The organism is Pontibacillus yanchengensis (assembly GCF_009856295.1).
Classification (GTDB): Bacteria; Bacillota; Bacilli; order Bacillales; family BH030062; genus Pontibacillus; species Pontibacillus yanchengensis_A.
This window is the reverse complement of record NZ_WMEU01000012.1, coordinates 1-57,671: the sequence shown is the minus strand read 5'-3', so window position 1 is coordinate 57,671 and position 57,671 is coordinate 1. Positions and strand designations below refer to the sequence as shown.

Annotated in this window: 59 protein-coding genes (1 of these 59 running past the window's edge); 51 read left to right on the top strand and 8 right to left on the bottom strand. The window is 36.5% G+C overall.

The features are described from left to right. Positions 1-1,072 carry the 3' portion of an ABC transporter permease subunit gene (locus tag GLW08_RS22310; protein WP_160850457.1) on the top strand. The gene continues 932 nt to the left of window position 1, outside the view, so the window shows 1,072 of its 2,004 coding nt (coding positions 933-2,004); the start codon falls outside the window, past its left edge; its stop codon occupies positions 1,070-1,072. Between the two features lie 113 nt (positions 1,073-1,185). On the opposite strand, the gene GLW08_RS20395 is transcribed toward GLW08_RS22310, so the two are convergent. Both GLW08_RS20395 and GLW08_RS20390 read right to left on the bottom strand, forming a co-directional pair. After that, positions 1,186-1,389 carry a hypothetical protein gene (locus GLW08_RS20395; protein WP_160850456.1) on the bottom strand — a complete coding sequence of 68 codons (204 nt, stop codon included), beginning with the start codon at positions 1,387-1,389 and terminating at the stop codon, positions 1,186-1,188. A gap of 13 nt (positions 1,390-1,402) precedes the next feature. Then, positions 1,403-1,924, bottom strand: coding sequence for a hypothetical protein (locus GLW08_RS20390; RefSeq protein ID WP_160850455.1), 522 nt, complete (start codon positions 1,922-1,924; stop codon positions 1,403-1,405). Between the two features lie 243 nt (positions 1,925-2,167). On the opposite strand from GLW08_RS20390, the gene GLW08_RS20385 reads away from it, so the two are divergent. The 7 genes from GLW08_RS20385 (at position 2,168) to GLW08_RS20355 (ending at position 10,137) form a co-directional block, all read left to right on the top strand. Beyond that, positions 2,168-2,590 carry a hypothetical protein gene (locus GLW08_RS20385; protein ID WP_160850454.1) on the top strand — a complete coding sequence of 141 codons (423 nt, stop codon included), beginning with the start codon at positions 2,168-2,170 and terminating at the stop codon, positions 2,588-2,590. A gap of 82 nt (positions 2,591-2,672) precedes the next feature. Beyond that, positions 2,673-2,978: a PrgI family mobile element protein gene (locus GLW08_RS20380; protein WP_160850453.1), complete on the top strand. Its 306-nt coding sequence runs from the start codon at positions 2,673-2,675 to the stop codon at positions 2,976-2,978. A 1-nt stretch (position 2,979) separates the two neighbouring features. Next, a complete protein-coding gene (locus GLW08_RS20375; RefSeq protein WP_160850452.1) occupies positions 2,980-3,855 on the top strand; it encodes a hypothetical protein in 876 nt (291 codons plus the stop codon). Then, entirely contained in the window at positions 3,836-6,031 is a 2,196-nt protein-coding gene (locus GLW08_RS20370) for a VirB4 family type IV secretion system protein (protein WP_160850451.1), read from the top strand. Before GLW08_RS20375 ends, GLW08_RS20370 begins: the two co-directional genes overlap by 20 nt. Continuing rightward, positions 6,028-8,046 (top strand): hypothetical protein, encoded by a 2,019-nt coding sequence (locus GLW08_RS20365; protein ID WP_160850450.1) that lies wholly within the window; start codon positions 6,028-6,030, stop codon positions 8,044-8,046. Before GLW08_RS20370 ends, GLW08_RS20365 begins: the two co-directional genes overlap by 4 nt. A 15-nt stretch (positions 8,047-8,061) precedes the next feature. Further along, on the top strand, positions 8,062-9,471 hold the full coding sequence (locus GLW08_RS20360) for a M23 family metallopeptidase (RefSeq protein ID WP_237458520.1): 1,410 nt from the start codon (positions 8,062-8,064) through the stop codon (positions 9,469-9,471). A gap of 60 nt (positions 9,472-9,531) precedes the next feature. Continuing rightward, positions 9,532-10,137, top strand: coding sequence for a hypothetical protein (locus GLW08_RS20355; RefSeq protein ID WP_160850449.1), 606 nt, complete (start codon positions 9,532-9,534; stop codon positions 10,135-10,137). A 132-nt stretch (positions 10,138-10,269) separates the two neighbouring features. Here GLW08_RS20355 and GLW08_RS20350 read toward each other — a convergent pair whose 3' ends face one another. The 3 genes from GLW08_RS20350 to GLW08_RS20340 form a co-directional block, all read right to left on the bottom strand. Next, positions 10,270-11,232 carry a hypothetical protein gene (locus tag GLW08_RS20350; protein ID WP_160850448.1) on the bottom strand — a complete coding sequence of 321 codons (963 nt, stop codon included), beginning with the start codon at positions 11,230-11,232 and terminating at the stop codon, positions 10,270-10,272. Between the two features lie 364 nt (positions 11,233-11,596). Beyond that, the gene (locus tag GLW08_RS20345; RefSeq protein WP_160850447.1) at positions 11,597-11,986 is read right to left on the bottom strand and encodes a hypothetical protein; all 390 of its coding nucleotides are present in this window, start codon (positions 11,984-11,986) and stop codon (positions 11,597-11,599) included. After that, positions 11,973-13,118: a ParM/StbA family protein gene (locus GLW08_RS20340; RefSeq protein ID WP_160850446.1), complete on the bottom strand. Its 1,146-nt coding sequence runs from the start codon at positions 13,116-13,118 to the stop codon at positions 11,973-11,975. The genes GLW08_RS20345 and GLW08_RS20340 overlap by 14 nt, the downstream gene beginning before the upstream one ends. 1,205 nt (positions 13,119-14,323) lie before the next feature. Between GLW08_RS20340 and GLW08_RS20335 the strand changes: the two genes are divergently transcribed. From GLW08_RS20335 to GLW08_RS20255, 17 genes are all read left to right on the top strand, one after another. Further along, complete coding sequence (locus GLW08_RS20335; RefSeq protein WP_237458522.1) at positions 14,324-15,727, top strand: replication-relaxation family protein; 1,404 nt, start codon at positions 14,324-14,326, stop codon at positions 15,725-15,727. Continuing rightward, positions 15,724-18,726 (top strand): type IV secretory system conjugative DNA transfer family protein, encoded by a 3,003-nt coding sequence (locus GLW08_RS20330; protein ID WP_160850444.1) that lies wholly within the window; start codon positions 15,724-15,726, stop codon positions 18,724-18,726. Before GLW08_RS20335 ends, GLW08_RS20330 begins: the two co-directional genes overlap by 4 nt. A gap of 295 nt (positions 18,727-19,021) precedes the next feature. Beyond that, positions 19,022-19,903, top strand: coding sequence for a S1 RNA-binding domain-containing protein (locus tag GLW08_RS20325; RefSeq protein ID WP_160850443.1), 882 nt, complete (start codon positions 19,022-19,024; stop codon positions 19,901-19,903). Positions 19,904-19,913: 10 nt separating this feature from the next. Beyond that, positions 19,914-20,819 (top strand): hypothetical protein, encoded by a 906-nt coding sequence (locus GLW08_RS20320; protein WP_160850442.1) that lies wholly within the window; start codon positions 19,914-19,916, stop codon positions 20,817-20,819. A 16-nt stretch (positions 20,820-20,835) separates the two neighbouring features. Next, positions 20,836-21,570: an SAF domain-containing protein gene (locus tag GLW08_RS20315; protein ID WP_160850441.1), complete on the top strand. Its 735-nt coding sequence runs from the start codon at positions 20,836-20,838 to the stop codon at positions 21,568-21,570. Between the two features lie 16 nt (positions 21,571-21,586). After that, on the top strand, positions 21,587-22,723 hold the full coding sequence (locus tag GLW08_RS20310; RefSeq protein ID WP_160850440.1) for an AAA family ATPase: 1,137 nt from the start codon (positions 21,587-21,589) through the stop codon (positions 22,721-22,723). Then, positions 22,720-24,279, top strand: a complete 1,560-nt coding sequence (locus tag GLW08_RS20305) for an ATPase, T2SS/T4P/T4SS family (protein ID WP_160850439.1) — start codon at positions 22,720-22,722, stop codon at positions 24,277-24,279. Before GLW08_RS20310 ends, GLW08_RS20305 begins: the two co-directional genes overlap by 4 nt. Then, positions 24,280-25,227 (top strand): hypothetical protein, encoded by a 948-nt coding sequence (locus GLW08_RS20300; RefSeq protein ID WP_160850438.1) that lies wholly within the window; start codon positions 24,280-24,282, stop codon positions 25,225-25,227. It abuts the gene before it with no gap. 14 nt (positions 25,228-25,241) lie between these two features. After that, positions 25,242-26,141, top strand: coding sequence for a hypothetical protein (locus GLW08_RS20295; protein ID WP_160850437.1), 900 nt, complete (start codon positions 25,242-25,244; stop codon positions 26,139-26,141). A 52-nt stretch (positions 26,142-26,193) separates the two neighbouring features. Continuing rightward, a complete protein-coding gene (locus GLW08_RS20290) occupies positions 26,194-26,367 on the top strand; it encodes a hypothetical protein (protein WP_160850436.1) in 174 nt (57 codons plus the stop codon). 63 nt (positions 26,368-26,430) lie between these two features. After that, positions 26,431-26,817, top strand: a complete 387-nt coding sequence (locus tag GLW08_RS20285) for a hypothetical protein (RefSeq protein ID WP_160850435.1) — start codon at positions 26,431-26,433, stop codon at positions 26,815-26,817. Between the two features lie 14 nt (positions 26,818-26,831). Then, positions 26,832-27,350, top strand: coding sequence for a hypothetical protein (locus tag GLW08_RS20280; RefSeq protein ID WP_160850434.1), 519 nt, complete (start codon positions 26,832-26,834; stop codon positions 27,348-27,350). 249 nt (positions 27,351-27,599) lie between these two features. After that, positions 27,600-28,835, top strand: coding sequence for an Ig-like domain-containing protein (locus tag GLW08_RS20275; RefSeq protein WP_160850433.1), 1,236 nt, complete (start codon positions 27,600-27,602; stop codon positions 28,833-28,835). A gap of 172 nt (positions 28,836-29,007) precedes the next feature. After that, positions 29,008-34,413 carry a PKD domain-containing protein gene (locus GLW08_RS20270; protein ID WP_160850432.1) on the top strand — a complete coding sequence of 1,802 codons (5,406 nt, stop codon included), beginning with the start codon at positions 29,008-29,010 and terminating at the stop codon, positions 34,411-34,413. A gap of 134 nt (positions 34,414-34,547) precedes the next feature. Then, the gene (locus GLW08_RS20265; protein ID WP_160850431.1) at positions 34,548-34,847 is read left to right on the top strand and encodes a helix-turn-helix domain-containing protein; all 300 of its coding nucleotides are present in this window, start codon (positions 34,548-34,550) and stop codon (positions 34,845-34,847) included. Then, complete coding sequence (locus GLW08_RS20260) at positions 34,844-36,208, top strand: hypothetical protein (RefSeq protein ID WP_160850430.1); 1,365 nt, start codon at positions 34,844-34,846, stop codon at positions 36,206-36,208. The genes GLW08_RS20265 and GLW08_RS20260 overlap by 4 nt, the downstream gene beginning before the upstream one ends. 21 nt (positions 36,209-36,229) lie before the next feature. Next, entirely contained in the window at positions 36,230-36,508 is a 279-nt protein-coding gene (locus GLW08_RS20255; protein WP_160850429.1) for a hypothetical protein, read from the top strand. Positions 36,509-36,661: 153 nt separating this feature from the next. Here GLW08_RS20255 and GLW08_RS20250 read toward each other — a convergent pair whose 3' ends face one another. Continuing rightward, entirely contained in the window at positions 36,662-37,330 is a 669-nt protein-coding gene (locus GLW08_RS20250; RefSeq protein WP_160850428.1) for a hypothetical protein, read from the bottom strand. A 182-nt stretch (positions 37,331-37,512) separates the two neighbouring features. On the opposite strand from GLW08_RS20250, the gene GLW08_RS20245 reads away from it, so the two are divergent. Continuing rightward, positions 37,513-37,722: a hypothetical protein gene (locus GLW08_RS20245; RefSeq protein WP_160850427.1), complete on the top strand. Its 210-nt coding sequence runs from the start codon at positions 37,513-37,515 to the stop codon at positions 37,720-37,722. A 179-nt stretch (positions 37,723-37,901) separates the two neighbouring features. Here GLW08_RS20245 and GLW08_RS20240 read toward each other — a convergent pair whose 3' ends face one another. Next, on the bottom strand, positions 37,902-38,204 hold the full coding sequence (locus tag GLW08_RS20240; protein ID WP_160850426.1) for a hypothetical protein: 303 nt from the start codon (positions 38,202-38,204) through the stop codon (positions 37,902-37,904). A gap of 423 nt (positions 38,205-38,627) precedes the next feature. Here GLW08_RS20240 and dnaN point away from each other — a divergent pair, with 423 nt between their 5' ends. The 5 genes from dnaN to GLW08_RS20215 all read left to right on the top strand — a co-directional run bounded on the left by dnaN (position 38,628) and on the right by GLW08_RS20215 (position 41,381). Beyond that, a complete protein-coding gene (dnaN, locus tag GLW08_RS20235; protein ID WP_160850425.1) occupies positions 38,628-39,767 on the top strand; it encodes a DNA polymerase III subunit beta in 1,140 nt (379 codons plus the stop codon). A 62-nt stretch (positions 39,768-39,829) separates the two neighbouring features. Beyond that, positions 39,830-40,066, top strand: coding sequence for a hypothetical protein (locus GLW08_RS20230; RefSeq protein WP_160850424.1), 237 nt, complete (start codon positions 39,830-39,832; stop codon positions 40,064-40,066). Between the two features lie 86 nt (positions 40,067-40,152). After that, positions 40,153-40,641: a hypothetical protein gene (locus GLW08_RS20225; protein WP_160850423.1), complete on the top strand. Its 489-nt coding sequence runs from the start codon at positions 40,153-40,155 to the stop codon at positions 40,639-40,641. Positions 40,642-40,654: 13 nt separating this feature from the next. Further along, entirely contained in the window at positions 40,655-41,215 is a 561-nt protein-coding gene (locus GLW08_RS20220; protein ID WP_160850422.1) for a GAF domain-containing protein, read from the top strand. After that, positions 41,199-41,381: a hypothetical protein gene (locus GLW08_RS20215; RefSeq protein WP_160850421.1), complete on the top strand. Its 183-nt coding sequence runs from the start codon at positions 41,199-41,201 to the stop codon at positions 41,379-41,381. The genes GLW08_RS20220 and GLW08_RS20215 overlap by 17 nt, the downstream gene beginning before the upstream one ends. 50 nt (positions 41,382-41,431) lie before the next feature. Here the strand turns inward: GLW08_RS20215 and GLW08_RS20210 are convergent, their stop codons facing one another. Further along, a complete protein-coding gene (locus tag GLW08_RS20210; protein ID WP_160850420.1) occupies positions 41,432-41,905 on the bottom strand; it encodes a hypothetical protein in 474 nt (157 codons plus the stop codon). 274 nt (positions 41,906-42,179) lie between these two features. On the opposite strand from GLW08_RS20210, the gene GLW08_RS20205 reads away from it, so the two are divergent. From GLW08_RS20205 to GLW08_RS20115, 20 genes are all read left to right on the top strand, one after another. Next, positions 42,180-42,668, top strand: a complete 489-nt coding sequence (locus GLW08_RS20205) for a hypothetical protein (protein ID WP_160850419.1) — start codon at positions 42,180-42,182, stop codon at positions 42,666-42,668. A 14-nt stretch (positions 42,669-42,682) separates the two neighbouring features. Then, positions 42,683-43,249, top strand: coding sequence for a hypothetical protein (locus GLW08_RS20200; protein WP_160850418.1), 567 nt, complete (start codon positions 42,683-42,685; stop codon positions 43,247-43,249). Between the two features lie 263 nt (positions 43,250-43,512). Then, the gene (locus GLW08_RS20195) at positions 43,513-44,910 is read left to right on the top strand and encodes a DUF3854 domain-containing protein (RefSeq protein ID WP_160850417.1); all 1,398 of its coding nucleotides are present in this window, start codon (positions 43,513-43,515) and stop codon (positions 44,908-44,910) included. A gap of 88 nt (positions 44,911-44,998) precedes the next feature. Next, positions 44,999-45,529, top strand: a complete 531-nt coding sequence (locus tag GLW08_RS20190; protein ID WP_272917126.1) for a JAB domain-containing protein — start codon at positions 44,999-45,001, stop codon at positions 45,527-45,529. 28 nt (positions 45,530-45,557) lie between these two features. Then, complete coding sequence (locus tag GLW08_RS22195) at positions 45,558-45,653, top strand: JAB domain-containing protein (RefSeq protein ID WP_272917125.1); 96 nt, start codon at positions 45,558-45,560, stop codon at positions 45,651-45,653. Positions 45,654-45,775: 122 nt separating this feature from the next. After that, a complete protein-coding gene (locus GLW08_RS20185) occupies positions 45,776-46,192 on the top strand; it encodes a JAB domain-containing protein (RefSeq protein ID WP_160850416.1) in 417 nt (138 codons plus the stop codon). Then, positions 46,192-46,581, top strand: coding sequence for a hypothetical protein (locus GLW08_RS20180; RefSeq protein WP_160850415.1), 390 nt, complete (start codon positions 46,192-46,194; stop codon positions 46,579-46,581). Before GLW08_RS20185 ends, GLW08_RS20180 begins: the two co-directional genes overlap by 1 nt. A gap of 290 nt (positions 46,582-46,871) precedes the next feature. Then, positions 46,872-47,906 (top strand): DUF6094 domain-containing protein, encoded by a 1,035-nt coding sequence (locus tag GLW08_RS20175; RefSeq protein ID WP_160850414.1) that lies wholly within the window; start codon positions 46,872-46,874, stop codon positions 47,904-47,906. A gap of 28 nt (positions 47,907-47,934) precedes the next feature. Then, complete coding sequence (locus GLW08_RS20170; protein WP_160850413.1) at positions 47,935-48,417, top strand: hypothetical protein; 483 nt, start codon at positions 47,935-47,937, stop codon at positions 48,415-48,417. A 62-nt stretch (positions 48,418-48,479) separates the two neighbouring features. Continuing rightward, a complete protein-coding gene (locus tag GLW08_RS20165) occupies positions 48,480-48,662 on the top strand; it encodes a hypothetical protein (protein ID WP_160850412.1) in 183 nt (60 codons plus the stop codon). 139 nt (positions 48,663-48,801) lie between these two features. Next, positions 48,802-51,942, top strand: a complete 3,141-nt coding sequence (locus tag GLW08_RS20160) for a helicase-related protein (RefSeq protein ID WP_160850411.1) — start codon at positions 48,802-48,804, stop codon at positions 51,940-51,942. A 131-nt stretch (positions 51,943-52,073) separates the two neighbouring features. Further along, positions 52,074-52,898 (top strand): TIR domain-containing protein, encoded by an 825-nt coding sequence (locus GLW08_RS20155; RefSeq protein ID WP_160850410.1) that lies wholly within the window; start codon positions 52,074-52,076, stop codon positions 52,896-52,898. Between the two features lie 271 nt (positions 52,899-53,169). Next, positions 53,170-53,373, top strand: a complete 204-nt coding sequence (locus GLW08_RS20150) for a hypothetical protein (RefSeq protein WP_160850409.1) — start codon at positions 53,170-53,172, stop codon at positions 53,371-53,373. Between the two features lie 22 nt (positions 53,374-53,395). Next, positions 53,396-53,719, top strand: coding sequence for a hypothetical protein (locus GLW08_RS20145; RefSeq protein WP_160850408.1), 324 nt, complete (start codon positions 53,396-53,398; stop codon positions 53,717-53,719). Continuing rightward, positions 53,719-54,243 carry a hypothetical protein gene (locus GLW08_RS20140; protein WP_160850407.1) on the top strand — a complete coding sequence of 175 codons (525 nt, stop codon included), beginning with the start codon at positions 53,719-53,721 and terminating at the stop codon, positions 54,241-54,243. The genes GLW08_RS20145 and GLW08_RS20140 overlap by 1 nt, the downstream gene beginning before the upstream one ends. A gap of 4 nt (positions 54,244-54,247) precedes the next feature. Next, positions 54,248-55,399: a hypothetical protein gene (locus GLW08_RS20135; RefSeq protein WP_160850406.1), complete on the top strand. Its 1,152-nt coding sequence runs from the start codon at positions 54,248-54,250 to the stop codon at positions 55,397-55,399. 39 nt (positions 55,400-55,438) lie between these two features. Beyond that, positions 55,439-55,801, top strand: a complete 363-nt coding sequence (locus GLW08_RS20130; protein WP_160850405.1) for a hypothetical protein — start codon at positions 55,439-55,441, stop codon at positions 55,799-55,801. Beyond that, on the top strand, positions 55,798-56,475 hold the full coding sequence (locus GLW08_RS20125; protein WP_160850404.1) for a hypothetical protein: 678 nt from the start codon (positions 55,798-55,800) through the stop codon (positions 56,473-56,475). Before GLW08_RS20130 ends, GLW08_RS20125 begins: the two co-directional genes overlap by 4 nt. Positions 56,476-56,541: 66 nt before the next feature. Beyond that, on the top strand, positions 56,542-57,468 hold the full coding sequence (locus GLW08_RS20120) for a ThiF family adenylyltransferase (protein ID WP_160850403.1): 927 nt from the start codon (positions 56,542-56,544) through the stop codon (positions 57,466-57,468). Continuing rightward, the coding region (locus GLW08_RS20115) for a hypothetical protein (protein ID WP_160850402.1) at positions 57,455-57,671 on the top strand (217 nt) is incomplete at its 3' end. The genes GLW08_RS20120 and GLW08_RS20115, both read left to right, overlap by 14 nt.

The following is a 57,671-nucleotide window of genomic DNA, read 5'->3' as shown; positions in this document are numbered from 1 at the left end:
AAATCCAATGAAATCGTTAATTTTTCTTAAAAATATTTTTAAGCTTTTTAAGAATTTAAAATTTATGTTAGGTTTCACTTTTCTGTTTGGCATTGTAGTATATAGTATCATTTTTACAATAATGTCCAATAAACCTATAAAACAAGTACGGTTTAGAACAAACGAAAACGGAGGGATAGAAGGTGGTCCTCCTCATCCACCAGGTAATCCGTTTTTATTAGGTTCAGACCATTATGGATTTAGTATTCTAGATCAATTAATAGTAGGGGCAAAATACACTATTTTAGGGGCACTTATAATTGTTACATTAAGAATTGTTATTGGTTTTTTGTTTGGTGTAATTTATGCTTTTATTTTGAATCAAAAAACACAAAAGATATTTGAAAAAATAACCGATTCAATCCATTTTATCCCATTAACAGTCATTGCATTCATATTATTAAGACCTGTTTTAATCAATACTAATTCTGAAATATGGATGTATGATTTAACAGGGAGAATAATTATAGAAATTACAATATTAACTGTACTTGTAATTCCATTAACTTCTGTTCTAATAGGTAATGAAATTAAAGATGCAATGAATTTTGAATATGTAGAAAGTTCAAAAATATTGGGGGGTGGGAGATTATGGATTTTAAAAAAACACATACTCCCAAACATTGGCCAAAGATTAGCGCTTTTATTCGGTAGACAATTCAACCAAGTATTAACCATTTTTATACATTTAGGAGTTTTCGAGTTATTTTTTGGAGGTACAATACAAGAAAAATATAATATGCCTCAAAGAAGTTTCACCCATGAGTGGGCAGGAATCATAGGTGCTAATAAGGATGCGATACTTACAGGAAAGCATTGGTTAATAATATGGGCTCTACTTGCCTATATTATTTGCTCTGTTACTATGCAATTATTTATTAGAGGCATTCAAGAACTTCAAGAGAAAAAAATTGAAAAAAAGAAAAGCTCGGCGATACACAATAAAGAAGATAATGAATACGTAACGTCACAAATAAGTCAAGAGCAATCTCTGGTGAAAAAAGATGATTTTAAGATAATAAGTAAATATTAACTTTTAAATAGGCTACCCTGAAAATAATTACTATTTAAAAGACGCACTAAATAAAGGGGATTTTTTTGCTTTTTAAAAAAACCCCTGAATCCCTTGGATATTTATTTCATTACTCATCTAAGCCGACTGTGGCGATAAGTGACTACAAAACCTGCACGTTGAAGACTCTTAATGGCTTTCTTGACTTTATCTCCAAGTGTATCTGCTTGCTTTGCTACTTCACCCGCTTTGTTCGTAAGTTTTTCTGCATCTTCTAATGATGAACATCCCCCTAATAGGGCAATTCCTATAAATAATAATGCTAATGATTTTCTCATACCTAACCATCCTTTATACATTTAATGAAAATAACTCATGTTTGACTGCTGGCAATCCTAGTTCTTTTCTGTAAGTCTCATATGCTATTTTTAATTCTTCGTCTGTCCGTTGAGGTTCAGGTTCAGTAGGAGAAACAATGCCATTTTCTAATTCATAACTTCTGATAAGGTGGTACGGATAGTGTGAAATATAAAAATTCTCATTTTGATGATACTTTTCATCCAAAAATGTGAAATATAGCAACTCTGTACCATATTGCTTATAGGACTGATCAGCTGCTTTATTTACGGCTCTATGATACTTAGAATCTAGGAACTTGGAATAAATCAGCATAATTGATACACAGATAAGACCGATAATGATCAATTCAATGTATAGAGCAAGTAAAGCTCCAAATTGATACATGATGTTGTTACGAAACGCTGGTTCATCTGGTACTAGGTTCCAATCAATCATAAGGTGAATGAACTCAGGGATTTTAGAAGCTAAAAAGAGGAATCCAAAAATCATAAAAATACTTCCAAGTAAACGCATATTATAAGACCTCCTTACTAGGTGCAATTCATAATATAATACATATATATGTATTATATTACTACATATTTAGGAAATATCAACCTTTTCGCCCACAATTATACTTGTTTTTCCCATGAATTTTTAGTAGAATACGAATAGAATTAAATAAAACGCAGGCGGAAAACGCAAATTCAATCTCTGTATCTAGCAGAGGTTTGGATTTGTGTTTTTTTTCGTCAAATTTAGGAGGGAAAGAGAAGGATGAAAAAAGGAATCATGATGATGAAAAAGACCTTTACTTATGGATCTGCTGTTTTACTAATGGCCTTATTAAATTTCGTAAGTAATGTGGAACGTGTGTCAGCAGACACAGATATCACTATCCCAGGAGGTAGTGGGGGCGATAGTGTAGAGAATGTACAACAAATTCTTTATGACTGGATAGACAATATTCGAATGATTGGTGCAATTCTCGTCGTTATTTCGATTGTAGTAGCATTTATCATCATTGGAATGTCTCTAGGAAATGCTCAAAAGAGAGCACTTGGAGTAGGTGCAGCAATTAGTGGGGTTATTGGTATCATCGGAGTTATGAAGGCTCCAGATATTGCAAATTACATCATTGACCAGTCACAGTCTGCTGGATTTATTGCACCGTTATTACTTAACTCGCCTTTCATGTAATTAATATACTGATTGTTTGATAAACCTACCCCCTACGCTTTATGTAGGGGGTTTTATTACAAAGAGAAAGAGAGGAGAAACCATGAGAACAAAGATGCCTTTTGATACGGAAAAAGAGCGGAAAGTTATCAAAGGAATGTCATGGAGGCAGGGTATTTATGCTCTAGTTGCAGGTGTAATATACATAACCATCACCTCAGAAATAGTATTCAGTGGAAAATTTCCATTTATGATGGGGTTTATATTATGTTTATTGGTTTTACCTATTATCGCACCGCTAATCGTTTTTGCTTTTTTGAAGAATAAAGATTCAGGTTATTTCTTAGACAGGCACATTCTATATGTTTTAAAGCACAGAAAAGCCCAATCGGGAGTATGGAGGAAATAAGATGGATAATATTATTATGCTTTTGTTTGTAGGGGGAATCCTATTCCTATTTTACTTCCCTATTGTAGGAAAGCCTTATCCCTTCAAATGGAAGAAGAAAAAGAAGAAACAAGTTAACCATGATGTTCCTAATGCGTCTCCAATAGAAGGGGACTTTAAGGACTTAATTGGGGTGAAACAATTACTAGGTTCAGTTGTAGAGTTGAAATCCAATAATAAGGATCGCGTCTTTTTAGGAGCCATAAAGACAGAACCGATTAACTATTTACTTCGCAGTCATAATGAACAAGAGCAAACTGATAAAGCATATGAAACCCTATTGGCTCAGTTGAATCTTGGTCCTGGTAGAGAGGTTGAAATTATTCAGCACTTGCAATCAAGACCTATCGACTTATCAGAGCAACTTCAACCATATGATGAATCGTTTCATGAATTAAACCCCATAGCCCAAAAGTATGCTCAATCCATGTTTTTCCCATACATGGAGTCATGGCAAGAAACCGTAGATGATTTTGCTTACCAGAATTACTTTTTAATACCTATAACCTATAAAGAGAATATTATTGAGGATTTGGATGAGGATGCTCTTATTTTAAAGGTTCAAAACGAATTTGAACGTATTGGTGGAACCATAAAACGAAATTATGAAAGCATGGGTGGTCGTTCAAGAGTTTGCGGAGAATATGACCTATATGAAGCTTTATATTTTGCAGTAAATAAAAAGAATGGATCTCTTGAACACTTTAAGTCTCTTATGAGAAAAGATGGTATCCTATCTCCTTTTGTAAATAGTGAATATAAAAGGGATGCCATTTATATAGAAGAGGAAGAAACCACTGATAAGGAGGTTGAAGATAATGAAACTGTGGCCATTTAAGCGAAAGAAAAAAGAACAACATAGTGAACATGACCAGGTGGAAAAACAATCTAGTAAAAGAAATAAAGAGCAACTTGAGATGAGTTATGACCGTTCTGATTTTATGAACAAAATAGGATTAACGGGTTTTGATGTACCTGTTCGACCAAAAGATAGAGGGTACCAGTGTGATGTTAAGGCAGGAGGAGAATATCCTTTCCGTAGTTATATTTTGGACTTTGGTAATACAAGTCTAGCAACAGGTGAACTAGATACTCTTTATAGAGCAGGTTCTATAAATGTTAATTTTCATATTTCCAAACTTACTAGAAACCAGGCAGTTTCAAAATATAAGCGAGCTGTTACAGATGAAGGGGCACGTGCTTTAAATGCTGCTAAAGCTGGAAATGATTTAGAAGTAAAAGAAGCACAAAAGGCAGAAGCTGAAGCTCAACGCTTATTTGATGAAATATCAGAAGGCTATAATAATGGTTTCTTAGGGACAATGGCAGTCACGATGTTCGCTGAAAATGAGCGGTCCTTAGAAAATATGGGAATGCTGATTCAGGATTCGTTACAACACAATGAACATACATTGCGTCCTCTTTATAATCGTCAGCGAGATGGTTGGTTATCAACTCTCCCGCTATCTAATAACCATTTAACAGATGGTACGGACCGACGTTTTTTTGATCGTACTGCAATTGTGGCAGCATCCCCGTTTTATTCTTCTAAGATTCCATTTACAGGTGGAGTACCAGTTGGACCAAATATACACACAAATAATATGGAGTTCCTTAACGTATTTGCTCCTTATCTAGATAACTACTCAACTCTCATCGCAGGTACTTCTGGTAGTGGTAAATCGTTTGGTAACAAACATATATCAAGTGGTCAGGTTTTACTAGGATACCGAATCTTTTCTATTGATCCTGATGGAGAAAACGGACCTATTTGTACTCTATTAGGTGGTAAAGAAGTTGAAATAAGAGAAGGTGGAAATTGTACCATTAATATTTGCGCTTTAACGGAAGAGGAAATCGAAAAGACTTTACCTGACGGGAGAAAAACAAGCGAGATAATCGTGCCTATTGGAAAGAAACAAGGACATATCCTAACCTTTTATAACAAGTTACTAGGTGGGCTTACTCCAGAGGAAAAAGCTGTTATTAAAGAAGCGATTAAAGATGTAATTGCGGATTGGGGAATAACAGAAGACCCTACTTCCCTTTATGAAGCTGAAAAAAGACCTGTAAGACTACCGAATGGGGATGTAGAGCACAAGAAGCCTCGGAAACGAGAATTTACTCTACTGGATATCTATAAACGTTTCCTATTGAATTGTACAGATGGGTATGACTTAGAGAACCTTACATATAAAGAGATTACTGACCCAGATGCTAAACGTCTCCTAAAAGTATGTAGAGGTTACTTGAGAGACCAACCCGATGGAAAAATCTTTGATGGCCAAACGCAATTTAATGGAGAAAAAATTGATAATCTACTTGATGATATATGTTGGGTGAACTTTAATATTCAAGCGATTGAAGGTTCAGATATTTACGACCTTGTTATGCATGTACTAACACAATTAGGGTGGGAGTATTTTATCAAAAGACCTTCTCTTCGTAAGTATAGAAAACGCCTCAAAATAGAAGAAGCATGGCGAATGAAACATGTTGATGGTGCCATGCAATTTGTAGAAGAACTGGCACGTCGTTCACGTAAGTATAATGCCGGAGTAGATATTGTTACACAGGATATTAAGCCGTTTCTTGATGATCCAGATGGAGAAGCTGTCGTGAAAAACGCTACAAGCTCCATATTCCTAAGATTAGGTGCGTTAAAAGATGAAGAAAAAGCAGAGCTACAATCTGTTTTTGGGTTGTCTGAGGGTGAATTAGAAATCATAGCTCGTAAACCTCCTGAGAATGAAGATAAGACGTCTAAGGGTGAATGTGTACTAAGAGTCGGTGGTTCATCCGCTTTTGTGAAAATTGATGTTTCGGATGATATGCGTGCCTTTATTGATACAGATCCTGAATATCTCATGCAAAATGGTTTAATGCCTTCGATGGATCAAGGTCTATTTTTTGAAGAAGAGGATGTGATTGAAGAAAGTGAAAAGGCACCTCTCTCTACAGAAGAAGAGCCAACCAATAATGAGGATGAAGAGCAAGAGGTGATTCCTACATGATGGGAACGGAACAAATTAACCAAAAACTAAGAAGTTGGTACGTTTTAATATTAACCTTTGGAATTCTGTTCTTCCCTCTAAATAATACAGTTCATGCTGAAGGTAAATGGTATGAAGCGCCGATGGAATGGGTTATGAAGAAATTATTTGAATGGATACTAGAACCCTTTATAGGACTTCATGAACCTGCATGGCATGTCTTTTATTCTAGTGAAGGAAAAGTATTAGGAATGTACACCGAAGAGCAATTTCAAAATGCGATTGTTCAAGGCTATAATATGGTCTTTTTCGTAGTAGGGGTAATCCTAATGGGGGCAATAGTCAAATCCTTTGTACAAGCTGCTTATTCCAATTTCTCGCCTTCTATGAAAAATGATCTAGCAGACTTAGGTTTGAAATCCGTTTTTGGAATCATACTACTCTTTAATTTCTTTGGGGTAGTAGAGGTTTTTATTCAACTTAACCATTATACGGTCCAAATGTTTGAAAGTCAGTTGCAAGATCCAACCAGTATGAGGGATATGGGGGCTAAAGCTTTAGCTTCTAACGATGGAGAAGAAGAAGGGGAAGCTTTAAAGTTCACGGACTTAGCGGATGATGCTGGGTTTATAGAACAAGGAATTATAAGTTTCTTCTCCGTAGGAGTGGCAATATGGTTTAAAGCCTTTTATATTCAGCGAATGTTGATGGTATCGGGACTTATCATATTAGCTCCATTATGGATTTCCATGATGTTTTTCCCGAAATTAGTAGGCTTAACGATGTTTGGAATGCGAGAGTTATATTCTCAAATTCTATCACAGTCCATTCATGCTGCCTTATTTTGGATTTACTTTTGGATGTTTGGTGAAGATATAAACTGGCTTACCTTCTTAATCGCAATGTCTATGTTTATTCCTATAAGTGAGAGTTTACGGTTTGCATTTGGAGCGACTAGTGAGAATGCTAGTAAATTGACTATGGCTGGTACTGCTGCAGGAATGGGAACACTAATGCATGGAGCGAGAGCTATTGGAGACGCAAAAAACGGTGTGAAAAATGCTTATAAAGAACGCTCAGGCCAAAATGACCAACAACAATCAAGTAAGCAGTATGGAGGTTCTGCACAATCTGCTTCAGGCGGAGGCGGAACAGCTGGTGCTTCTCGTACTCCAAATAAATATGCTCGAAACATGAAAACTGCAGGTCATCTAGCAGGTGGAGTTGGTTCTGCTATGGGGAGAATGGGAGGTAACTTTGCAGGAATGGGATTATCTCCTGTTGCTCAACACTTCATGGCTGAAGGAGGCTCTCAAGCTGGTGAAGGTGCTGGCTTCGGTGCGGGTGCTGTCGGATATGGAGGTAGCTCTGCTCTAATGAATAAATCATCCAATGCTGTTAATGCAACAGCTGAGGCATTCAAAGGTAATGGTTTTGAAGGTGTACCCAGCATGCCTAATAGTGGATTAAATATAAAAGGTAAAGCGAAACAACTAGGTGCCAACACTAAAACGTTAGCTCAGAATCTTGGGAAAGGGACAAAGGAATTTGCTGTTTCATCTAAATATCGAAATGATGCCTCGGTAAGAAAAGATACCAATGAGAAGGTTTTAGGAACTTTAGGAACTGCATCATTCGGTCCAGATGTTGGGTACCAAATGGGAGCAGACAAGGCTAGTTTGTTTTCGCAGGGTTTTAAAGAGCCATCTCTTAGTGATTTAAGTGATAATAAAATATATGCAACCGTTACTACATCTAATGGAAGCTATCTTGCTGAAAAAGATTCAGAAGGTAATTTAACTAGAAAATCAAATTACGGAGAAGGAAACGCAGACCTAGAGAAAGGTCAAAAGGTGGTACAAGAGTTTCGCACTCGTACTCAAGAAGATGGCATAAGAACAGTTTCTCCTTCTTCTAGAAAATATGTGACTGATTCGAGTGGTACTAAGAATGAGTATCAGGGCAAAAGCGCAGATGCGAATGATTTTATTAAGCATCGACCTGTAGATCGAATCAATAATAGAAGAAGAACATGATAGGGGGAGTATTCTATGGAACAGAACCATAATGACTCCCTTCAGGGGCTTGCTTTTAAAGGTAGAATGAAGGCTAAGCAAACAGCTAAAAATGTTGCTAAAGCATTGGTGAAAAAAATAGCTAAAAAGGTAGCCAAAGCAGTTGTTAAGTTTATTTTTAAAATGGTAAAAGCTTTTCTTACTAAGTTAATAGCATTCTTAGTCAGTTTTTTAGGTGTACCAGGATTAGTAATTGGAGTTTGTTTATTTATAGTGGGGGGAGCTGTCATTGTAGTAATCTCCACTTTTGACTTTGGGTGGATTGGTTCCGATTCCCCTAAAACTCAAGCGGAAATAAAGGAAGAATATAATATATTAATTGAGGATTCTAGTGAACTTGAGCAATATAAAGTTCCCAAAGAGTTAGTTACTGCAATAGATGGCGTTCGTATCATAAAAGAGGATTTAAAACCTTGGGAAATAAAACCTGAGCCAATAGTAGATGGATTATCTCCTGATATAACTTATAAGACGTACGAAAACACTTATAAGGTGAAAAAGGTTAAAGAAAAAGAATGCTCAGTGGAAAATAGTAATAGCAGGACTACTAGCGGTTGTGACGGTGATACTACAACTTCTTATTCTGAAACAACTAAGCAAGTAGAGAAAACTAAAGAAGTTCATACCTGGAATAAGGATATTAGTTATAGCTACAAGGAAAGTGATGTAAATGATGACTATGAATTGGTAGATACCTATCGCAGGAATGGAGAAAAAGTAGAAGTATATGAGAAACAGCTAACAAAATGGGTATCTAAGGGGAAAGATTCAACACCAAATTATTCTAAATTTGATACAGTATTGGCTGACTTGGATTTCAAAGATGATGATGTAAGCATGCTAATTGCTGGTCTTCAACAAAACTCTATTTCCTTTAACGGTTATACTGGCGAGTTTTCGGATGCAGTATCAAACGCTGGTGGTCCATCTAACGTAAACTTAGATGATGTAGAGATTCCTGAAATATCAAAGGGATCATTCACAAGACCTGCAGCTGGGCCAATTACATCACATTATGGTCAAAGGTGGGGTACAACCCACCATGGTATAGATATAGGTAAAAGTGGAGGTGCAACGCCGATAGTCGCAGCTGCTGACGGAAACGTTTATAGATCCTACTTTTCTTCCTCTTATGGTGAGTCAATCTATATCAGGCATCACGTAAACGGTCAATTGTACGATACTATTTACGCTCATATGGTGAAGGGTTCTAGAACTGTTAGAGCAGGTGAAAATGTTAAAAAAGGTGAAGTTATCGGGTTCATGGGTAGTACAGGCCAATCTACGGGACCTCACTTGCATTTTGAAATTCATAAAGGAAAGTGGAATTACCCTCATAAGACGAATTCAATTAACCCATATACAAGCGGTCTTATTAAATGGTAATAAGAACGAATGCCTGATTGAAGCATTTATTCTTATTACTAAAAGCTAGGAGGGAAGTATATGAAAAAATATATTATCCTATTCATCGTTTACGTTTCTATTCTTAGTGCTGGCGTGTCTACTTATGTTCTACTCTTCTCAAAGGATTATGTAGATGAACAAAAAGGTGAACACCTATTGGAAAAGGTTAAAGCTTCACCTTCACATGACCACACTTCGAAAAATGAATCTGAACATAACTTCGAACCAAATGAAGATTTAGTCCAGGCTTTTCAGAACGAAAAGAATATAGTGGCATTTTTACTAGTTACATTAAAACAGAAAGATGAACAGTTATTTAAAGAAACATTCATGCCAGAGCAATATATGAATGACCTGTTTAAAGTAAGTGATACTCCACATGAAGATAATGTAACGAAGCAGTTCATGAGGGATATAAGTAGAAATGGAACGTTAGAGAAGATTGAAGTAATAAAACATAAATCAAAGAGATTTAAGGAAAGCGGAACAATTAAAACAAGGTTCATATTTGAAGATAAACAACGGGTTAATGTTTTACTACGAATGAAACTTTTGGGTACACAACATGAAATAGATGATGAAATATACTATATAACTACATCTGTTTTAGATATTGTTCATCAGATAGATAGCCAGATTAAATAAAAACATAAGAAAAGGCGACGGTTAGGAGACCGTCGCCTTTTCTACACAAAATTACACTTTAGGAGGAATTTAATCCCCCAAACTTTAGGAACTTCATTATAACATGATTTATCGAGTGGAAACAATAAACTATTATATTTCATCATCTTCGAGATCTTGTATTAGATCTTCATATATCTCTTTAGACCTTTGTTCAATAAAATCTTTTTCTGCTTGTTCACTAGCAAAGTTTCGCTTTAACCAACCTTTACTATTCCATTCCTGAATAGCAAGGTTTCTTGCTTCCATACGTTTTGTTCCCCTATCTACCCTTTTTTCCCTCTCAAGCACCTTTTGTTTAATGGACTCTTCATTTTCCTCAATTCTTCTCTTGATTTCAGAAAACGTTTTTTGATCAGTCTTATCTGATGTTTCTATCTGCTTCTTAATTCCTTCTAGCTCCTTTTGAAGCTCCATTTTTTGTTCTTGTTCTTGTTCTAATTGTTCTTGCAGATTATTTATACTCTCTTGAACGTCTCCGCTTGTAAGCAATAGATTAGAATTCATAAGCTTCTGCATATCTTCTTTTAACTGATACTGTCCATTATCGTCTTGGTAAAAAAATGTCTGTAAAATGAATTGGTTCATTTGATGTATCTCTGTAAGTGTATCGTTAGATGGTGGTGACGAATACTCTTCAGTATATTTGTTCTCGACAAAGCCAAGTATGCCTACTTCGCTTTGTAATCCACTTAGGCGGAACTCCTTTTTCAATAACCAAATCATTTTTAGCTTAATTAGAGATAAGTAGTTTAACCTTATATACTTAGTATTTGGGGCTTCAGCAGGCATTATGTATTCAAACATGTTGTCTATATAGTGTTTCAAAGAACTAGCAGGTATCGGACGATTATCAGGGCCTGCTAAAATTTGTCCAGCTTGTGTAGTACTATACCATGCATTTACATCAATTTTATTGAGGAATTCTTCACGAAAAAGTTCTTCCAATTGATCAGGTCTGTCCTGGAGTATTTTATACAAAGGATCATGCTCAAGTTCATCAGGGATTCTAGCTCTTAACTCGCCCTCGTTATAAATGGTTTTTCTATCCGTCATATCAGCCTTCTCTCCTTGTTACGAATATTTTCGTATCGTATGGTTTCGATTAAAGTATTATAACTATGTGTTACGAAATTTAAATTCGTTACGAATTTATACTAATAATTTTACTTAGTTTAACTTCGTGAGAAATTTAGTTTAATATCGTATCATTTCGTGAGATTTCGAAATAGGTTGAACAGTTTCGTTTACTCTATTTTAAGGTTAAATTCACATTTGTGCAAACTTGTTTTCTTACGAAATGATACGAAAAAAATCGTAGGAAAATAATGAATTAGTAACAAAAGACTCCCGCGAACAATTAAATGAAATGTCGGGGGAGTCTAAATACTGCTATTTAATAAATTTTACAATGAGGGGGTTAAGCATAATCGTCATCATCAAGGTCTTTGAGCTTATGCCAATTATCCTCATTTTTATCATTTGATTTACTAGTATTTTGTTGAGAAGAAGGGCTATTACCTTCCACTGATTCTTTCTTGTTCGTGATGTTAACAAGTGGTTTCTGCATTTCTTGTGACTCATTATTATCGAGCTCTGTTTCACCTAATGTGAAATGAAAGTTTCGAGGAAGCTTCTGAGAAATGTCCCCAGAACCGTAATTATTATAAAGCTCCATTGCTGCATATAAGAAAAAAGCCTGGATGTCACTTTGTTGATTAATATATTGAATCAGATCGTCTTCAACTTGTTGATTTAAGTAGACACTGATTCTGCTTCCGCGTTCATAATCTTTTCTATTCCTCGGCATTATTCTTTACTCCTAACTCCTTTTCCTTGAGTTCTTCAAAACGAGGAGAGCAAGTATATACAAGGAGCCCTTTAGCATTAACAAACAGAGGATCTTGAAGAAACACCACTTGTTCCATCCGTTCTTTTTTCTCTAAGATATTGCGAAGTGTCTCTTTAACTGCTATAGAGCCACCACCATAAATAACGATAAGGGGATCATCCTCAACGCTATCTATCACGTTAATAATTTCTGTACTCAAGCTATTAGCTAGTTGGTTGAAATCGTCCTGAGAGAAGGATACTAATTTATTATGTCTTGGATGTTCAGGGTCCATATAGATTCTGTTGAAGTCGGATACACTATTAATGCGTTTATTAGGTTTAGCTTGTTGGTTCCATTTTTCTCTAACTTTGTTAATGGTCTGTTTAGAGCCATAATATAACGCTCTAGAAAGAGAGCTATTATACTTAACACCTTTTGTCACAACCAACTCTGTAGTACCAGCACCAATATCAGCATGTATTATGTCCATATCTGCAAGTTCAACAGATTTTTCTTCATCTTCAATTGAAATTGTTCGTTTTAATGGTTTTCCATTTTCGTCAAATACAAGCCCCCAAGCTCCACTTGCAGCTTCCGGGAGGCAACGAGAATATTCTACCTTTATAACTACCGTTACATCTTCCCCATTAGGATGGTGGAAGATAACTTCATGCGTTCCCATAAATTTTTCAGCATATTGTTTCGCCGTTTCTTTGCTTATAGTACTTACTGGAAGGTTTAGTCCGATGTCGTAATTCACTTCTACTCGATCTTTATCTGGATTATCTTCAAGAGCATCCACAACCAAACCTGCAAGCGTTAGAATGACAGGCATATCATCTTGTGATTTATCCGAGTTTTCTTCCATTTCCGAGCCTAAACGACCTACAACATAACGTTGATTATTTTTAGGTAAGGCTTTCGAATTTATGGTTATGTCTATGTTGTCTCTTATTTCTTCGGGAGAAACACGTTCTGTTTCCATGCTACTAGCAGCTTCCCCTAAGTATAGTTGATAAATGGCAGGGATCATAAATGGTTGTTTTCCTTTTACCGCTATCTTTAAATTATTGTTTCCAGCATCAATTCCTGCTTTACGGACAGTCATTGTATCATTCACGCTCCTTTAAAATGATTAACAATAGCATTATATCATATCTTTCATAACATTTAACACAATATCCTAAACTTTCATAAACTTTATGAAAGTATCTTAAACTTTATTGATGTGTCCTTAGGTGTGTAAATATTGCTATGACAGGTATTAGTGCCATTTATACCTTGCTAAGGAATAGTTTCATAAACCTTATTAAACTGTAATAAAGTTTATGAAAGTTATAAGAAAACGATATTGATAGTAAGATATTTTAGAAGAAAAGCCGATACTACCCTTTGGCTAGGGGTTTTTAGAGTTTATAGGATGTATAGAGATATTCATAAACTTTCATAAAGTTTATGAAAGTTTATAGTGAAGACGAGAATAAAATAGAATTAGGGAAGTGCGATAACTGATTTGAAATGACATAACTTAATGGCGACCAGAACTTATTTGTAGCATGAACGAGAAAATATATTCTATCTATTCTCTGTAGTAATTTAATAAACGATTCTAATAATCAGCCGAGTAACTCTTTTAAACCAAATAAGTAATTGGATTAGTAATATTGATGTTATCGATAAGTGAATGGGCTATTAATATTAAGGGCGTGTTTTAGTAATCTGCTAAGTAATGGAAGCGCTCTATGTTAAGTAATTAAATTGTTTAAATGCCTAAGTAATATATATGAGTAAATGCTCGAGTAATCTGCTAGGTCAGCTATTACTTGAGCATTTGGGTTCGTTAATCGAAAGATTACTAGGCTGTTTAACTATCTACTTAACGTTCAAAACCCCTGTGTATACAGTGTTTTTAGCTGTAACGAAAATTCCATTTCAACTAGTGAGCCGTCCCTGTTTCTAGCAACACCGCCCACCCGAGCTAAATATAGTACTGCGCCTTTTCAAAAACCTCGCCCTATATTGTCTTCAATTTTGATGGTGAAAAAATTAGATACCAGTGGTTACGAATTTCTACGAAAGGTACTCCTTCGAAAATTTTCGTTTCAATTCGTATAGAAACTTTATACTCTTAGATGCGATTAAAAACGATTGGTTGTTTTTCGAAAAAAATGGTATGATGTTGTGGAAAATAACTCTAATCAAATCACGAAGGCGGAAAACGCAAAGTGTTATACGACTGGCTAACTATGCTAGTTGTCTAATGCTTTGCGTTTTTTTTCGTTGGTTCGAAAAAAGGGGAGAGGTAATTTGAAAATGGAATCTGAAAATAATACATCTCACAAATCGGTTGAAGCGGAGCGTAACCGCTCCTATCACTTTCCAGATACTCGTTTACTTGTACGAAAGAATCATGAGGTGGATTATCGTATACTATTGGCTTTATATCATCATCGTTCGTTAACTGTCCGGCAGCTTTATCAAATAGCTGATTGCCAAGTGAAGGAGAATTCGGTGCGAAATCGCCTCCGTACTTTAGCACAAAGGAAACTATTATCATCAAATTCTCGAAATGGCATAGCACGAGTTCCGGTAACTTTTTATTCTCTTACGAATTTAGGGTTACGAATTGTGGTAGAGGATATTCTTCAAGTCGAGGAATATGTACCTGATTTAGATGACTTTAAATATCACTACACATTAGACGACCTTCGTTTTAGAGGTAACTATTCACACCATTATGCTCTCCAGGAATGGTTAGCGGATGTTAAAGGGAAACTTACTCAGTATTATCCTCATTGCGAATGGAGACGTTATCCGCTTCTAGAGGATGAGGATAATGTGGGGTATCGCCCAGACTGGTTATTCTTCCAACAAAACGAAACAATTAATCGTTTGTTAGAAGAGAGTCCTTATGACAATCCTTTATACATTCCGTATTTGGCTAGAAAAGAGCTTTACAATCAGTTGGAACTTCACCCGCTTATGTCGGTTGAATGTGACAGAGGTACGATGAGCCGTACAGAACTGTTAGATAAATGGGAGCGGTTAAAGGGGTATGATACGTTACCAGTTTCGAATATGGTTGTGTACTACCCTAATGAATCAAACAACACTACAAGACATATCAATATCCGAGGAACGCTTTTTCATTCATTTGAAGAGGAGCTTATTCAAGACAAGTTTACCGTATTTGAAGGAACACCTGAGTCCACAGCTAAAGTGGTAAGCGCTTATCTTAATCGAAATCTCCATTTGGTAGCAGGTGAAGCATACAGTGATTACAATGAACTTCTCAGGTTAGTTCGAAATGCAAATGACCATTATGCTATAGGGAAGATTGCATTGGCTTCACAGGAAATGTCATGGAAAGAAGAATTACAACTCCCTGTAGAAGTGGATCGCGTTATCTTAAAAGAAACCCAAAGTACAAGCGAGATTCAATTTGTTTACTTTTGCTACGAGAGTTGGGTGAACCCAATAGCGAAAGCTCGCGTGTTAAATAAATGGCTTCAAGAAGGTAACTTAACCTTATTTGATAAAGCCTCTGTTATCCTCATGTATCCTGACCATGACTCTTTAGCAAGAGATGTTCATTTGAAAGATTCAGAATTGTATTATGTAGCTTATGATGAGATTACAGATGAACAAAAGTGGGGGAAAGCTTATCAACGTAATATGAAGTACCGCAAAGTAGTGTGGGAGGAATGTCAATTATGAGCAGTTTAAAAAGTTGGTTGAACGAACAGCGTAAGCTGCCATATATCATTACCTTACTTGGCCATCTTTTTATAGGTTGGCTGTTTGTTGCTTTTATTGGTCAATTTTTAGCATTGTTCATGAAGGGGATTACTTGGTCAAAACCTGAAGCGGTTGAACATACACCGCTCCTTGGGCGTGTATTATCCTACACTATGTATATTCCCCCTAATAATATCTCTTGGTTCCATCTTCTTTTAATGTTCTTGCTTGTGGTTAGTACATGGACCATCTCGACAAGGGTGAAAGAATTCAACAAATCCGTACCTCGCCGAGCGTTAAGTTTTCTGCTAAGTTGGGGTGCTTTAGTGTTCTACATTGCGATGTACTTCTCAGTTTTGATTTACCATGCTGGGTTTGAGGATCTTCTTTCCCTTCATGACAACTCAAAATACAGCGATGTTCTGAACAAGGGTTCGTTAGAGTTGATTGGTTATGTACTTATGTTGATTCCCCAATTCATTGCAATATCCTTATTTCTATTCTTGTACGGAAAATATAAAGAAGATGAAAACCTACAAGAATGGTTTCGTACCTTTAAATTTGAGCGGGGTTGGTTAGGACGTTTTGGCGATGATTCCATTAATAAAATGCCTGACATTCAGGTTGCTAGGAAAGAAGAAAACAATGCCCCTGTCATTTTCACAGGTGATACTCGTCAATTAGGGACCTTGTTGATTGGTCCTCCTGGTTCGGGTAAAACATCAATGAAAATCATCAAAGCGTTTCGACAAGACCTTCTGCATTTACAACGAACCATCAATCAGTTTCCAGCTATTCTAGATAAGTATGAGCCTGGTACTAGAGATTTTAAGAAGGAGTTGGGGCAGTATCTTATTGGTTCTATAATTATAGAACCTGCTAAAGACTTGTGTGACTCCGCTTACAAGATAGCCAATGATCATGGGATTCCAAAGGAGTTCATTACCTACTTAAATCCAGCTGACCCTGAGACACCAGGTATTAATCCGCTCATTGGTCCGACAACGCAGATAGGGGAAATGATAGCGGATGTTCTTGACTCCATTTCACGTACTGAAAATGAGTTCTTTCGTCAAGCATCCAAGACAGCGGTAAAAAACTATGTTTCCATTTTGAAATATGCGAGAGGTAATGAGTGTGACTTATTAGACCTTGACCGTATGTATCAGGACCCTCGTTTTGTGATGGATTTAGTAGAAGAAGTAGAGAAGACCATTCCGTCTGATGAGGAATTACAACTAGCAACAAAAGATGAAAAGATTCACTGGAAGTTAGTCAAAAGTAAGATAAGATGGTTCCGAAATGATGCGTTAAAAGTTGAAAAAGACCGGGATGGAAAGGTTCAGTTATATGAAAAAGGGCATGAACATGCAAATAAGCCTAGAATAGAGGATTTACAGAAGGAGTTTACTAGAACCACTCGAAACTTACTCTCCTATCTGGTGGGTAACGAATACCTTGCACGTATCTTTACCGTAGAACGTGGGGTGAATCTAGATACGCTAATGAGTAAGGGTGGTATCTTACTTTGCAATACGGATTTAGGTAAAGTAGGAGCGACATCTAGTGCTGCCTTTGGAAAGCTGGTTCTTCTATGTGTGCAGAATGCTGTTTTTCGTCGTGATGGAGGAAGCGAGCATGAGAAAAAACCAGAGGATTTACGACCACTCGTATCCTTATATTGCGATGAATTCTATGATTTCATGAACGAGGACTTCCTGCAGTTAGCGTCACAAGGGCGTAAGTACAAAATAGCACCTCTAGTTGCATGCCAAACCCTCACGCAATTTGGTGTTAAGTTCGGTAAGGATTTCACACAGTCCATGCTTGGTACCATTCGTAACCTAATCGTTTATGGTGGTGTGTCTGATTATGATGGAGAATTGCTATCACGTTACTTAGGTACAAAGGTTGTAGAAGATATGCAACACCGAGAATCGACTACTCCTGCTACAATGCAGTCTCCTAATTACTCCGTGATGGAGCAGACAACCAAAGAGGAGAAGGAAATTGCAACAGCTGATGATATTATGTTCCAAGAGTTTCGATATACGTATATTCGTATGGTAGAGGATAAATCAACGAAGCGTGGGTTTAGAGCAATTGGTGATTTTCTAGATTTTGATGAATCGGAGAAGTGGGCCAAGGATCTGGAACAAGATTCTCTTGAAATATTCATGAACTATTGGAGAAGCGAAGAACAGATTGAAACGATTGAGGTTAATGATTATGAGGTTGAAGAAGAGGATAGTTCAGAAGCGGAGAGTGAGCCTGTTGAGGTATCCAACGAAACGTCACAAAGCTCAAACCGTTTCCGTCATAAACGAGTAAGCACACTTGAACGAAGAACAAGAGCAGTTGAGGATGATCCAGAAGTGGCTGCTTCTACGGAACAAGTAGAAGAACCATCCATAGGTACTATAGATAAGCAAGATGAAACGAGCCAATCTACATCTCGTTTTGGTCGAATCTATGCGGAAGTTGCACAGGAAACGATAGACGATAAACAAGAATCCGCTTCTGAGATACCATCTCCACAAGAACACCATTCTAAGGATGGAGAGTTTGAACATTCTACTACTTCTACAAAGGAGCCAAAGGAGAGTGGAGAAACAGTTGAGTCTTCAAGCCATAAACAGCATGAGGAATCAGATTCACCTAAAGGAAAGGGGCAATCCTTCTCCGCTTTATTTATGAATAATGAACAAGAGACAAAGCATGCCTCTAAAAATAACGATGTAGAATCTGAACAAGAATCTAAATCTACCAAATCCTTCATGAACCATTTTACAGAACCAACTAATGAGGTTGTTGAAGATGAAGAGATAGGGGAAGTTGAGCAATATAGCTCTTCTGCTGAACTAAATGATGTGGATGGTGTGGTAGAAAACCAAGCGTATAATGATCTTGAAGATGTAGAGGTATCAGATGATGCAAGGACTATGTTAGAAAGAATACGTCAAAAAAGAGGAAAGTAGATAATAAATTAGTGATGGGATAAAGTAATTTAAGGAAGGACTACTAGGCATTTTTACTCCATATGTCATAAGTAATATCTATTAGAAATTAAAATTAACACTTGAATTTTTTTCTAAACTTATATATCCTTTGTTTTAGAAACTTTTAAATTACATTCTGAATATTTTCAAGGCGGAAAACGCAATTTTCTCTAATCGAGCTGATTAGGGAGAGTTGCGTTTTTTTTATTATCCAAAACCGCTGATTACAGAGAGCATTATGTAAGCTCAGAACAAAACGAAGGGGGAGGACTTAATGAACAATGTACTGTTGGAGATGTTGAGAGAATCCGCAGCTAGAAAGTGGGTTCAATACGGTGAAGTCGAAACAATTCGAGATGTAACCGTTGGAAATCAAAAAGAGAAATTGATCATTATCAACTATCAAGGTGAATTTGTTTATTGTAAGGAAGAGGATTTTGAAGAGCGTAAGCTAGGGAGCTATCAAGGGTTTATGCAAACAAGGGTCCCATTTACTGTTAAAGACATTACTGAGGATGAAAATGGAAGCGTGATAACAGTAAGCCGTATTGAAGGTTTGAAAAAGGTTGCAGAGCAATTTATTCAAAGCGTTCGTGAAGGCGATGTGGTGAAAGGGACTGTAACTGGTGTAGATGACAATGGCTTAGTTTTCCTAGAAGTGAATGGCTATCCTTGTATTATCCCTCCAGGACAGTGGAGCATTGAGCGACCTCCTAATCTCAAAGAGACTACTCCTATTGGTACGGTGGTTGAAGCAAAAGTTCTTACAGTAGATGCACTAGAGAACAAACAGAAAACATCCGTATCTCATAGAGTACGCTTAAGTCGTAGAGATTTACAAATCAATGAGTTGGAAGAGCGTTGGAAGAATATAGACGCTTACTACAAACCAAATGACAATGTTTCCGTAAAAATTACAGGGCAAGCTGTTGGACATAATTCTTACTTTTGCGAATTACCGAATGGAATTTCAATTATTGGTAACTTAACAAGTCCGCTTCGTGATAAATACAATGACTACCTTCCGCCAGGGGTAAAAGCAACGGGCGTTATCAAATTCCTCGATAAGGACAATCGCCGAGGAAAGATGATTATACGTAAGGTGGAAGCAAATCATGCTAACATCTTGCAAAATCAGACGTTCGGTGCACTCTAAGGGCTGAACAATGGATATTTGGAAAGATTCACATGATTCCGTATCCCTTTATGATGATCCTACGTTAGACATTGAAATGTTTCGATGGGATCGAAGACCAGATTTAAACCTGGATGTGGTTCAACATAGAATTTTAACGGGGCAAATTACAGAAACGGATATTGATATAGCAGTTACATTAGCAAGGGCAACCTTACTAACGGAAAAACAACTAAGAGCACTCTATAAGCCTAAGTTCCCTCAAGAACATAAGTTAGGTACTCGCCTTCGTGTCCTTCAAAAAAACGGGTGGTTGGACGCATGGAGAGTTGAAAGCTCTTATAACAAACGGGAGTATCTTTGGTCAATTGGAATCGCTGCAAAAAACTACTTGGGGTTCCTGCTGGGGTTAAAGGATCTACCAAATCCAATTAAGATAGCGAGTTCCATAGATGGCCATCTGTTTTATCCGCTGCTAAATGATATTCGCATTCAACTACTTCAAAAAAAGGTGTTAGACCGAAATAAGTTTTTGTTCTTCCCTTTTATTTCGCCAGAAGTAGAACAACCACATGCAGTGTTTCAACTGGATACGCCAGCTGGGAAGATGGAGTTCATTGTAGAGCGGTTGCAACAAAAAAGCCGTCCTCTACGCTTTATGAAGCGGAAGTTATCACAGTATCGAAAGTATCATGCCAAACATGAAACTTTACCTAAAGTTTTTGAAGACAGTAAACAAACGGTGCTTGTATGGAGTGTTTCAGCTGATGAAGGTATTCGATCCTTGGTGCATTCATTCGATTCATTTGAACAGGATTTCATGCAACTATTTATCGTAGATGAACATTTACATAATATTCGTACCGCTTGGAGAACTGCAGAGCAAGAAGAAAACGATGTGTCCATTGATGTATTTGATATGGACTTCATCACATGAATATGGAGGAGAATGCATGACCAGAAAATTCAACAAAAATCATTTCATTGCTTTGGTCTGTTTCTCATTATTTATCGGGGCCGTCATAGTTCAAGAAATGAATGTTTTTGGTGATTTGGATTCCGTAGATGTCGTAGTAGCTAAACATCAACTAGACAAGGACACACTAATCGAAGAAGAGGACTTGGTTATCAAATCAGTTCCGCGAGAAATGTATCATGAAAATATGATCAAGAAAAAAGAAGAGATAGTAGGAAATCGAACGATCCAAACGTTGGATACCAGTTCATTCATTTCACCAAAGTATTTATATAACGGTCAATTATTGCCAACAGATGCACATGATATCTTTCCAATACCTAACAAATGGCTACTTGAGCTACAAGGAACACTTAGACGTTATGACGAGGTCAACATCAAGGCTGTTCATAATAAAAATGTAGCTCAGAATAAACAAGCTATTGATGGAGAGGAAGATTTACTATCTGAGGATGAATTAAGAGAACAAGTTGACCAAAACAATGCGAACAATGAGGAAAACGTAAATGAAGGTAAGTATATATTTACAAAGGTACCTGTTGCGTATGTAAAGAACACGCAAAACGGGGAAGTAACAGGTGCTAATTTTACTGATGATCGCTTAAACGGAACTTCTGCACCAGCTGAGATTGAGCTTTCCTTAACGCCAGACCAATTTGATAAATTGAGTCAACTCAATCAGGCAGGGTATGAGTTTATCTTAAGTCGATAGGAAAGGATGATGTTAGATGAGAGTAGGTGTACATTCTAGTAGAGCGAATATCACTCAAACGCTCGAGTCCATACCATCTATTCAAGCTGTACAGGAGTTTAGCTCAATAGATGAACTGAAAAAAGATAAAAAGGTGAAAGCTATTCTTTTGGACCAAAATGGATTCAACACTCAAGATCTATTATCGTTTCGTGAAGTTTTTCCTAATCACCACTTTATTATATTGATGAAAGAGAAAGATGAGTTCTTCGAAAAGTCATGCATAGCTCATGACATAAAACCTGTATTTAATGATATAAGAGACGATGAGTTGAAAAATATAATTCAGACAAGTTGGTTCAAAGAAAAAGAGAATACGGATAATGACCACGTTATTGCTATTCGTGGGACACACCGCCAATGTGGTACTACACAAACGTCCTTATCCTTAGCAAGATCTTTTGCCGCATATAACCGACGTGTAGCTGTTGTAGGTTTAAACCCCTATAACCCAGGCTATGTTCGAGGTTTGGATAACAAGTATTCTCTTGATTATATATACGACCATTTAGAAAGTGACGTTATACGTGATGCTGAGACACTTATGAAGTATATGGATGAGTCACATGGAGTTCATTATTTGCCAGGAAACTCAGACCTATACAAAGCGCCAAGCTTCAAGGAAACACCTATTAAACGAATGATTCAATATCTGAAAAGAGAATTCGATATAGTGATTTTGGATGTAGGAAGCTTCTATGATTCTTTCCTAGCAATGACAGCGTTGAAAGAAGCTGGTACACATATCTTAATTGCCACGCAAGAAGTTATCTCTCTAAACGAATATCAACGTTGGAACGAACAAATCATAGATAAATTTGATTTAGAGTTGCCTTCTTCGTATTTAGTGGTCAACAAGTATGCTACCAATGCCATCATTACTCCTAAGCATATTTCAGAGACATTGGATATTCCTATGATTAGTCATATACCTTTCTTCCCTGAAGCAGCCGACGCTGAATATGAGGATGGGGTTTTGTACGATACGATATTCAAACCTTATAACAGGGCGATTGATGGAATTGCTAAAGCATTGAATCAAGAACTAGTAAGTGAAGGGAAAAAAGCAAATAAGAATTGGTTTTCTTCCATTAAGGAGAAGATGTTCTCATGACAAATTCAGTAATAGAAAAAGAGCATTATGTATCTCCTGACCAACGTCGAGCACTTGATATCAAGAATCAATTAAACAGCCAAACGACAATCAATGATGATGAATTCTCGTCTACTTCTGCTGTATATGATGCTTTTTATAGCTTGTGTGACCAAGCTAAAGACTATGTTTATGAGGTTTACGATGAAAAGGTACAGCAAAACAAAGAAGGTAATAGCCAAGAGAATTACGTGGGAATCTATCATAATGCTATGAGAGGCGTTCCAGAGCATGTGAACATGATTAAAAAGACTATTGAAAACTATATTTCCAATAGCGGTAAAAAAGATATTGTTCACCCACCTTACTATCTGAACTTAGTAGAAGCGGTTTTTGAAGAAGAGTTTGGTTGGGGACCCTTAGCTTTCTTTAAGTACGAAAAAGAAAGTGAAGGTGCTCAAGCTATAGGGAAAGATATCAAAATTAAACGTAATTGGGGTTGGGAGCTTCAATCCTTTGGTTTTCGTTCAGAGGAACGTGTCTTCAAAGTAGCAGACCGCTTCGCCAACATGTATCCAGATACACAATTAAATGCTTATTCAAAACCGGAAGTTGAAACAAGAACATTCGATAATTATCGTATCTCTATCATGATCCCTTATAGAATGCATCGTGAACCTAAGATTACAATTCGACGGAAGAAAGTACAAGATTACAAGTTTGAGGTTCAGGCAAATTACGGAACCATTCCAAGCGAATCTATCCCATTGTTTCAAAACCTAAGCCACCTACTGTGTAATGGTATTTTGGCAGGCCCTCCTGGATGTGGAAAGTCAACCATGCTTCAAACCATCATGGGGGAGTTCTTATATACAAATCGGCAAGGCAAGCTAACTCCAGAGCCACTAAATACAATGTATTCAGAGGTTGTGGCAGAGTTTGATCCTCGCTCACAATTTCCAAACACGTTCTGTGATCACATTATCGGAGAAGGTGAGGAATTTGAGAAGGATATTCCAAAGGCAATGTTAAGACATGATATTCACCGAGTTGTTTGTGGTGAAATCCGCGAGCATGAAGCAGGTCTTTATCGTCGCTCAAGTATTCAAGGTATCAAACAGGTATTAGGTACATTACATGACTTAGACCCGATGGATATACCTGAAATTCTCTCTAGTCTTTATATGCAGTATTTCAGTCATGATTTTAATCCGGATTTAGTCTACAAAGCTTTTGCCAAAAACGTTCATTACTCTATCTCGATGGATGAATTCTATCAAGAAAGTGATGATGAAGACGATGAGCTAGTCAAAAAAGTAGAATCCATCCAGATATATGACTTCGATAATGCAACATTCAAGTTAAATATGCACCGAATCATGTTATACGACGACTTAACAGATACGTGGACATTCAACGCAGACCTACCGAAGCGGTTTCAGCGTATAGCAAGGAAATATAATAAAAGGTATTTCATGGAGTTTAAGAGAGTGCTAGAAGAACTGGCAGAGAAATATCCAATGGAAGAGGAAGAACGAGTAATCTCAGGTAACTACTTTGCGAAAAGGGGGAGTTAGATGGCTGCATACCTAAGTATCATTTTGAAATATGCTACGTACTTAGTAGGCATTATAGGGATGATAGCTGTCTTTGCCAACATTGGTTTTAGCTTTAGAAATGTTAAGGCACGATATAAGATCAATCGCAAAAAACGTTCTGCTATCGTGAATACAAAGTGGTTGAAAATAACTCCATTTCGCCAGTATAACCACCTGTTGGCTTCCGCTTTTCCAAAGTATCAATATCACATGTTCTATAAGGTTCTTTTATATCACTTAACTGGTTTCATTTTTGTTTTGGTGATTAACCTTACTATCACAGGTAATAGAGGATACTCTATACTCACTGCCTTGCTAGTTAGTTATGGAATTCCTATTGGTTATGCTTACTTTCGCCACAAACAGATTCAATCCTTACTTCAAGAACACATTACAGATGCAACAGTAGAGTTACTGAAATCTTATCAACGCTCCCATAACAATATGTTATATGCCTTGAAGGATGTTTCAGAAGAATTGGATGGAAAACTAGGTGTTATCTTTGCGAAGATGTTTGCTCGTATGCATGACGATGATGAAATCAAAGAGATGGCCATTGAGACATTTGCCTTTCAGTTAGGGCGACTCACAAGAGCAAAGAACCTCTCAGTTACTATTCTTAAGGCATGTAAGGATGGTTCAGACGTTGAGATTTTACTTAACGATATCGTAAAAGACATGTCGAATATGAAGATGAGAGCAAGAGAAGCGGAGACAGAATCAGCAGAAGTTGCGTATATGGGGTATCTACCTTTACCAATGACATTTGCTCTTATTTACTTAAATGATCGCTTCCTTATAAAAGGGGAAGCCCTACATTACCATTTCAATACACCGGAAGGATTCCAGGTATTTATGTGGTCTATGATTCTAGGAGTTATTAATCTAGGGTTAGCTATCATGGTAAAACGTCCTAGTAGAAGATAAGTGGAGGTGAACGAATGAAAGAGTTTTTGTATCAGTATTTTCAAGAGGGCTACATTATTTTAATAGCAGTTCTCCTTCTTTTGACATTCTTATACTCGGTCCAAAGTGGACACGATGAACGCCGGAAAAGAAGATTTAAAGCTAGTCGTCTTACAGACCAAGGCAAGGAATGGTTGCAAAAATTACAAAATCCAAAGTACGACCGATTCTTTCGCTCTTATGGTCTTCCTGCTTACTTTACTAGTGCACGTTATAACGGTGTTCGAGTACTCATTCTAGCAACGCTTCTAATTATTAGTATGGTAGAGTTTGCTTTCAATATTAATATACTAGCTACAACGGAAACGATCACACTATTGCTTTTACCAATCGCAATGGCACCTGTAAAACCAATGCCAGCACTTTATATCTTTAGGGCGATTCGTAAGCGCTATATCAAGGATAAAAACGAAGAAGTGTACCAGCTATATAACGAAATTAAAGCAGAGTTTAAGTCACGAGGAAGACGTATTCGTAATTTATACCATTTGATGAACCGCTTGGTTCCTTATTATAAGACAATAAGACCAACCTTAGAACGAATGATGCCATTATTAGAACAAAAGGAATTTCATAAGGCTTGGGATTTATTTGAAGAAGACATTGGTAGTGAAGAAGCTACATCATTAGCTGTTCTTATGAAAGATATTGAGGATAAATCCTTTGATGAAGCCTTTGAATTAATAGAAGAAAGACAAAAGGTCTTTGCCAACAGTATGTATAACGAGTATAAAGAGTACTTAACCAAACGTAAAACCATGATTATGGTAGTGGTTGGCATAGGGGCAGTATTTGTCTTTGCTAATGTATTTGTAGCATTCCAATTATGGTATGGGGATGTAATGGATGCTGTGAACAAGGTTAAAACAGGTTGATTGCCTGGTTAACATAAATAAAATCAATTCTTAATTAGGAGGAATTTTTCTAATGGAAAAAATATTATTAATCTTTGTTGTGCTTATTGTGTTTGTATCTTTTGGTAATGATGCGGTGGATGGAATTAAATCAGATGCGGATACGACTAAGACGAATACTTCTACAGTCATTTCAAATGCAAACACAGACACTTCCGATTTAGCAGGCATTTCAACAAGCAACTAAAACTAATTCATGAGAGAGTGGCATTCGTTGCTGCTCTTTCATAATTTTAATGAGGTGATATGAATGGAAAAGTTAATCATTTTATTTTTGACAATGCCTATTACATTGATCATGTTGTTTCAACCTCAATTAAATGAAGTGGAAGAGGCTAGAAACACCATAGCTAAGGTTGCAATAGAACGAGGTACCGCTCTAGCAGCAGTTGAAGGTTATTATTCCCCGTCCATTATTAAGGAAATGAAAGATATGCTAAAAGAAGTAGGGTATGAAGAGAATCAAATTAAATTAGAGCATACGCAAGGGGTTGTAAATAGAGGGGAGTATATCTCTGCCCGTATCGAAGTTCCGAATGAGTACACCAATATCTTAATCGATAATATGATTAGTTCAAGTGAAGTAGATTTGAAGCATGTACATGTCTCATCTCTTATGAGTGAATATGTGCAATAAAGTGAGGGTTCATAATGGAGAAAGTGTTTCTTCTGATGTTTGCCGCTATCATGTTTTTTTCTATGGAAAATAGAGATGTTCAAATGAATTTAAAAGAAAGAGCTCTTTTGAACATGCAATATGCGAAAAACAATGCGATTCATGACGCTGGGCTACAAGTGGATGAAGATAGAATAAGTGATATGGAGATTGTCTATGAACAGGGGAGAGCTATTACCGCGTTTAAACAATCGCTAGTTCGAAACTTGAATCTGAATAGTGATCTTACGCCAAAGTTTTCCCACTTCTATAAGAAGCCAATTGAGATCATACATATGGATTTTATTGATTATAGCGGTTATACCAACCCTGTAACTGGTTCTCCCATCTCGTATCCCTTTAAGTCTTTTATATACAAATTTAAAGATGTATCGAATGGAATTGACATAGAAAGGCCAATAAATGGACCATCAATCGTTGCTATCTTAAAAACTACAATCATTTCGGACGATGAGCCTACTTACTTTGTAGCCATTGAGGAATATAAGTACTAAAAATAGGGTGAAAATCAAGGTTGTTTTTTCAACATATTACTGTTATATTTTAACCATATTACCACTTTTTGCTCATGATGAGCCTGGTTCCGAAGTAGCAAACCCTATGGGTTGCATTCCTATTTTAAGAGAAGGAATGAAACCGATAGGGTTTATTTTTTGGTTACATATCGAAATATAATACATATATATGTATTATATTATAATTTGTGGTAAAATATAATTACAAAGATCAAAGGAGTGGGAGAGATGAAAAAAGCATTTTATACCTTAAGTATGATGATTACAATTCTTATTGCTGTAACGTTTATGGGTAGTGAGCATAGTGAAGCGGAAGAGCTGACGGATATCGTTGACGAAAATAAGGAGTGGACGATAACCTTCAATACATTCTTAGATCCAGCTACCGTTAATAACAACACCGTTTATGTAACGAAAAATGGAGAAATTGTAGGGGATACAGAAGTAGAATACAAGGAAAACGCAGCTACTAGTCAGGTTATCCTAAGAAATAATAATAGTTATGCTGAAGGAGAATACACCTTACATGTTTCTAACGATATTAAGGGAGTAAATGGTGTTTCTTTAAAGGAACGTGTGAGTATGGTATTTAAAGTAAAAGAAGACAACAAAAGTGACTATAAAAATATGTCGTTATCACAGTTAAAAGAAGAGAAAGGTGAGTATGAAATAGTTACTCGAAGAGACTTTCATGGAGAGCATGGTATTGTCAGACAATCTCTAATGGGAGAATGGTATAAAGAATTTATTGAATCAGGAAGAGTAGATGAAGCCCCAGAGCCAACCTTTGAATATCTAACAGGAGATTTTATAGAAGATTATTGGTTTACTAGAAACTATCAAGGAAACTATCCAAAGTATGAGGTTATATCATTTGAGGGGAAAGCTTACAAAGATTCTGTACTTTATAAGCCAGAAACATTCAATAATTTTGAATTGGATTGGGGAGTGAACCAAACGCAAATAAAAGAATGGCTTCCGACTCACCCAGAAAAAGAAGATGGCTTCTTTATAGATGTAGCTTTGTATAGTACGGAGTTCCCTACGTATAAACAAAAGGATATTCATATATCATCATTAGCAAGCGCTGCTTATAAGGTGGATGGAACATTAATGATGGACATTAATGGTCTTTTTGAAAATACATTAGTAGATACTCAATTAGTAGATGGAAATTTAAAGATAACGCACAAAGGAAAATCCATTCAATTATCTACTGGAACTACTGCAGTTAATGGAGTAGAACAGCAACTATCAGTAGAGCCACAATTAAAAGATATAGAAGTTGGAAAGGAAACAAAGCAAGTTCTGTATGCACCGATTGAAGATGTTGTTTGCTTGTTAGGTCTAGATTCCCGTCATTCAAAAACGTTTGGACACTATCAAATAGCAAATTATGATTTAGAAGAGATAGATACTACAGTTAATGAAGGGAAGAAACAGCATATCTTAGGATGGGATTGATTTATTAAGTCAATTGTTAACTAATCTTTCCATTCTTAGAAGTTTGCTGTATAATACCAATTAGAATATTTATACGAAAAGGCGGAAAACGCGAAAAATCCTTTAAATAGGGTTTTTTGCGTTTTTTTTTTGGTTTTTAATTATTAATTTTACAGGAGTAGGTGATATTCCAATGATGTGGAAAAAACCAATGGAAGTATTAAATAAGCGGACTATATTTATTCTTTCATTAATAGGTGTGATCATATTTTCAGCTATACAAGTTGCCTATGCGGATTCCTTGCCTAGGGGATCCTGGTATGATGCAACCAAAAAAGATGGCTATGATCAGGTAACAGACCCTTCTTCAGACCTTTTATTGAATATAAAAAGATTTCTCGAAGAAGATTATGTGTATCATGATGATTGGAAAATAGAAGTAATAAAAACCAATGGTGAAACGGTCCAAGAACAAACTGGTGCTCTGTTAAGGCCCACGATGGATAACGAGGTACATTTAGCAAGAGTGTTTATCAGAGAAGATACTTACTGGAGTCAACACTTTAATGGTAATACAGAGTTCGTAAATCAAACTGAACTTACTATTATTAATGACAAAAGTGGCAAGGAATATGAACGTTGGTACATACGTGATGTAGTTGAGCGTTCAGGAGCCACCCTGGAGGTAGTTAAAACAGGTGAACCAGGAGCTGATAAATTCGAGGAAGGTAAAATAGTCGTAACTCAAACTAAGAGACCACGAGCTAATTTAGATGGTCCTAGTACTGCTAAACAAGGTGAAAATGTCCAATTAAATATATTTGGGGAATCCTTTGTATCTAGTGATAACGAATACTTCTATAATAACGATATTACTTATACCTTGAGAGATAAAACGAATAATACGGTGATTGCTACAAGGAGTGCAAGTGGTTCAACTCTCAATGATAAGATTTACCATCAATTTAGTTCTTCTGGAACAGTGGATTTGGAACTAACAGTTAAAGATCAAGTTAATCGGTCTTCTAAAACAGAAAGCATTTCAATTGATATTGGTGAATCTGACGGTGAACCTGATCCTGAACCTGAGCCAGACCCCGAACCTCAACCCGGTGGTCCAATTGCAGATTTCGAGTATTCTCCCTCTGATTTAGAAAGTGGAGACCAGGTGAGTCTTACAGATAAGTCAGTTCATCCTGATGGAATTGAAATCGTTAAATGGAAATGGAAGTATAAAGGGGAGGATTTTTCCAGTTCTCAAAATCCAAGTTACACATTAAATTCTAAGGTTCATGGTAAGGGGAAGTTTACTCTAACAGTCACAGATGCAAATGGACTATCGGATTCAACAACACAGTATATAACGGTGGAGAAGCCCAATGTACCTCCTGTAGCAGATTTCTTTGTTGAAGATGAATACTATTGGGTAGAGGAAGTTGAAGCACAGAATGATTCTTATGATCCAGACGGTAGTATAGTATCGAATGAATTTGAATTAGATGGTGACTCTAGTTCTCCACCTTGGAATTTTAGTAGGGTGACGGAACCCGAAACTCATTCTGCATCATTATCTGTAACTGATGATAAAGGTGCTACAGATGAAACCAGTAAATCATTTAAGGTATTACCTACAACACCAGTAGCAGATTTTCATGTTGGTGGTATAAAAAAAGAAAATAGAAAAATGGTAGTAGATGCAACGCTTTCTACTGCAAGTACAGAAAGTTCAGACGTAGCTCCAATAGACTACAATAAGACCACATATAAAATCGAGCCTCAAACTTCTGGGATTTCAAAGGATGGAATTAAGATACGAAATAGCTCGGATAAAAGTGAATTGGAGTTTTTAGTAAGAGAATCTGGAAAATACAAAGTTACTGTTACGGTTACTAATAAATATGATGAAACATCTGAACCTGTTTCTAAAGTGGTAGAAGTACAACCAGATAAAAAACCTACAGCTAAGTTTACTGCTACTCAAAAAAACGTTTTAAGGGATTCGAGTGGAAAAGCAAATATTATTCTACAGGATTCTACTCAATCACATGATGGTGACCCGATTAAGCAGCGGATATGGTATGTAGAATATGACTCTAATAATGATAATATTTTTGGAACTATTCAAGACAAACCAAGGGAAGTTGTAAATAGCAAGAACATTCAGAATCTAGTTTTCGAATCGAACAGAGTTGGCTCATACCGTTTTGCTTTAGAAGTGATTGAGCATATACCTGAGAGTGATACTTTAATCGAGTTTATTGATGATAAGCACTATAGAAAAGATATTACAGAACATCATTTTGCAGGAAAAGACGCTACCACTGCTAACTATTTTGATGATCAATATTGGAATTCTGCGAGTAAAGATAAAGCAGTAGAAATAATAAACGCTCCTCCAGTCGTTGATTTTGGAATGCGTAGGGATATCAACGTTAATTTGTTTGTAGATACAGGTGGTCTAATTGAAGCCACACAAAAACACGACCGTGAAAGTTATGGAGATAATACCCGTACCTATAAAGGTTCTTATAGGGAATCCAAAGAACATTACAAAGACCATTATTATTATGATATAGACCATGATGAAGCATCATCTATGCAGTCTGCCTTAGCGGACTTACAATCTAATTTGTTACAAAAGGGTATTAATGCAAATGTTCATCTAGTTAATCATATTCATAACCATCAAGATACCGACGGTGAATGTATTCGAAATGATCCCAATTGGGGTTATACTACTTGGACCACCTATGATTATGATACGCATACCACTACTGACTCAAGTTATAGTCGTTCTGGATGGACGGTAACAGATAGAGACAGAGATGCTGTTTATACGTATGAGGAAGATTTAACTAATACTCAATGTACATTTAATGAGACTGCTGGTGAAACTTCCTGCGACCCTGGTAGTCCCTCTGGTTCTGGATGGAGTAAGAAAGGGTGTATATCTTCAGGTCACAGGGTTACCTGCATATTTACAAAAGATGAAAAAGTTCTAGATTATTATGAATATACCTATGAATTGAGAGATACAGACCATCATTCTGAATATGAAATTCAAAGCTATTCCACCTATGGATGTAGTTCTCAGGATGACGTAGATACCACAGACTTTGTTAATCAATATATAAACTCTGATTTCGAAGATGATAGTGATAACTATTATATTCGATTTGATGATAATGAATGGACATGGTTTAGTAACACGTCCGATAGAAATAGCGTGATTAATACGACAAATAACGAACATGCTTCATTATGGAATTTTGCTCAAGAAAACAATAGAGCTAATTATTATGATGTAATGAGCAATACTTCTACTATAGGTGCATTTAATTTCTACGATAGTGATTTCCATAGCAAATACGCACAAGACATTCAGAACTATTTCTTAGGGCGATATACCTTAAAAGAAGATAGTGAAGAGTTTACTATCCTTCTAGGGGATGAAATTGATTATAGCGTCTCCTATGATGATTACGAAAATGACCCTAAGCTAAAGCAAGAATGGAAATTCACTCATGACAATACGAAGGTTCATGGCCTTACGATAGACAACCAAAAAGGTAAAATAGAGCAAAGTGGTCTTTACGTTGATGAACCGCTGCAGTTAAAGAAACCAGGGACGTACTTAGTCGAGTTAAGGGCTATGGATGACCCAGTATGGTTCGGAGATGACCGCTTCTATAATTACAGAAAATGGTCTGATGAGAGCATCGTAAGGGAGTATAAAGTTCATGTTCACCGAAGACCTATCGCAGAATTTACGTATGACTTAACACCGAAGGGAAATGGAGATTTTGATGTTAGCTTTGATTCATCTCCATCCTACGATGTAGACTTTCAAACGAACCGAGCAGACAAGGGAATCGATGAATATGAATGGAGTTACACAGTAGATGGTACTACGTACGATTCCTTGCCTCCAGGCACATTACAAGGGAATAAATATTATGATGTTACATTAACCGTTACGGATATTCATGGGGCATCTGACAGTATCACAAAACGTATTAGTACGAAGAATGAAAACCTTCGACCAGAAGCTAAATATGAAGTGCAAGATACAGTATCTGAAAGCGAAGAGTTAAACTGGAAAGACTTCTCTAGTGATCCGAATGGTGACCCATTAACAGACTATAGAATGGAGATTCGTAGAGAAGGTAACGACAATGTTATTAGAACCATAAGTGGTTTTCCTGATAGTTTCTCTTCAATGGGATTAGGGGAAGGCTCTTATGTAGCCAGCTTAACGGTAAGAGATATACCACGTGTAGGTAGCTCTTTACGTTCTTACCCATATGAGAAAACCATTAAAGTGTTACCAGACAATGATCCACCTATTTCAAAATTATCTTTAACACCAAACCCTGTACACAAGGGAGATATTCTTAATTACACCGATTCAAGTTCAGACCCGAATGGTGATGAATTAATTAACTATTCTTGGGTAGTCGAGTTGGTGGATGAAGATAATAACGTGCAGCAAACTTGGAACACAGGTGAAAAGCCCGACGATTTAAGAGACTTTGCTGGTATTGGCAGGTATAAGATTACACAGTATGTCTTTGATTCAAGAGGGGCGAAAAACCAGAATACGGATAATTATGTGTATGTTGAAATGATTTTAGGCCCTCAACATCCATATGCTGAATTTGAATGGAGTCCTAAAGAGCTTATGGTTGGTGATAACTTCACATTAGATCCTTTCCGCTCATACGATACGGATGGTTCTGTAGATAAGTATCAATGGACTATAACAGCACCAAATGGAAATGTAACAACGAGCTCAGCAAGAAAACCAACAATAAACAATGCTCTAGAGGGTGACTATGATGTGGAGTTATATGTTTGGGATAATGACAATTTACGTTCCAAAGTACCAGCACAACATACCATTACTGTAGACCCACTTCCACCTAATGAAAAACCAGTAGCAATCTTTACTTGGGAACCTACGAAACCAATGCTAGGAGACACAATATCATTCGATCCTGAAGGTAGTTATGATATAGATGGAGAGATAGTTTCCTATGATTGGCGTTTTGAGGCTAAGGATGGCAGTGTGCAAACATCGTCTGAAGAATACCCTACCATTCTAGCGGATTCTGGAAGTTATGATGTTACACTTACTGTTACCGATGATAGAGGTGCTACTGATAGCACAACTAATGTAGTCGATGTAGATATTGCTGATATAGAAGCGGAAGTAGTGCATACTCTTAAGTGGGGTAAGTATTGGGTAGAGCAAGGGCTTGATAAGGACACAAATGTCTTTAAAGCAGGTGAAAGATTCGTTATAAACGTTACCACTACTCCAGCCCAACGTGTAGAAGGTGAGGTAACATTTAGTGAGATTGGAACTGTAACCATACCTTCCTCTGCATTTACGTTAGTGAGTACCTCTCAATTCGAATATGAATGGCGAGCTGAACTATGGAAAGACGAATTCTATTATATCCCTGATGGTGAGTATATGTTTAGCTTTACAGGGTATCATCCAGAAAACAATCCATATGTAACTAGTGAGGATTTCTATAGAATTGAAATCAGAGGTAATGCTCTGGATGCTATGAACCTTCATAGAAACTACTAAATCTAGCTTTCTTAAGCTAAAGACTTCATGTATAATAAAAGACAGAAGAACATATCGACAGGCGGAAGACGCAAACCACTATTATCCATAGGGGTTTGTGTCTTTTTTTATGTACATAGAAAGGTGTGAAACCAATGGAAAACATAGATGACAGACTAATGCCAATATTTATACCTAGCACAAAAGGGGAGTGTCTTTCCTACTTCAGAAAGGTTTTAACTCTTACACAAATGGATGTTGCGAAAACATGCGAGATAGAAAGAAGTAGTATCTCTAAGATGGAGAATGGGGACATAGAAGTTCATGTTGTAGCTTGGAATTTCATTACACACCAGGTATATACGACACTAGAGATTAAATCTAACGGAATATCCTATCAGGATTTTAATAGGTTTTTAAATAAGTTATATGAACAAGAGAGTGTTAGCTTATGAAGGATATCTTAATAGGAACTGGAGACGAGTATTTAGATGATTTTCTAAAAAAGGACATAGAACACAACGAAATTGGTAAGGTCCAAAGAATAGTCAGTACAAGAAAGCATCTTGTTAAGAGCGTAAATGAGTTTGCACCAGATATGATCATCGTTGGTGAGGATTTAATAGGCGAAGGTTCTGAGGAGGAATCGGACCAAGAATGGGAAGCGGTTATTGAGGAAATTAGGCGTTTGAGTTTTGACTTGAGAATCGTCTTTTATTGTGAGCGTAAGGAAGACGACATCTTTCTCACAAAGCTAACCACGCTGAATGTAACAGATATTTTCAATGAGGGTAAATTACCTGCAGGTTACCTTAATCAATTAACGAGCGGACCTGATTATAAGAATATCGAGCGGTTTAGGCACAAGGTTAAGAATGTACAAGAAGAGTTGCAAAAGGAAAAAGAGGTGCAGCAAGAAAGAGAAGCAGAAGATATTATGATGAAAGGCCGGATGCCTAAATTTGGCTCTGTTCTTTCAAATCAGGCACCTGTATATGAACAGCTCATGATCCGTCCTAAATTAATCGTCTTTGCTAGTTCATATGAGGGAGCAGGTTCATCTTCTATGGCCAGACTCTTTGCAGAATATCTTACTAACCTTAATCTGTCCGTGGGTGTGCTAGAAAGTCCATATAGCAAACCCTATTGGTTTGATTCATTAAATGCTTTATCTCAAATAAGTGAAAACTGGAAGAGTTGGCATTCTCTTATCAATGAAGGCTATGAAGTTTCAGAAGGAAGTGACTTGGTCATAGATGATGTTACCTATTTAGTGAAACATCCTGATGATAAGATTAAAGATTGGAATATCATGAAATCTGCTTATCTTATTGGTTATGCAAGGCAAATACCGCTTCTTATTTATGACATGTCCCATAGTTTTAACCAGGATGAAGAAAAACTCATATTAAAACAAGCCAATCACATAGTGTTTACAAGTGGTTATGATCCCGTTAGGATCAACCGTAATATAGGTTACTTTGACGAATATTTTGACGAGAGTATAGTAGACAAGATGACTTTGGTATTAAATCATTCTACAGATGTACTGAAAAAGAAATATGCTAAAGAAGTAGCACAAACATATGGTTTTCAAGATGCCAAATTTTCTATACCAATTCCACATATCGAAGGCATGACCTTATCTATGGTTGAAGGGAAGTCCCCCTGGTCAATATTAGAAGATGACCAGAAAGAAATTCTAGAAGAAGAGATGGGGAGTATTGCTATTGATTTGTTAGGTGAGGAATTATTTGAAAAGCTACAACCAAAGAAGAAAAAAGGATTTAAGCTACCATTTATGAAAAAGCAATAAGAGGCAGGATGGAGGATTACTATGATGGATATTACTATCCAAAAGCAACAAATAAAGGAAATACAACATTCAATGGAATATAATTTTGATATTATTCAAGAAGATGATGATAGATGGGTTGTTCCCGTATCTTATTGCCAAATGGGGTGTAGTATTACGAGTCATGTCTTATTTGGTTTAGAAGAGAATGCTAGATACTATGCTGCTAAACATACGTTTCTAGGGAAACATCCAACTTATAAAGGATCTTGTTGGGAGTGTGTGCAGAAAGATTTGGATAGAGATTTAACAATATATTAGCAAGGTTGACGCTCTGAATATGTTATAGGCATACTCGGAGTGTTTTTTTATGTTTATTCCCCTTTCCATAGGTTAAGTTGGAAGAACAATAAGTAAATCGTCATTATAAATCAGAAATACAAAGGTAAAAAAAACGGCCCGAAGGCCGTTTTTTTAGTCTCTGTTGTAAGTTGAGTATGTGAAGCCTTCCTCAATATTTTTTCTTGCAGTATATGTGGTTGAAGTACTAGCAGAAACTGAGAATCCAGCAGCTTCAAATCCAGCTGATGCTCCTTGATCAATTTCTACTTCAATTGTAGCAGCTCCTGAAATTTGTACTTCAGTAGTTGGGTATGAACCATCAGTTGCTACGTCAGAAGCCTGCTTATTCACTAAGTCATGATTTCCGCTGGAAGTAGTCCAATACATGTTATCTACAGCATTGATTTGACGGAATGAACCCGAATCGTAAAGCTCAAGAACAGCGTTCAAGGTACTAGTTAAGCCATTATCTACTCTAGATTCACTCACCGTATATAAGCTAGTTCCTTGTGTAGTTACGTCTCCTTGTAAGGACATGGCTTTTTTGTTTGCCTTTTCTACTGTACTTTCCTTTAGTAATTTTCCAGTTTCTTTATCATAAACCTTGATTGTTTCTGAATCAGAAGTTGATTCTCGCTCTAAATTAACACTTGATTTTTCATAAGGTATCTCCACTTGAATATCTAGAATTTTTGTCTTAAAACTGCCTTCCTTAGCAGCGGCATAAGAGGTGTCACCAAAGCTAACCATCATCAGAGCAAGGGCAAACAAAAAAGCTGGAATCAACAATACTTTCTTCACAACTATCTCCTCCTTAAATTTTCCAAAAATTTGTTACATTTTGTAATTTAACATTTAATGTAAATTTATAAAACAGTAAATTTAAAATTTTTACAATTTTTTAGTAAATTATTGAAATGTAAATATAAATCTGTTTAGCTAGAATTTAAATAGATTTAATGTGTTGAAGGAGGAAATTTAAATTGAATGATGATGTTAATCAAAAGTTAAGTAACATTGATAATTCTATGTCCGACATTGGTTCTCATATCGATATACTGAAAAAATCATTAGCAATGATGATGGATGATATTTATACACAATTAGTAATATTAAATGTACTAATGGCAATAATTGCTCTTACATTGATAATAGGGATGAGCCTGGTAATCAAGAAATATCGAGACAAATAATGTTTAAAAAAAAGAGGCTGGGACAAAACTATAATCCCCAGTCCTAAAGCCGAATTATCATCATAAATAAAGTTAATTAATTTAGAAAAATCCGAAACTATTTTGAAGCTTATAGGGACACTTCGAAATATAGTTCGGATTTTTTGTGAGCTGAAATACTTATGTCCCAGCCCTTTTTTTTAATTAAATTGATATTTGCTGTGGCTCACCCATGTTATGTCCCTTGTTCCTGTAGTTCTTGAAGTTAATACCCCTCGAACATTCTTTTTCCAATCCCAAGTTCCCATATTTTTTTCCTTACTGTTCAAGGCGTAATGCCATACAACCTCATAAAGGACAGGAAGAGTGTAATTAACTCCATTTTTTATCACGGAGGTATTATCGAATGCCTCCCTAATCCGGGCGTTTAATGATGGATTATCACTCACCCATTCTAATACCTCTTTTTTTACTGGATCTTGTTTGTTGTTTTCTTTTTCCATAAAAACCAACTCCTTCCAAATTATATTATAAATGAATGAATTTTTTTAATCTACCTTACAATAAACACCTTGTTTATTTAGAGATGCGTTAATTCTTTATCATGGGTTTCAAGGCATATTAACGATAAAGCAGTTATCTTATCTATATAATGACTATGTTTTACTATATATCGATTGAACGGCAGTTGTACGTTTAGTATAATAAGAGCATATTAAATTATTATTTGCTCTATTGAGCCTGGTTACGAAGTTACAAGCCCTACGGGTGACATTTTTCTTTGGAAGAAGTGTGTCGTCTCCCCGTGGGGCTTTTTTGCGTTCTATGGGGTTAATTTAATTACTGTTATGAGAGAGTCATAGGGTTTCCTATGGCTCTTTTATATATACACAAAATTACACATATACACTTAGGAGGAATGAAAGATGAGCGTACAAATGAAGGTAAAAGAGGTAAGTAAGTTTAATGAGTTATTGATGAAAGCGGCTGGAGCAGCTGACAAGAAATCAACTACTCTTACAAATGGTATTCTGGTTCAAGCTAAAGGGACTCAAGTAGAGTTACTAGCTACAGATTCAAACTCTTCTATTAGGGTTGCAGGGGATGAGGTTGTAGAGACAGATGAGGACGTTACCTTTTGGGTACCGCTTATGTTTGTAGACATGATGAAAAAGTTACCTAAAGGTGATGTGGTACTTGATATTCAAGATAGTAAAGTAGATATTAAGGTTAAAAAGTCTTCTTACTCCATTGCGACAAGCGATGCTTCTGAATTTCCGAAGAAGTCCTTCGAAACATTAGCAAAGTCCTTCACTATTAATGGAGATCAACTATCTGAAAGTTTAAAGGCTGTTCTACACTCCATAGCAGTAAGCGAAACGAGGCCCATTTTAACAGGTGTTCAACTAAAGTCTGATGGCAATGGGATTAATGTAGCTGCAACCGATAGCCATCGCTTATTTGTTCATCGCATTAAGCTTGATGAAGAAATAGACCAGATAGATAACCTTGTCCTTCCTGGTGTAGCTGTCAAAGAAATGATTAAGCTATGTGAAGGGGAAGGTGATATGAAGATAGAGTATGAAGATGCGGTCTTTAAACTATCGACGGAAAATATGACATACTCTACTAGGTTATTAGATGGGAGTTACCCACCTATTGATCGCTTGATTCCCAAGGAGTTTGAAGCGGAAGCTGTCATTCATCGTGAAGAATGCATTCAAGCGATAGAAAGAGTGAAAACAGCTGTAGGAAAAGAAAAGAAGACCATTTCCATTAAGTTAAATGGTGGTACTCTTCCTACACTATCCGTTAAAGCCAATTCGGATATTACAAATGTAAACGAAGAATTATTTATAGATGATGTTTCTGCGGAATTTGAATTCGGCATTAACTTTCATTACTTACAGGAATGTCTCAAGAGTATCCAAACGAAAGAAATCCGCTTTAAATCGTCTGGTCAAAATAAACCAATTATTGTACGACCAGTGAATGAAGAAAGCGAGAATGAAGGATACGACCAATTCGGTTTAATCTTACCTGTTCGGGTGGCTCAGGAAGCATAAACAAATTACTGAAAAACGTCCTAAATTTCTATTAGGGCGTTTTTTTATATGGAGGGTTATATATGCCAATTATACAAAAGGTCTATGTCATTTTTGATTTAATTTATGATAGTATTGAATCCATTCCCGCAGAGGCATTTGATACATTCAAAGAGATTCCTAAAGTGCGTTATATTGTCGCGGAGGATTTCGTAAGTACTGCGGATGAATTGGAAACTGGAAGGACAAATACCTATAAAACATATGAGGAAGCGGAAAGAATACGATTAGAAGAAGAGACATTACTTGACGACGTTTGAAGGTTAGCTAATTAGAAATTACAAATAACAAAGGGAACCCATCTGTCCGCTATGGATAGGGGTTCCTTTTCTTTTGGAGGTGGAGTTTGATGGATCCAGACACCAGTGAACAGCAAACCGATGTTCAAGAAGAAGGGTTAAGAACAAGTTTAAAAGTAGTATGCTATTTGTCAGCTTTCTTCTTTACGTCTATCATAATTTATGTTTTCTCTGAATTTATAAGCAGCATGTTAACAAAAATGGTGAACAAATGGTTTGTGGAGGAAGAAGTTTCTATAACGCAGTTTGATGTCATCACAACCGTAGGTGCTATATACCTTATTTTCTCTTTATCAAAAATATTGGGAAATCATTTGGGGGCATCTGGTACGGAAATAGGAACAAGCATAACCAACTTTCCAAATCCATTCCATGATTCAAGTTATCGTGATGGATCATTTACTTTGAAATTGGAGAATAAAAGGATATTCAATAAATATAAGAATCTATCGTATCAGTACAAGTTGGATATGGAATTATATAATGAGTTGGAGCAAAAGTATAGACACGTGTTAGTTAGAAAAATTTCAATCTAACATTATTATTTTGGTGAGACACCATGAAAGTGCTAGTAGATTAATATCTTCTTTAACTTATTCATTTCATTCGGGTAGATATTCGCTCGATAATGTATTAAGGGAAACGCTAGCAGAATGTATTACTGTTTTGGAAAAAGACCAAAGTGATAAGTCTATATCTCTTTTCGAGGTGAAAGATGATATCTTACAAATTAGAGATGGTATAAGAATTAGTGCTGAATCTGTAGTCAAGCGTACCTTTGAGAAAGGTACAGGGTTTGCTGGTTCGGTGTGGGAAAAAGGTGAGGCTGAATATATCAATAATATTGATTATGAAGGTGATCCTAGATTTAATCATGAGGAGCATTACTTTCCTAAGCGAAACCGTTTCAAATCAATGATGGGTATTCCATTACAAGTTGACGAACAGATAATAGGGGTTTTGTGCATTCAGTCAGAAAGTGAAGATGGCTTTTGTGCAGACGATTTGAGAGCCCTAGAGTTCTACGCTAATTTATGTACTTTCATGATGCTATATGATAAGATTGGCTTAAATACGAAAGGGAGTGAAGACAATGACAGCTCAAAATAAGTTTAGTCAGCACCAGACAGGTTGGGAACGAATTGACCGTTTATTTGCTGAGACTGATGAACTGATTGAAGAGTATAACAATACGAAGAAAAAAGTAGAGTTAGCTCGTGCTAATTTCACTCCCGAACGGCCAACACTATTGAATCGCTTATTTGGAAAAACATGAAAATTGTAGATTGATTAATAAAAAGGGTAAAGCGTGATGCTTTACCCTTTTTATTTAAAAAAATTCTCAATACTTACCGAATCTTCTATTTTCTTTTTTATTATTTGCTTTAGCTTATCCTCATTAGTTATTTTCTGGTAGTCGATATCTTCATATAGTTCATCTACATCCTCTTTGTATATAGTATATCTATCATAATTAAAATGAAAGGTAACTTTGTGAATATCTTCCACTAAATTAAATAAGTAAGTAGAATTTGTAATGATAATCCGTTCAGCATTTTGACTTGATTTCTCGTTATATTTTACTACGATTAGATTTTCTTTTGGATATAATGAAAAATCATTTAAATCTCTGTGGTTGGGTAACATCTTAATTATTGCACCTATAAAGTCATTATTGTTTATAGAGGCTCCTTTATATAAAAATGGTGAGTTCTTACTTGTTGGAGTTTGGTTGGGTTCACAACTTAATAAATAACTTATTAAAATAGTTAATGTTATAACTATTATTTTCCTCCACATATAATCCCTCCTTGCACAATATGTATAAGAGCATCTTATCTATGTTATTTAATTCTACTCTCTAAAAAACTCTATTTTTATAGGGCATATATAAACATTTTGAAAATGTAGTTGTTATTAAAGTTATTTACATTATATCAACAATAGACTAAAAAAATAATATTTATGCTAATATTTTGAAAAAAAGGAAAAAAGGTTGTGTTCCTTGATCTTTGTGAGATACTTTAAGTAGTTGTCCAATTACTTAAACTTAAATGAAGGAGGAGAGGTAATAGTGAAAAAATTGCTTCTTATTGTTTTTTTCTTGATGTTTACACCTATCAATATAGTAAATGCATATGGAACTGATTACTCAACGAAAATAGACTATCAATTATGTGATTATTGTACTTGGAACTTTGAAAATGGATACTATTATGATAATGAATACACAAATTGGTATGCTTCAGTAGATTTTGATAATTATAAATTATCAACCAGATCTACGTTAAAAGGGGTGAATCTGGAAGGAACTATTTACGATAACTCAGATCCTTATTGGCGAGAAACATTTTTTCAAGATGGAGACGGAGATGTAGTTTGGCGTGGGGTGAAGCAGCACGGAGAGTTCATCTCTAATAGTTACTCTTGGGACCTTCATGTAGATTGGTCAGGAGTTCCTGGTACTTTTACTGCATGGATAGTATCTGATTGGATAGGTGGAGCAGGCAATACGGCAGACGAAATTGGTTTAGTTCATGAGCTTCATTATGAGGCTCCATAAGGGGAGGGGTAAACATGAAGAAGAAAATAATGCTAGCATTTGCAATATTAATACTAACGGTAACATGTATATTTAGTTTTAATGTCCAAAAAAACAATGCGAGTAAAGCTCTAAAACCAGTACAAGAATTAAGCAGCAATGATGATACAAAAAAAGCTTTAAATAGTTTGCCGATAACTGTTAAAGAGAAATTGAAAGTTCCTAAAAAACTACCTTTTGATACTAAGAATACAGACCATTATGCAAAAACTAGAGCTATAGGTAAAAACTATTATTTTCAAGAAATTTGGAGTTCAAATAATATGTCTTTCGAATTCAATGTAATCAACGATACTCCAAAAATTCCAGAAATTGATGATTCAGAATTTAATGTTGAGAAAGATATATTGACAAACGGAATTGAGGCAGTGTATATAAAAGGACCTAACGCAGAAAAAATTTACTGGAATGATAATGGTTTTCAGTATATGTTGATTCATATACCTAGAGTGAATGAGAGAAAAGCAGCATCTGATAATAAGTTTTTAGGTATTGAAAAATTACAGAAAACTGCTGAAAAAATTATTAATAAACAAGGTTAAGAAAGAAATTTATGAGAGGTATTATCTGTTAGTAGATATAGGTGAACTTGAGCTAATAAATTTCTTTTAGCTATCAATAGTTGCTGTACCATTATCCTTTTAGTATAATATAACCATATTAAATTATTATTTGCTCTATTGAGCCTGGACACGAAGACACAAACCCTAGTTGGGTGGAATCGCATGCTTACTTGAAGTATGCCTTCCTCCAAACTAGGGTTTATTTTTTGTCCTTTTTTAATTTAGGAGGGAGGAAAATAACGTTGGGATTAGTTACCGAAGAAACCATTGAAAAAGCTAGAAACGTAGATTTATTGTTTTTGGCACAGCAAATGGATGAACCGCTTCAAAGAGTAGGTGGAAACTATTTCACTTATCGTAATGGCGGGGAACGTACGCCATCTTTGTCCATCTCCCCACAGAAAGGTATGTGGAAGGACTTTTCAGGCACGGATGGAGGATATAGTGGCATTTCTTTCTACGCTTATCGACATTACAATACCTCGACTCCTAAGGGGCGAGATTTCATTGAATCTGTCAAAGCGATTTGTAAGTTATGTGGCATTACGATTGAGTACAAAAATGGGAAACAAGAAGAGAATAACCATGTTGAGTACAAAGCAAGGAAGGAGATCAACCAGGTTGCTACAAAAGCATCGGTTGACCAACTCCATACGTTTTACCAAGAGTGGTTGCGTTTGAACAGTTGTAGTCCTTCACATAAGGAGCACTTAAAGGAGGTACGTAACATTAATCCCTCCGTAGCTAAGGTGCGTTTTTACCGTTCACTTGATGCAGAGCAAAAGGAAAGGTACAAACTTGTAAAAGAAATGAAGAAAAACTTAGGTGAACCTTCTGGTGTACCTGGTTTTGTATTGAAGAAAGGGAAGTATGGACCTTACTGGACAGCTTATGGTAAAGCGGGATTAATGATTCCGTTTCGAGATATCCATAATCAAATCCAAGGTATGCAAATCATGTATGATGAACGTCCTCAACTTGTGCAAAGTAGTGGGGAACTTCAAGTACAGATGAAAGATTGGTCCAATTTCATTGTGATTAATTCTTCTACGGGTGAAAAAGTAGGAGAGTATCATAGAAATCAATTACCACTGGAGTTTGAGAACGGGAACGTTTTTATCGAACTTGGACCGAAATACGGTTGGTTTTCGAAAGCTCCAAATGAAGAGCATGGCATTCTTGATGGTGCAGAGATAGGAAACCCTATCCCTTATCATTGCGCTGTTCCGGCAAAAGCACTACTAAACTGGACAGTACATAAAGGGACTGTTCATGATTATCAACACCATGTAGATTCGGAAACAGTTTGGTGGGGAGAAGGACCGCTTAAAGGGGATATAGCTTCGGAATATACCAAGCAAATCCACTTACAAGTGCCAGGTGTAAATCAATGGCGTCTCTTACTAGAACCAACCAAGGAACTAATGCCAAAACGTGTCATTTTTAGTTTTGATGCTGATGCTCAAACGAAGGAAGAAACGGTACAAGTTAATGTATTAAATGCAATTGAGGAAGCTAAACAAGAATTACAACCTTTAGGGATAGAGTTGGCTATTGCTTTATGGCCAGCGGAAAAAGGCAAAGGGCTAGATGATCTGATGAATGCAGGTTATCGACCTAAAATTGTCTCCATTCCATAAAGGCTTGTTTTCTATATAACACATGGGGGGGTCACTTATATTAAGTGGTCTTTTTTTTGTGTCTCATTACACTTTAGGAGGAATTTAAATGAATTTAATGGTTAAGGAAGTAGCAGAACGTGTCTACGAAACAGCAGGAGTTAATCAATTATCTATGAGAGAGTTGCTTTATCTTATGGTAGGTAAAGGAACAAAGAATCATTCCCTTGATGACATCATTAACGATATTATGCAAAAACATCATGATTATGGATTGAGGAACCTTTCTATAGAAGAAATTGAATCCATCCCTGGTGTGGGTAGGAGAACTGCAGAACGTATTTGTGGAGCAGTTGAGTTGGGTAGGAAAGCCTACAATAGTAATTTAGATAAAAAAGAGTCAATAAAATCTCCAGAAGACGCGGCAAATTTGCTTCAAGATATTAAGCATGAGCGTCAGGAGCACTTTGTGGCTATTTATCTAGATTCGAGAAACAATGTGTTAGCACGAAGGACGATTTTCATAGGTTCTTTAAATAGCTCAGTCGTACATCCTAGAGAGGTGTATCGAGAAGCTGTTAAATTGTCCGCTGCTTCCCTTGTAGTAGGTCATAACCACCAGTTTAAATACTCAACCTAGTTCTTATGACATTGATGCAACAAAGCGTTTGGCGGAATGTGGCAAGCAGTTAGGAATTGAGCTACTTGATCACGTTATTATAGGAAACGGGTACACATCCTTGAAAGAAAAAGGATATGTCTAATTACACTTTAGATAGATTAGGAGAGTAGAACCCATAGGGTTTTGCTATAAATTACGCACAGGAAGCCACTTTATTTTAAGGTGGCTTTTTTGTGTTTATTACACTTTAGGAGGAATTTAATCATGTACACATTTAGGAAAGAACCACTGTTAAGGAAGCCAATTTTGGAGGAGCCAAATGATGTTATTACGTATGTATCCAGTTCATTTCGTGATACAGACGAACATTTCACTTGTCTGTTTATGAATAATAAAGGGCAAGTGTTAAATGCCAAAATGATCTCTCGTTCAACAGTTGATTATGATGATATTTCATTGCAAGAAATTTATGGAACAGCGAAGGAAGAAAATGCTTATGGTGTGATTACAGTCCATAATAAACCGCAACAAGGTAGAGAGGTTTTAGGACAGTTCAAATCATTCCTAGAAAAAATGATGAAGGCAAAAGATACCTTCTCCGCCGAGACAAGTGTTGATTTTATTGATCATATTGTAATCGATGAGAGCTACCACTCTGTTCAAGAAATGGGGTGGGCATAATGAGAGCTTCATTTGAGACTCGTAATGTTCAATACGAAATCAACAACTGGGGTTATGAGAGAAATGGACACTTTACGATGGCCCAGGTTGAATTAAAGGAACTAAAACTTGGTCAACCTGCTGAATTTGAAGTAACTATGGGGGAAAATAAACGCATCATCCGTACAGATGATGTTATGAACATAGAAGCGTGTCCTCCGCAGTTTAAAAAGGAAATGTCTAAAGATTTTCAGGCATTTAAACTAAAAATTTACAAGGATAACAAAAAGCCATTTATCGTTACGAAAATCGGCTTTGAAGAAGAGGTGCTTAAGTGGGCTGCTGACTATTTTGGTGTTTCCTCTAAACAGGTTGCCGTTATGCCTATCGAGGGAGGGTTAGCACAATGAGTGAACAATACCCTCTACTAGGATACAAGGAAGATATAGCAATTTGCTTAAGAGGTAATTACAAACCAATTCAGGCTAAGTTCCTTGGATGAGAAGAAAAACAGGACCGCAAAGGATCCTATTTTCTTGTAGTTCTCTTTATGAGTCAAACAAGATATATAGATGAATGGTTTATCGGAACGATAAACGGATTACCTTTTCAAGTAAGTGCTTAATCATAACATTTTGGAGATGGAGATATCTTGCCAGCATGGTGAGGTATCTCCTTTCTATTTAGGAGGAGATTTAATATGGCAAGAATCGCATCACAATCAAAGGGTGGGTTTTATGCAACACCACTGACTGAAATAGAAAAGGTGTTGCCTCATATGCAATTTGAACAAGAAGATGATGAAAGTCTATTTAACATCATAGACCCTTGTGCTGGTGAAGGGGAAGCACTAGAAAGGTTCATGAACCAAGGGATAAGGCAACAAGCGGATATCATGGCTTATGGCGTAGAGTTAGAAGAATCTAGGGCAAAAACCGCTTCAACCATCTTAGATTATACCTTGAATGAATCCTATTCCAATGTTCGAACAGAGCGTAAATTTGGCATGATGTGGCTGAATCCACCTTATGATGAAATCTTTAATGAGCGAACGGAATTACGCTTTTTAAGGACACTCACTAGTAAGTCAAAGGGGTTACTGATTGATGAAGGGTTGCTTTGTTTCTGTGTACCTCAATATGTCTTAGGGGTTTGTGCCAATGTTTTAGCAGGACGCTTTCATGATGTGAAGGTGTACCGCTTCTCAGATGAGGAATATCCAACATTCAAGCAAGTGATTTTATTTGCTAAGTTTGGAAAAGCCAAACGAGATGAGCGGAAGGATACGTTGAAACACCTACGAGATATCGCACAACAAGGACCAGAGGCTTTGGCAACACTTGATGAAATGGAAGAGTCCTTTATGATTCCTTCTTCAAAAGATCAAGTAAACGTATTTCGGGCAGGTAAGTTGAATCCAGAAGAGCTTAAACAAGACCTTCAACAATCAGCTGCTTTCCTGGAATTTGACAAGAAAGTCACACCTCAGAGTACTCAATCAAGTATGCAAAATCCTTTGCTACCTCTTAAACACTCTCATGCTGGCATTGCCGTAGCAAGTGGAGCTATCGGGGGAAACATGGGTAATCATATTGTGGTTGGTGTGACGAAACAATTAACAGAAAAAGAAGAGCAAAAAGATGAAGAGTCTAATAGGAGTAAAGAGATCTACACGAAACACCACAAATCAATTGTGCGTGTCTTTACTCAAGATGGCATTCATGAATTGCAATAGGATAAATACACTTTAGGAGGAATTTAATATGAGAAATGGAGCGTACATTGTGTGTGAATGTCTTGGCCATAAGAAGGGTTGCCAATGGTGTGATGATCTAGGTTACTTCTATATTAAACACACTATGGTAAAGCCAAAAGACTTTGACTTAACTACCGTATCTTTTGAACCAGTATTAGGTTTATTTGGATACTTCATAGTAAAAAGCAAAGTTATTGGTGTGGCAAATATTGAATTTAATGAAGGTTCTGCATTCGTATATGACATGCAATCCTTCATTGATGATGAACATGGCACTAATATGATGATAGACACACTCAAGTACATGGAAGATATAACCGAAATAGAGGGAGAAGTCGATGATTCTCTAATATTGAAGTGGCTAAATAGAGGAGCTATGGCTCACCCAATGGGGTATCAAGACGATCCATACCAATTTATTTGGATGCCTAGTTTGGAACAGCCTTACTGGATTCCCGATAATAAGTGGAATGGTATGAGGGTTATATAACGATATTTATTACAGCAAGGATATATATTTTCAAATCACATTACCCAATCAGGAGGCTTATCATGATTATTAAGATTTCATCTACTTTTAAAAAGTATTTAGCTTTACGTAAGGAATTCAATACTGTTGAAAAAGCACTCAAACAAGCTACGCATGAGGGAGATGTAGCATGGAGTGAAGAGTTAATGGAAGAACGCTACCGCATTACATGTGAAATGGATGAACTACTACCAGCACGTGTCTAGTGAGAACACTAAGATAATGAGCTGAATTAAACAATAACAGATATAAAGGAGGGAAAGCCCTCTGACTTACGAAACATGGTCAGGGGGTTAACACCTCCTGTCATGTTATAAGTCATGGCCTTACTACATGAAAATATCAATGCAAAGTCATGAACGTTTTTTTAATGCTCAACTCCATTTTGTTGTGGTAGATGAGAGGGAAGATAACAAAGAGGTAGTGGTAGCAAGTTACATGGATGTACCGGAGTCTGTACAGGCCGTATCCGCTGGTTTTTTAGAAGGAAGACCTCTTCAATTGGAATCCTTCGGTGAAATTAGGCGGGGTTCTGATACGTATCGTCGCTTGGAGCGTAAAGTAGGCTTAGGAGATGTGGCACATGGAATGGTCTTTTCTTCTATGGCTACACTTGAAGGTTTAAATGATGTTATTGAAGGTGACAAGAATTCAAAAGGGTATATAGTTTCCATGACGGGAGACATAGAGGAAGCCATTGCCGAACATTGTATTAATCGGTTTGGATTACCTCCAGAATGGAAAGAACATTACCCGAAACTTTTTGATCCACTTCTCCATCATATGAGGATTATTCAAAATCCTGCATTTGAAGACTTGTATCCTAATCTTAAAGCGGTTCGCCTAGAAGCAAATGAAGAAGAAATATTAAACATGGTGGAAACCGCTCTTCGTAACAGAATGCTTAGGATTCCTAGCTCAGATGTACATGGTAAATTTGATCCTGAGTGGTCGATGAAACAGTATATGATAGAGAATGCTCAAGCTATGTCCAAGAAGCTACAAGCGTTCAAGCCTAGACATACACCGTACATGCCGTTGGACCCTGCCATTGCTCAAATGAAGCGAGTACCATTTCCAGCTCAGGCTCATGTGATTCAGGGACTTGTAAATGGATTAGACCATGAAAACTCTGTCTTCACATCTGCCAATATGGGAACGGGTAAATCCATACAGGCTGTAGGTGTAACGAACGTTCTTAATGAACGAAAGAAGAGGAACAATGCCAAAAAAGGTACCTCTGTTCTGTTATCAGCTCCTGGTATCACTCTGAAGAAATGGCAGAATAAAGAGATTAAACAAACGCTTCCTGAAGCTAAGACCAATATTATTCGTACAAGTGGTGATGCATTAAGACTTCTCAACAAGGTGAGGAATGGATATCGTCCTGAACCAGGGGAGATAGAAATTACGATAGTTGGGATAGATAAAGCCAAAATGAGTAATGAACCTTACTTCGCAGGGATTTGGAGGCGAATGAAAGGCACACGAGACGAATTTACGTGGCATTGTCCAGATTGCGGTCGACCATTAAAAAAGAAAGAGGAAGATTCTTGGGTGGATCTTGAATGGTCTGACGTAGCGGTTGGTATCCCACCACTTCCGGAGGATATTGAGGAAGCTGCTCAGGCTAAGCGATTATTACCCAATGGATTACCTAAAGACTTTAAAGTGAAATGGAAGAAGACCAAACGTTTTACAACATGTATGTACAATGAAGAAGTGTTTCTTCCTCAAAAGGAAATCGACCATCATTTTAATAAGATGGAAATTAACAAGGATGATGGAGAGGAACAAGTAGAGGAAAAGAAAAACTTGGCTAAAAAATATGCATCATGTAGCTCAAAATTATACAGACCAGCTGTGAAAAACAGAGGGGAATGTCGTAATAAGCCAAGAGTCAATATTAGCCAAATCTTCAAACGGATGAAAAAGTACTTTGACCTTTATATTTGTGATGAAGTACACCAGTGTAAGGCAAGCGGTTCTGGTAGGGGAGATGCCTTCGATAAGATGGTGAAATCCGCTAAGAAAAACTTGAACTTAACTGGAACCTTAGTGAATGGTAAATCATCAAGCATAAAGGAAATCCTTTGGAGAACGAATCCAGCTGCCTTATTGAAACGTGGCTTTACGGATGCAACAGGTGATGTTGCTTGGGCGGAACGTTATGGAAAGCTTAAGCAAGTCGTACATGTTGAAGAAGAGGAAAAAGGGTGGACCACCAAACAACGAAGAAAGCCCATGCAACCAACAGAAGAACCTGGTATTGCACCTCAGATGACAGCTGAATACTTGCTTCACAATACAGCATTCTTAGAGCTTGATGATCTAGGCCTACCACTGGTGGAAATCAAAGAAAAGCCTGTATTCCTTGATATGGATAATGAACATAGTGCTGCTTATCGTGCATTTCATGAAGAAATGTATCAAGAGTGTAGTAAGAAAGCTATCGTTGGTGCTAAAGGAGCATGGTCTAAATTTAACCCAGCTACGATTAATTACGCTGATCGTCCCGATTTAGGAGCAAGTTACAGTTTCTCGAATAATGGTGACTATGAGGATTATTATGTAACAGCACCTGAAATAGAAGGATTTCATGCAAAAGAGCGTTGGTTAGTTGAACAGGTTAAGCAAGAACTATCTGAAAATCGAGGAGTCGTTATTTATAATAACTTCACAGGTTCATACGGGCTCAATGAGCGGACAAAAGAAGTGCTTGAGGCTCATAATATTGATTGTTGTATATTAAATGAGTCAAACACGGAAAAACGCTCTGAACGCCTTGAAGAGCTTAAGGAAGAAGGGGTTCGAGTCATCGTAACGAACATGAAACTCGTACAGGTCGGTTTGGATTTATTAGCTTGGCCAACTCTTATCTTTAATCAACTCTCTTATGAAATTAATCAAGTTCGTCAGTCAGCAAAGAGATCTCATAGAATTGGGCAACATCGAGAGTGTCGTGTCTTTATTAGCGTTTACAACGGTTCTCAGCAAATGAAGCAATTCTTAAAGATTATGTCAGCTCGTGGTCATGCATTGATGACAGAAGGGCGATTGGATAAGTCAGAATTAGCTAAATATAGTTATGATGAACAATCCTCTTTAGCTACCGATCTTGCAAATTGCTTTGCAGCATCAAATGTTGCAAACGCTTGGGAAGAACTTGCAGCCAAAGAATATGAAGATATAGAGATGATAGAGGAATCACGTTTTCAAGAAGTATTGGATGCTCGCATGAAAGCCTTAGCGGATGAAACAAGGCGACTATGTGGAGTAGTGGAAGGAGAAGTCGTGAAAACGATGGAACCTGTTCCAGAATCCGAAGAATATAACTTGTTTGCATTTGATTTTGATAATGAGACTGGAGAAGGAGGACAAGAGAACCTATTTGATTTGATAGAGGTTGTTGATATGAACGGCTATAAGAAGAAAAAAGGTTCGAAGAAGGCTCCTACAGAAGATCAGTTATCATTTTCAATATAAATCTAATAATAGCATTGTTCCAATTAGTGGGACAATGCTATTTTTTTCCTCAAAGTTTAATTACTATTCCATCTCTAATTCTATATAAAATGGTAAAATAGGAATAAATTGTTTATCAGGAGGAAGTTATTGTGGATATAATACAAAAGTTATCTTTTGAAATAGACGGCGTTTTAGGATATATAAGTGATTATAATGGAAACTCAGAAACTAAGGCTTTTGAAGATAATATTAAAAGAAGCTTAAATACTGGGAATGGAGAGGAAGTATTATTTATATTAGAACAGATTCACGATTGGTATGAGCGTAATTATGATGACATAATGGGTAATGATTTTGTGATGAGCAAGGAAAAGGAAGCGCATTATAACAATAAAGAGAAAATTGCGAATTACATAGAAGACCTAAGAAAAATGAAAAAAGAGGCACCTTTAAACTTTAAACAAAGTGAAAATTCAAAACCTGGAAGCAAACCATTAAAGCAAAAAATATTTATTAGTCATTCGAGTGACGATAAAGAAGTATGTAAAGCATTCGTAGATTTTCTTGAGCGTCTAGGAATAGAAGAGGATCAGATACTTTATTCATCATCTAGCAGACATGGTATTCCGGCTGAAATGGATATATTTAATTTTTTAAGAGGGGAAATAGATGGGGGTATCACTGTTTACTACATGCTTTCTGATAACTATTACAGTAGTCCTTATTGCTTAAATGAGATGGGTGCAGCATGGGTGAAACAAAATGACAGCAAGACTTTTATTTTGCCTAATCTTACTGGAGGTATAAGAGGAGTAATTGATGATGGGAATAAAGGTTATGCTTTAAATGACTCTTATGACCTTATACAGTTAAAAAACAATCTATGTAAAGAGTTCAATCTTAAAGTAACAGAAGGTAAATTTGATGATATAAAACAAAACCTGTTAAATGAAGCTCGTAATGTACATCAATAGAAAATGAAACAGATTGCTTAAGGTTATTTGTTTTAGTATAATGATGGTATATTAATTTACTATTTGCTCAATTTGAGCCTGATTACGAAGTTTAAACCCCTAAGGGTGGCATTATTTTTCTCAGGAAGAAGTATGCTCACCTTTAGGGGTTTTTTGCATGCAAAAAATTAATATATTAATAGCTTACAAACCGGAAGTTACTCATAGGTACGCCTATAAGTACTTTCGGTTTTTTTAATAGATTAACAATTACACTTTAGGAGGAATTTAGATGATTCAATTACTAACCGAGGGAGTTTGGCTATGTAGGATTATAGCAGTTATTTGCGGAGTTTTTGCGTATCTTATGTATCGCAAAGGTTATGCCAATGCTGCAGCTAAGAGTTTTCTATTCTTTGTTATCTTACTTGTTGGTTCAATGTATCTATCAGGAATTAGGGATAATCTACAAGCAATGTTGGTCCAATTACCTTAATTACACTAAAAGGAGGAAGAACATGAGTTACTTTCAGAAGTTTATTCAAGCAGCTGAGAGCACCAATTACGGAAATAACCATGAGGTAGATCCTGGAGCAGTTATGAGGATGATATATATTATTATGTATTCGCCTCAAAAATCACTTAAGGAAGTGGATTTTAATTCCTTTACTCAAGCTGAATTAGAACAAGCTATTGAAGAACTTCACTGGTATGAACCTGATGAGGTTTCTGACGAAGGACATTCAAACATTGGTAATCCCATTGTAGAAGTAAATAGGGCAGCTCATATTAATCAGCTGATGGATACATGTCATCCTGCTCAAAAGAGGAGGTTTTTCTAATGTCCAAAAGCGTTTTTATGACGTCTGATTCAATCATGTCCCATGCACTTACAGCGGATAACCTGATGATTGCAAAGGTCTTGCATGATCATGGAACTCCACTTGATGGAGAACTGTGGTTTTGGAGTGATGTCCATTTTCGAGAGAATTCTATCTTCGAGGAAGCTCTATCAAAAGTTTTTGATGATGCTAGGGTGCAGTTCGATGAAGAACGAGATGCCTTTCGTATATGGGTGAAAGATATCCAAGAGGTTCAAGAATGGTGTTATTTAAGAAACCACTTTACAGATAAGAAGCCATCAACTCAAATAGAGCAAGATGAGAACGGTTTACTTACTCTACTTTCTTTTACTTGTGAGTATTATTTAGACCTAGAGCTAAATGGGCGTTTTACAGAGGACGGCATAGTGATTGAATGCGAGGAAGATACAGTAATTGCTGGTGTAACGAATTATCAGTACATCCGCCAATTATTAGAGTTTAAAAAAGAATTTGAGAAAAGGTTACTAAAATGGAGGAATTGAGCTTATGAGTACGGTGAGCGAAGAAGCAATCGTTCGGCTTAGAGACTATGAGCCTGCTATTTACGAAAAATATGAGAATGGTATAAGGGTTGGGCAAAAGAAGATGAAACCTTCTGATTTAGGTTTATCTATGCTGAATATGTTGGAAGACCATGAGATTATCGGTCATTTACTAGAAAATCATTCCCTTTCAGAAATGTTTGAAGAATACTTTAACCATTTGAAATATGCAGAAGGCGAAAGCTATGACTACAATGCAGAAGTCATAAAAACATTGGGGCTTTTTCTTGAACTGTTGGATGAAAATGAAGATAGTCAGGAGATGTTAGGGGCTATTCTTAAGACTCTATCCTGGTATTTCGATCCAACACAATTAGACGAAGAAGCTGTTACTGGCTTAATGAGGAAGTTCATCCATAGGATTTCTGAATTTCATCAAAAAGACCAGATACAAAACCTTTTCTATTCATTGTTAGATAAGGTGAATGTTCTTGGTGAAAATTCAGATGCCTTTCTTACTAAGGTGTTGCAACTTGCCTTGAAGCGTGCAACTTTTGATGACCATGAAACGTTGATACATCAATTATTCGAGGTTACTGCTAATAAGTCCAAGAAAGATTGGGTTGTGAAAACGCTAAGTCAATATATGGAACAAGAGCGGACATGCGCTAGTCCTATCTTACCTAGAAACTGTTTTGCTTATCAGGAATACAGGAATGGCAACAAGATAGTAGGCATTGAAGTAGATAAGCAAAGATTTGATGTGAAGTATCATAGGCATGAATTTAATGAAGTAGGGCATCCAAAGCTCTTGTTTATATTTGAGGTAAGTGGAACTAAAATACGATGGGCAAAAGTGGCAGCCATTAAGGAACGTTTTATTAGTGGTCAAACTAGGTTATATCATTACCCTTTTGCTAACGTATCAACTAACTTTTCAGCTTGTTGGCCAGAACTAAGAGACTTGGAGATCAAAGAACTTAGTAAGGTAGGAAGCTTACCATATGTATTTCTAAACTCTGAAACCAATGACCATTTATTTAATGGGACCAATTTGGGAGAGAAATATCACAAATTACAAAACAATGATTTTAATGAAGATGAGTTGGAGGATACAGGTTTGGTATTAAGTGATCTACTTGATATCAATGCCTAGTATTACTTAAATACAAAATTACTTTAGGAGGAATTTAATATGACTAACGAATTTCAAGGAACTTTATTTGGAGAAGAAGAACAGGTAACTACAGAAAAGAAAGGGAAACAAACGAAATCTACTCATGGCTCCAAAAAATCGAATGCGACTTCAGCAAAGCCTAAGAATGAAACCATTAAAGTAGATAGCGAATGGACCATTCATTATTATGGAGAATCGTTTGAACTAGCGGAGTTTATTGAGGATATTCCAGAAGAAGGTGTTACCTTAGAACAGGTAAGAGTTGAAATGGCAAAAGACTTCTTCGAAATGTCTAAAGACCGTACTCACTGGAACTACGATAAGGAAAACAAAAGAGTGTTTCCAATTATCACTGGCGCTGCTAAAGGGTGTTCCCAATGAAGTTTGGTATCTATAACCACTATTGGCGTTTAAGTGAATTTTTAGAAGACAGAAAGTCTCATAACATAGTGGCTTCACGTGATGGTCACCTTTATGAGATAAGGAGGACTCCTTTTGGGATGATATCAGTTCCTGCTTCTGAAAATGCTCTTCGAAGGTTAGAAGAAGTGCCTAAAGGTTTTCAATTTGAATTACCCCTCATTCCTGGTGAAATAATGGAACAAATTCTGACGTTCTTCAGGAAGTATTGCAATCCTTGGGTGGAATCAGAGGTGATGATCCAGATTTTCTGGCATAAGACGGAACATTACTATAAAGCAATTTGCCCTCCTCAAAAGGTTTCAAAGGTCCATGTGGATGCTGAACCAATGACAGGGGATGGTGAACTGGTAGAAGTGTTACAAATTCATTCTCATAATACGATGGATGCGTACTTTTCTTCTACAGACAATGCTGATGAACAACGTTTCTTACTTTATGGTGTGGTAGGGAGATTGAATGAAACTAATCCTTCTATCTTACTGAGAGTAGGATTGAATGGATATTTCTACACACTACCTATTGAGCGTGTCTTTACTAATTTTAATAAGAGTAAGGACAACGCATATCCAATTGAGTGGGATAACAATATTGAATATATTACTTTTTTGGGAGATGAAGAGAGCCTATATTAGGCTTTCTTTTTTTTTTATTTTGAAGGGCCGAAAAAATGGCTTAATTACGTTAAAGGAGGAATTCTGATGAATAGTATTCATATTATGAATGAGGATAAAAGAAAACTTTATTTTAATATCTTACAGGTAGGTGCGGGAGCTAACGGTGGCCAATTTTTTAGGAGTCTTTGTCAGGATATAGCTACTCACTTTATATCATTTAACAATAATCCAGGGAATGACCAAGTGCAATTTGGTATGAATCTCACTATTTGTGATAGAGATGTCTATGAACCTAAGAACTTAGCAAATCAACTCTGTACCCAGGAGGATATGGATGAATATAAGGTCATCGCTTTAGCTGAAAGGTATGCTGATGTTTACGATTTGTCCGTTAAAACGGTTACTGAATATATAAAAGATTTCAGTATGCTGGACCAATTCTTGAAGGCACCTTCACTTGATGAAGCTTACCAACATGTATATGTATTGGTAGGGATGATCGACAATAACAAGACTCGTCAGCTGTTCCATGATTACTTTTATTCTGAAGAAGTAGATAACCTTATTTGGATTGATACTGGTGTTACAGGTGTTGAGATGCAAAGTGAATATTCGGATGAAGAAGAAGCTAATATTCGAGAGAGTGGTTTTAGCGGTCAAGCAGTTGTAGGTTTTAAGTACAACGGCCATGTTATCTTAGAGCCAGTTACCGATATGTTTCCAAACATCTTAGATGATGCCGCGACCCATTTTCCAGATGAATCATGTGGAGAAGTCATTATAAATAATCCTCAACGATCATCTACCAACAAAATGGCAGCGTTGATAGCTAATAATATTATGAATAACCTTTTTCATTCTCAAAGAATATTCAATCATGTTTTAAATTTTAATGCACAACTATGTGCCAGTGGGGGAAGAACCTCATTTATTAAAGACTATCAGTTACAAAAGTGGGAAGAGGTAAAACAATATACGAAACGGGAGGGAATGGATTATGGAACTAGTTAGATGTGAAGGAGAAGGTATTGTTCAAGTACTTTCATATAAAAGATATGGAAAGAAAAAGATATACCAAGTTTTAACACAGTATGGAGAAGTGTTAAGTATTGAAGATTTAAGTTTGAATATTATTCCTCAATTCGAATTACAAAATCATTATTACAAACTGAGAAACAAGAAAATTATTCCATTAAGAGAATGTAAAGCGGTTC

Excerpts from the sequence above, each read along its gene's own strand:
- GLW08_RS20290 (WP_160850436.1), top strand. The coding sequence starts at position 26,194 with ATGGAAAAAATATTATTAATCTTTGTTGTGCTTATTGTGTTTGTATCT.
- GLW08_RS20270 (WP_160850432.1), top strand. The coding sequence starts at position 29,008 with ATGATGTGGAAAAAACCAATGGAAGTATTAAATAAGCGGACTATATTT.
- GLW08_RS20175 (WP_160850414.1), top strand. The coding sequence starts at position 46,872 with ATGGCAAGAATCGCATCACAATCAAAGGGTGGGTTTTATGCAACACCA.
- GLW08_RS20370 (WP_160850451.1), top strand. The coding sequence starts at position 3,836 with ATGAAACTGTGGCCATTTAAGCGAAAGAAAAAAGAACAACATAGTGAA.
- GLW08_RS20385 (WP_160850454.1), top strand. The coding sequence starts at position 2,168 with ATGAAAAAAGGAATCATGATGATGAAAAAGACCTTTACTTATGGATCT.
- GLW08_RS20255 (WP_160850429.1), top strand. The coding sequence starts at position 36,230 with ATGATGGATATTACTATCCAAAAGCAACAAATAAAGGAAATACAACAT.
- GLW08_RS20325 (WP_160850443.1), top strand. The coding sequence starts at position 19,022 with ATGAACAATGTACTGTTGGAGATGTTGAGAGAATCCGCAGCTAGAAAG.
- GLW08_RS20260 (WP_160850430.1), top strand. The coding sequence starts at position 34,844 with ATGAAGGATATCTTAATAGGAACTGGAGACGAGTATTTAGATGATTTT.
- GLW08_RS20285 (WP_160850435.1), top strand. The coding sequence starts at position 26,431 with ATGGAAAAGTTAATCATTTTATTTTTGACAATGCCTATTACATTGATC.
- GLW08_RS20335 (WP_237458522.1), top strand. The coding sequence starts at position 14,324 with ATGGAATCTGAAAATAATACATCTCACAAATCGGTTGAAGCGGAGCGT.
- GLW08_RS20150 (WP_160850409.1), top strand. The coding sequence starts at position 53,170 with ATGATTCAATTACTAACCGAGGGAGTTTGGCTATGTAGGATTATAGCA.
- GLW08_RS20295 (WP_160850437.1), top strand. The coding sequence starts at position 25,242 with ATGAAAGAGTTTTTGTATCAGTATTTTCAAGAGGGCTACATTATTTTA.
- GLW08_RS20265 (WP_160850431.1), top strand. The coding sequence starts at position 34,548 with ATGGAAAACATAGATGACAGACTAATGCCAATATTTATACCTAGCACA.
- GLW08_RS20375 (WP_160850452.1), top strand. The coding sequence starts at position 2,980 with ATGGATAATATTATTATGCTTTTGTTTGTAGGGGGAATCCTATTCCTA.
- GLW08_RS20345 (WP_160850447.1), bottom strand. The coding sequence starts at position 11,986 with ATGCCGAGGAATAGAAAAGATTATGAACGCGGAAGCAGAATCAGTGTC.
- GLW08_RS20200 (WP_160850418.1), top strand. The coding sequence starts at position 42,683 with ATGAAGAAGAAAATAATGCTAGCATTTGCAATATTAATACTAACGGTA.
- GLW08_RS20310 (WP_160850440.1), top strand. The coding sequence starts at position 21,587 with ATGAGAGTAGGTGTACATTCTAGTAGAGCGAATATCACTCAAACGCTC.
- GLW08_RS20315 (WP_160850441.1), top strand. The coding sequence starts at position 20,836 with ATGACCAGAAAATTCAACAAAAATCATTTCATTGCTTTGGTCTGTTTC.
- GLW08_RS20340 (WP_160850446.1), bottom strand. The coding sequence starts at position 13,118 with ATGACTGTCCGTAAAGCAGGAATTGATGCTGGAAACAATAATTTAAAG.
- GLW08_RS20275 (WP_160850433.1), top strand. The coding sequence starts at position 27,600 with ATGAAAAAAGCATTTTATACCTTAAGTATGATGATTACAATTCTTATT.
- GLW08_RS20190 (WP_272917126.1), top strand. The coding sequence starts at position 44,999 with ATGAATTTAATGGTTAAGGAAGTAGCAGAACGTGTCTACGAAACAGCA.
- GLW08_RS20160 (WP_160850411.1), top strand. The coding sequence starts at position 48,802 with ATGCAAAGTCATGAACGTTTTTTTAATGCTCAACTCCATTTTGTTGTG.
- GLW08_RS20305 (WP_160850439.1), top strand. The coding sequence starts at position 22,720 with ATGACAAATTCAGTAATAGAAAAAGAGCATTATGTATCTCCTGACCAA.
- GLW08_RS20230 (WP_160850424.1), top strand. The coding sequence starts at position 39,830 with ATGCCAATTATACAAAAGGTCTATGTCATTTTTGATTTAATTTATGAT.
- GLW08_RS20180 (WP_160850415.1), top strand. The coding sequence starts at position 46,192 with ATGAGAGCTTCATTTGAGACTCGTAATGTTCAATACGAAATCAACAAC.
- dnaN (WP_160850425.1), top strand. The coding sequence starts at position 38,628 with ATGAGCGTACAAATGAAGGTAAAAGAGGTAAGTAAGTTTAATGAGTTA.
- GLW08_RS20120 (WP_160850403.1), top strand. The coding sequence starts at position 56,542 with ATGAATAGTATTCATATTATGAATGAGGATAAAAGAAAACTTTATTTT.
- GLW08_RS20130 (WP_160850405.1), top strand. The coding sequence starts at position 55,439 with ATGACTAACGAATTTCAAGGAACTTTATTTGGAGAAGAAGAACAGGTA.
- GLW08_RS20330 (WP_160850444.1), top strand. The coding sequence starts at position 15,724 with ATGAGCAGTTTAAAAAGTTGGTTGAACGAACAGCGTAAGCTGCCATAT.
- GLW08_RS20210 (WP_160850420.1), bottom strand. The coding sequence starts at position 41,905 with ATGTGGAGGAAAATAATAGTTATAACATTAACTATTTTAATAAGTTAT.
- GLW08_RS20165 (WP_160850412.1), top strand. The coding sequence starts at position 48,480 with ATGATTATTAAGATTTCATCTACTTTTAAAAAGTATTTAGCTTTACGT.
- GLW08_RS20280 (WP_160850434.1), top strand. The coding sequence starts at position 26,832 with ATGGAGAAAGTGTTTCTTCTGATGTTTGCCGCTATCATGTTTTTTTCT.
- GLW08_RS20300 (WP_160850438.1), top strand. The coding sequence starts at position 24,280 with ATGGCTGCATACCTAAGTATCATTTTGAAATATGCTACGTACTTAGTA.
- GLW08_RS20140 (WP_160850407.1), top strand. The coding sequence starts at position 53,719 with ATGTCCAAAAGCGTTTTTATGACGTCTGATTCAATCATGTCCCATGCA.
- GLW08_RS20125 (WP_160850404.1), top strand. The coding sequence starts at position 55,798 with ATGAAGTTTGGTATCTATAACCACTATTGGCGTTTAAGTGAATTTTTA.
- GLW08_RS20350 (WP_160850448.1), bottom strand. The coding sequence starts at position 11,232 with ATGACGGATAGAAAAACCATTTATAACGAGGGCGAGTTAAGAGCTAGA.
- GLW08_RS20215 (WP_160850421.1), top strand. The coding sequence starts at position 41,199 with ATGACAGCTCAAAATAAGTTTAGTCAGCACCAGACAGGTTGGGAACGA.
- GLW08_RS20395 (WP_160850456.1), bottom strand. The coding sequence starts at position 1,389 with ATGAGAAAATCATTAGCATTATTATTTATAGGAATTGCCCTATTAGGG.
- GLW08_RS20365 (WP_160850450.1), top strand. The coding sequence starts at position 6,028 with ATGATGGGAACGGAACAAATTAACCAAAAACTAAGAAGTTGGTACGTT.
- GLW08_RS20390 (WP_160850455.1), bottom strand. The coding sequence starts at position 1,924 with ATGCGTTTACTTGGAAGTATTTTTATGATTTTTGGATTCCTCTTTTTA.
- GLW08_RS20240 (WP_160850426.1), bottom strand. The coding sequence starts at position 38,204 with ATGGAAAAAGAAAACAACAAACAAGATCCAGTAAAAAAAGAGGTATTA.
- GLW08_RS20360 (WP_237458520.1), top strand. The coding sequence starts at position 8,062 with ATGGAACAGAACCATAATGACTCCCTTCAGGGGCTTGCTTTTAAAGGT.
- GLW08_RS20380 (WP_160850453.1), top strand. The coding sequence starts at position 2,673 with ATGAGAACAAAGATGCCTTTTGATACGGAAAAAGAGCGGAAAGTTATC.
- GLW08_RS20320 (WP_160850442.1), top strand. The coding sequence starts at position 19,914 with ATGGATATTTGGAAAGATTCACATGATTCCGTATCCCTTTATGATGAT.
- GLW08_RS20355 (WP_160850449.1), top strand. The coding sequence starts at position 9,532 with ATGAAAAAATATATTATCCTATTCATCGTTTACGTTTCTATTCTTAGT.
- GLW08_RS20185 (WP_160850416.1), top strand. The coding sequence starts at position 45,776 with ATGTACACATTTAGGAAAGAACCACTGTTAAGGAAGCCAATTTTGGAG.
- GLW08_RS20145 (WP_160850408.1), top strand. The coding sequence starts at position 53,396 with ATGAGTTACTTTCAGAAGTTTATTCAAGCAGCTGAGAGCACCAATTAC.
- GLW08_RS20135 (WP_160850406.1), top strand. The coding sequence starts at position 54,248 with ATGAGTACGGTGAGCGAAGAAGCAATCGTTCGGCTTAGAGACTATGAG.
- GLW08_RS20170 (WP_160850413.1), top strand. The coding sequence starts at position 47,935 with ATGAGAAATGGAGCGTACATTGTGTGTGAATGTCTTGGCCATAAGAAG.